Genomic DNA, 57671 nt, shown 5'->3' with positions numbered 1-57671 from the left:
TTAAGAAACCTTAAAATCCAAATAAAAGGAACACTTTCTAAGTGTTTCCTGCATAGATTTAGAGAAGACTGAAGTACTTTAAATTTATATTTTTCTTATGATTATTTCTGCTTAAGAAAAAATACTGAATACCAAAAGATTTAGCTTTACCTCCTCCAAAGGAACGAGAATAAAAAATAGAAATAATCATTTAAGTAATATTTAAAGGGAATGTTTCCGAGTATATTAAAGTTTGTTGCCTTTTCAGTTACCGGCATAGCCGGAGCTGGTATTTTGACTCCTTTGTCATATATTGCATCTACCCAAGATAAATTTCAATCTCTATGAAACAAAACACTAAATAATCTTGGTAAGCTGATTAATTGTGATGGTCATGGTGGCGCAGAATACAGTGTTGAAATGATCTCTTCTGAACACAAAAATCAAGATTTAGGTTTGGGAGTTACTTTCAATCTTGTTAAGAAAGAAACAAGTCATTACGGAAGAAGTACAAACGTAAAAACAGAAACTTGAAACAGCAAAGTCGGTGGGGGCAGCAGCAAGTGAGGTTTTAAAAGAAATACAAGTAACTTAAGAGGATCCAATGAAGGAGAAGTTGGAATTTGATACCAAGGAAAATGAACATCAAGGGGCAGGCATCAAGAAAGAATCTCAAGCTGTTCTAAAGGGGAACAAAGAATTGTAAAAATTGGGGATGATAGAAGAAGAGAAGAAGAAGTCGATGTTTCATCTATAAGTCTTGAAGCGGTCAATTGCAAAGGCTGATTTACCAAGACTTGTGACATCCAATTGAGTTCAAATAGCGGTCTAAAGTGAAGTGAAACTTTTAAACCAACAGTTTTTTACTCTCCCTTTTAAAAGTCTTAGAGAAAGGATTTATTTAAGCAAAAAAGTATTTTTGTGTCAAAAAACTAAATAACAACTATTCTCACTCTATAGTTCCACCAGGCTTAGTAGATAAGTCATAAAGAACTCTACTCACTTTCGAGAAAGAAGAGATAATTCTATTCCCAATACTTATTAATTCTTCAATTGCGATGGGGCTAACATCTGCACTCATGAAGTCAAGAGATTTAACTGCCCTAAGAACCACTGAATAACCCAGTGATCTTTGATCACCTTTAACTCCAACAGCTTTATCAGATAACAATATTGGGAAATATTGATCACACAGAGTATCTATTTTTCTTTCTGAAAATTCCTCTTCCATAAATCTTTGAATTTCAGATAATAACTCAATTTTTTCCTTGGTCACTTCCCCTATAACTCTTATTGCTAGTCCGGGACCTGGAAAGGGTTGTTTGTGTAGAAGGAATGAAGGAAGATTTAATTTTGCCCCCAACTCTCTCACTTGATCTTTGAATAGATTAGAGAAAGGTTCTACTAACTCAAACTCTTTAAGTTGTTCGGAGTGTAAGACATTATGGTGAGACTTGATTACATCACTTTCTTTCGTTTCCCTCCCACTTTCTGCCTTGTCTGAGCAAAGAGTTCCTTGAGCAAAAACACTTATACCTCTTTCTTTTTGTTTTTTTGCAAAGGAACCAATACTATCTCAATATCTCCTTGAGATAATCTTTCTCTTTGCTTCTGCATCTTTTATTCCAAGTAATTCATCGAATATGCTCTCTCCTCAGATAATTACCTCAAAGTTTGTAAATTTCTTTTCAAAGTAATTAATTACCTCAATCTCATAATGTGGAGGGTATAGTCCAGTAGAGATATACACAGGATATATATTCTCTGACGGAACCATTCTACTTAGAAGAAGAGCTAGTACGCTAGAGTCCAATCCCCCAGAAACTGCAACCATAATCTTCTTATCTTTGAGTTGTTCAGAATATTGAGAGATTAAGTTTTGAAGCTGTCTTGCTATATCTAAATCTCTTTGAACTTTTGAGTCAGTATCAAATCCAGCAATAGTTAAGAAATTTTTAATTAATTGCTTACCAAACTCTGATTCTTTGAGTTCTGGGTGATACTGAATGGTGTAAATAGGTTTGTTTATGTGAGAGGCAATTAAGTTTTTACCTTCTCCAGTAGCCAAGACTTTGTATCCTTCACCCAACTTAATCACACTATCTGTAAAGGAAGCTCAAGCTCTGAAATTAAGGGGAACTCCCTGAAACAGAGGATCATCTACTTCTCTAGTAACTTTTATTGGTCCATAACAAGGTCCCAAAGAAGGAGAAACTTCTCCTTCAAATATGTAATGAATTAACTGCATTCCGAAACAAATTCCTAGAGTAGGAATATCTTGTGAACTACTAATTTGTTCTTTTATTCAACCAAAGAAAGGAGTTGTAGAGAATTCAGTTACCGAAAAAGGACTTCCGGAAATAACCACAGCTTGATAGTTAGAGAAACTATAAGAAGAATCAGGAATTACTCCACTATTTACTAAAAGTCTTTTTGTTTTTAGCTTGAAATTGTGTAACTTTCTCTCAAGTACAGAACTATACTGAGAGCCTAAATCAATTAAGAGTACTTCTGTAGAGTTATTTGTTGACAAGAAAAATTATTTTAATTTATGCAATTCTTAGTTTTTCTTCTGGATAAGAGAACTTTTGCTTAGATACTCTTGGTTTGTTGTAGTAGATCAGTGAGTTAGGAATTCCTAGTTGACCAACAAACATTAAAAACATAAGTAACAACTTTCCATATCAAGGAGTTTTATTTGAAACGCCTAGGGATAATCCTGCTGTACCAAAGGCTGAAGCGGCCTCGAATAGCGAAGCATGTCTTAGTCCTTTTTTTTCTTGTTGCTCTCCCGGATTAGGTATTCCCAGAGAACAAAGGGTTATTAATGCAGAAGAAACAAAGAATACTATATAGGCACTTTCTATAGTTTGATCTGAGATAGATCTAGAGAATATAGAAAGAGTTCTTCTACCCCTCATAGTTACTCAGATCTTTCCGAGCATCAGGAATAAGGTAATGCTTCTAATACCTCCCGCTGTGGAAGCTGGAGAGGCACCAATAAACATTAATATCAACAAAATTCATTGAGATTTTTCATGTAGACAAATAGGATCTATTCCATAAAATCCTGCAGATCTACTAGAAATTACTAAGTAAACTAGTTGTCAGATTTTTTCAATTGTCTGTAATTTCCCGCAACCTTTATCGCAATCACTTTGTGTTCAATTATTGTCTGTATATTCAGCCAATATAATTCCACCGCTAGCCAATAAGGTAATAGATAAGTACATTAATATAGAGATCTTTGTAAACAAAGAAAAGATATTCTTTGTTTTTTCTTTATTTCTCTTCTTTTGAAGTCATTCTTTGAACTCATATAGAGCTGGGTAACCAATCCCACCTACCATAGAGCAAACAGCGAAGACTATAGAGAGAATAGTTCCTCATCCTCTAGAAAAGGAACTAATAGAGCTCTTGTCTAGAATGTCTAACCCTGCATTATTGACTGCAGAGATAGAGTGAAAAATTCCAGCCCAGAGAGAAGCAAGAAATTGATTTTTAGTTCCTGCTTGTGCCTGAGGAATCGAACCAATGAAATAAAAAAAGAAAGTTAATAATGCTGCAACGAATAGTTCAAAACCCAGAAGACTAATTAATGCAGACTTAATAACTACATAAGAACTTCCTTCACTCATTCCCCCTCCACCTCTTTCTGAGTAGATATTCAGTCTGTCTTCTATAGAATATTTCTTATTCTTTAGAAAGGTTTGTTTCAAAATCATTCAGATGGTTACTATTCCCAGACCACCAATTTGAATCAAAATAAGTACTATTAATTGACCAGCAAAGTTGAATGAACACTTTAAAGAGGAACCGGAGAGTAATCCTGTGGTAGTAAAGGCACTGACTGAGGTGAAGAGTTTAGAGAATCAAGTGTCGTCTTTCGTGTTTTCTCCCTTATGTGTCTGTACCCAAGGAAGATTTAAGGCCCCAAAACCAGCCAATATAATCAGTACATAAATTCTGGCAATTCTCTGAGCAACTGAAGCTCCAAAAAATCACTTGCTAACTAATTCTTTTGCCGAGGCTTTAGTTACTCGCCTACGCAATATACCAGCTGTTTTTGTCTAGAGTAAACTCTATTAAATTATTAAATATATTGTTTTCTGGGGAGTATTCTCCCTGTAGTACTAATTAACTGTGGCGATAGTTGGGAAGAAAAAAGGTCAAAGGAAGGACTATTGCTTAATTGGGTTAAGTAAGTTCAATTTAGAGATAGGAAAGATCTTAATTCAAGAAGATCAAAGTGTTACTGTAATAGACAGCGATCCGGATGCAATAGATAGTTGAGGTCCAGAATTTACTAACTCAATTAATTGCGATGCGAGAGATATTAGAAATCTTCAGGATGTAGGTATTGCAGACTTTGACTATGTCATTGTAGGAATAAAAGATATAGAGAAATCTATTACTATCTGCTCTAACCTAAAAGAATTAGAAGTAGGAAGAATACTTGCAAGAGCAAAAGATGAAGTGCATAAGAGAATACTAAAACTCTTAGGTATCTCCTATAGTATTATTCCTGAGCTATATGTAGTTGAGAATCTAGCATATCACACTATTTTTGACTTAGAAGTGGAAAGATTACCTTGTAATAAAGAAGAATTCCAAGAAAGTGATCTCTTTTGTGCTAGATTACCTGTCTATAACCAAAACCTTTGAGGTAAGCCAATAAGTTCAATGATTTTCTTGAAAGAAAACAACTCACTTATCTTAAGCATCAAAAGACAAAAGGGAGGAGAAACAATTATTCCTGTTTCTGAATCAGACAAACTAGAGAGATCAGACACTATCTTTTTAATTGCCCAAAAAAACTCTATAAGCGACTTAAAGAATTACTTTATGAAGAATGTACCTGTTAACTTACTAATTGAAGAAAGTAATACTACTAACTCTTCTGAACCTACTAATTAAGCCTTATCTACTGAACCAAATAACTTAAATTTTTCTTCAATAACTTCTAAAATACCAGCATAACCATAACTAAGTAGTTTTCTAGGATCAAATCCTTTAGCTTTCATATCTAAGTCTTTTCTCTCTTCAATATACCTTCTGGTTTCAGCTGCAAATTTCATTTGTAACTCAGTATTTATATTGATTTTTGTAACCCCAAGAGAGATAGCTTTTTGAATAACATCATCTTTTATTCCAGTTCCACCATGTAACACTAAAGGCTTATTAATAGCTTTAGAGATATTTTCAAGCAACTCTAGATTCAATCCCTTTCAATTTGGGGGATAGGGACCATGCATATTTCCAATTCCTGCGGCCAAAAGAGTAGGATTTAGTTTACTAATTTCAATGCATTCATTTACATCTGCTTGGTTTCCTAGTCCAATAACTCCATCCTCCTCTCCCGCAAGAGTTCCTACCTCTAACTCAACAGAAACTCCTTTTTCAGTTGCAGCTTTAATAACTTCTGAGGATTTTTGGTAGTTTTCCTCAAAAGGTAAGTGAGAGCCATCAAACATAACTGAAGAGAATCCGGCCTCCAAAGCCTTAAAACAACCTTCATAAGTTCCATGGTCAAGGTGCAATATTATTGGCACAGTAATCTTTAAATCTTCAGTCATTCCCCTAACCATGGAGGCAACAGTTTTGTATCCTCCCATATACTTTGCAGCTCCTTCAGAAACCCCAACAATAACAGGAGAGTTACACTTTTGTGCAGTTAACAAAATAGCCTTTGTTCACTCTAGATTATTGGTATTTATTTGTGCAATAGCGTACTTTCCCGCTAGTGCCTTATTTGAAGCTTCTATTGCGTTAACTACTGGCATATTCCTACCTTTACTTGTGCTAATTTAATAACTCTTTGATTTAGTTTATAACCCTTACTAAAGACCTTTAATATTTTATTTCTTTGTTCCTCTGAAACTTTTTCAGTTTCTAAACTTTCCATCACCTCAGAGTCAAATTCTTGGCCTATTTCAGGTGAAATCTGAACTATATTTAAGGAGTCAAATAAAGCTTCAAATTGAGTCAAAAACATTTTGAAACCAAATAAATAGTTCTTTACTTCCTCACTCTTAGGCTCAGCACTAACAACTCCTTCTAATCTGGAAACAATATTTACTAATTCAGTTAATTGCGCTTCATAGAGATATTTCTTTTGTTCTTCTAATTTAGAGCTGTACTTTTGTTCTATCTCTTGTTCTTTAGTCTTAATAATGACTGAAGCCTCTTCACTCTTTTTCTGTATAGCCTCTAAAAACTTCTTATTTAATTCCTCTTTAAGTTGTTTTTCTTTTTCTTCGTAGTCTTTTAATTTTTGTTCTAACTCTGCAATTCTATCTTCTCTAGATAGAAGCTCCGCTTCTTCTTCAGAGTGTGTTTCTTGGATTGGTTCTTGTTCTATATTTTTTTTCTTAGAACTCATCTAACTTAAATGGTTTCATATTCTTTTTTAAAGAGTCTCATTCAATCCTTACCCTCTTTAGGCTCAGTTAACTGTATTGATTTTATTTTCTCTAACTCACTCGGAGTAAGCTTTAGAGAGGCTATTTCTAGTTTTATAAAGAGATTACCTATTCCCTTCTTAAAAGAGATTCCCATACCCTTTAGTTTCAAAAGATCTCTACTATTAGAACCTGCAGGTAACTTAATAGTTTTGATTCCATAAGGTGTTGGAACCTCTATACTACCACCTAGTATAGCCACCAAGGGATTAACTATTACCTTGGTATATAAGTTATCTCCTTCTCTTGTAAAGACTTCTGAGTCTAGTACTCTAATGCTTAGATAGATTTTTTTACCGTTATAAGATTGATTGTCTTTAAAAACTAGAGAGTCACCAGTCTTAACTCCCCCAGGAATCTTAATAGTTATCTTTTTATTTTCTGTGTTATACCCTTCACCTCTACAAGTTGTACAGATTCTTGTTATTTTTTCTCCAGCCCCCTCACAATATCTACAAGTCTGTCTCCCTTCTATAACCCCAAATAAGCTCTTAGTTCTAATTACTTCATATCCATAACCTCTACAAGCTGAACAGTTGTGAATATAGCTCCTATCTCCTTGATAAGTTCTCATTCCATTACATTCACTACAGGCTTTCTTTGCTCTATAACTTAACTCATAATCACAACCTTTAACTGCTTGTAAAAAGGTAATACTTACATCTTTCTTAGTGACTTCCTCTCTTCCCCCACCTCTCATATCACCAGATTGATAAGAAGAGAAGAAACCATCTTCACCATCTTGTCTAAAGAAATTACTAAAGATATCAAAAGGATTTGCTCCTCCAGCAAAACCATGAGCTCCTCCTGCATTCTCAAATCCACCTCCATATCTGTCATAATTAGCTCTTTTCTCCGGATCACTTAAAACCTCATAGGCTTCATTTATCTTCTTAAATTTCTCTTCTGCCCCCTCTGATTTGTTTATGTCTGGGTGATACTCCTTAGCTAACTTTCTATATGCTTTCTTTATCTCTTCAGGAGTTGCACTCTTACTTAAACCCAAAACATCATAGAAATCTTTACTCATAGTTAGTAATTAAAGAATAGTTAAAGTAATTTTTTAATTACTATATTTACTTCCCTTCTGAGATAAATCCTGGAATTTCTTTTAATAAGTGTTTTGGTAATGGTTGGTAGTGAGAGAAAGACATAGAGTAAACCCCTCTACCTTGAGTAAGTGATCTTAAGGTTGTTGCATATCCAAACATCTCTTTTAGGGGGATCTTACAGTTAATAGTGCTTACAGAAGGAGATAGTTCTGTGGCAGTTATTAACCCTCTTTTAGCTGTAACATCTCCCATTACTGAACCAAAGTATTGCGGCGGAGAGTTAATTTCAATAGACATAATTGGCTCAAGTAGGATTGAACCACATCTCTTACTCGCTTCCTTAAGAGATAAAGAAGCAGCTATCTTAAAGGCCATTTCATTTGAGTCAACTTCGTGGTAAGAACCATCATACAATGTTGCTTTTATGTCTATAACTGGATAACCAGCTAATTGTCCAGCTTTCATAGCATCCACTAGTCCCTCTCTAATAGATTTGATATATTCCTTTGGAATTTTCCCTCCAACTATCTTGTCCACAAACTCAAATCCCTTCTCTGGATTTGGCTCATACTTAATTCAGACATGTCCATAGTTACCTCTACCACCTGTTTGTTTAATATATTGACCTTCAATCTCTTTAGTTTGAGTAAAGGTTTCTCTGTAGGCAACCTGTGGAGCCCCAACATTTACTTGAAGTCCAAACTCTCTTCTCATTCTGTCAATCAGTATTTCTAGGTGTAACTCTCCCATACCAGAAATAAGAGTTTGACCAGTTTCATAGTCAGAAGAGATCTTGAAAGTCGGATCTTCATCTGCTAACTTCTTAAGCACTATAGAAAGTTTTTCTTGGTCGGACTTAGTCTTAGGCTCAATGGCTAAAGAGATAACTGGTTCAGTAAAGGCCATAGCTTCTAGTAGGTAATCTGAGTCAGGAGAGCCAGTTATGGTATCTCCAGTTTTCAAGCTCTTTGGGCCCACTAAAGCACAAATCTCTCCAGTACCTGCTTCTTCAATCTCAGTTTTGTGATTTGAGTGCATCTTTACTAACTTACCAACTCTCTCTTTTATATCTCTAGTTGAGTTGTAGATAGTATCTCCTTTCTTCAACTTACCTGCATAAACCCTTATGAAAGTAAGTCTTCCTACAAAGGGGTCTGTGGCAATCTTGAATGCAACAGCAACTAAATCTGATTCATCTTTGTTTTCAATAGTTAATTCATCTCCACTTCTAGTAAAGGCTTTAGTGGTTGGAATGTCTAGGGGAGAAGGGAGATAGTCTACTATTGCATCCAACAAGAACTTAACTCCCTTGTGCTTAAAGGAAGAACCGCAAAGTACTGGGAAGAAAGTACCAGTAAGAGTGGCTTTTCTGATACACATCTTGATTTCTTCTTCCTTCACCTCTTCACCAGAAAGGAATCTATTAAGAATCTCATCATCATAGACTAGTACTTCATTTAAGAGAGTCTCTCTTAAGCTCTTAACTTCTTCTAGTTGATCTTCTGGAATTGGAATCTCTTCAAATTCCTCATCAACCCCAGCCTTAAAGTTGTAGGCCTTAAAGCCTACTAAATCAATAATTCCCCTAAAACTAGATTCATTCCCAATATTTAGTTGAATTGGAGAGAACTTAATATTCAACCTATCTTTAAGAGATTTCATAGAGGATTGAAAGCTTGCTCCAACCTTATCCATCTTGTTACAGAAGATGATTCTTGGAACAGCATATTTGTTTGCTTGTCTTCAAACAGTTTCTGTTTGCGGTTCAACTCCCATCGCTCCATCTAGTACAACTACAGCTCCATCTAGTACTCTTAAAGATCTTTCTACCTCAACAGTGAAGTCTACGTGACCTGGTGTGTCAATTAGATTCAGTACTACTCCCTTTCACTCTGTAGTAGTAGCTGCAGAGGTAATAGTAATTCCTTTTTCTCTTTCTTGTTCCATTCAGTCCATAGTTGCACTACCTTCGTGTACCTCTCCCATTTTGTGAATCTTTCCAGTGTAATAAAGTATTCTTTCGCTAGTAGTAGTCTTACCGGCATCAATATGGGCCATGATCCCAAAGTTTCTTAGATTAAGTAGTTTGTTAGACATAACTAGAAACGATAGTAAGCGAAGGCTTTATTGCTTTCTGCTGTCTTAATTACTTCTATCTTTCTTTTTATTGATAATCCAGTATTATTGGAGGCATCAATAATCTCAGAAGCAAATGCCTCTACAATAGTTAGTTCACTTCTCTTTCTACTGTATTTAACTAGTCATCTGAGAGCAAGAGCTTCTCTTCTCTCTCTACTAGACTCTACAGGTACTTGGTAGTTAGCTCCTCTAACCTTTCTAGTTTTTAGCTCAATACTAGGAGCTACATTTCTAATAGCTTGTTCAAAAACTTCCACTGGATCTCTTTCTGTTCTTTCTCTTACTTTCTCTAAAGCGTTGTAAACAATTCTTCTAGCTAGTTGCTTCTTGCCCTCTCACATTATTAAGTTAATTGCCTTGGTGACAGTAACGGAGTTGTAAGTAATATCTGGAAGAAGTTCTCTTCTCTTTAGCTTTCTCTTTTTTCTGATGGTGGACTAGCTTTTCTTTTCTTTTTTAACCCCATACTTAGATCTTTCTTTCTTTCTCTTTTCCACAGGAGCTGCATCTAACTTACCTCTAATAATGTGATATTTAACTCCTGGAAGATCTTTTACTCTACCGCCTCTAATCATTACTACGTGGTGTTCTTGTAGATTATGTCCCTCTCCGGGAATATAAGCTAACACTTCATGATTATTTGAAACTCTCACCTTAGCAAATTTTCTAAGAGCTGAGTTTGGCTTCTTAGGAGTCATGGTAGAAACCTTAAGACAAACCCCTCTCTTCAGGGGATTAGGTCTCTTTATTGGTTTGTTTTTTAAAGAGTTTCAACTTTCTTGCAAAGCTTGTGATTTAGACTTCTTCTTCTTTCTCTGTCTTCCGTGTTTGGCTATTTGAGCTAGTGTAGGAATGGCTAAAGAAATAATAAATTAATGTACAAGACTTTCTAGAAGAATTTTAAATTTCATATATATTAATAACTGTTATGTGTGTTTTTTGTGAGATTTCCTCTAACTTAGATAAGCAATCTAATTTAATCAAGGAGGGCCAACACGTATTTTTAATTCCAGATAAACATCCAGTTACTGAAGGTCATGCTCTGGTAATAACTAAAGAACACTACCAAGACTTTAGCTCTTGTTCAGGAGAGGCCCTTCAAGAAGCTGTTGTGCTGGCAAAAGAACATTCGCTTAAGTTACAACAGGAGAATCCTAGTATTCAAGGATTTAACTTTGTGTCTAACCAAGGTGCCAAAGCCAAACAAGTTATATTTCACTTTCACCTACATATAATCCCTAGATACTAGAAATTCAATTAAACTTAAAAAGTTGGAAATGGAAACCATAAATATTAATCTAAAGCTCCCTAAGGAGCTTCACGACAAGCTAAAGGAACAATTAAAGCTTTTGAAAGCTAACAGAATTGAAGGATTAGAAGAAGCTGAAACAGTTGAGGAATTAATTCTTTTCTATCTAGAACACTTCTCTGCAGGTGAAGAGAAGATGAAGAAGATTGAAGACAAAATGCAAAGTGTTTTGGATACCTTAAGAGAAAGGGGAGTTGACTTTATGGATCTATTTAATTCTTTCAACCAAAAGATTCAAGATGAAGAAGTAGAAAGAGAAGAAACTCTAAAGAGTACTAGATACACACACACAGAAAAGAAAAAGAGCTAGAGAAAGTAAATAGAGTTTTTAGTTTAGATCGGAAACAGATTCCGAATCTACTAACTCTCTCTAGATTCTTTTTAAGTGCTCTTTCAATCTTTCTTTATTTCTTATTTGTTGTATTAGGAGAGAAATCTAAGAGCTTATTTACCTGTAGTTACTCTAGTAACGGTAAAGCAGGAGCTTGTTTAGTACTAAGCTTTATCTTTCTACTGTGTTCAGTAGTAACTGATTATTTTGATGGTCACTTAGCTAGAAAGTGGAGATGTGAGTCTAACTTTGGAGCTGTCTTTGACCCTTTAGCAGATAAGATCTTAGTTTCCTCTTTTTTAGTATTATTTAGTTTTTCTTCTTTAGTTCACTGAATAATCCCTTTTCTTTCTATTGCTAGAGAGATAACAGTAGAACTAGTTAGATATAAATTAAAGAGCAAAGGAGTCTATTTAGGAGCTAATAAGACTGCTAAGTGAAAGACTGCTATTCAATTTGTAGGAGTAGTACTTGGATTTCTACTATCTGATACTTGAGGAAAAGAGATATTAAATGTATTCTTTATTATTTCTCTATTATTTAGCTTTAACTCTCTAGCTAAATATCTAAAAATTTATTGAGATCATTTTGAGAGATATAGATAGGAGAATATGTCAGGAGGGTGGAACATTGCCTCTTGTTTAATCTCTCTATCTAGCTTTCTCTTATTCTTCGGTTATGTCTCTTTTAAGAAGTTTTGGTTCAAGAAATATATCTGAAAGTTTTTTAGGAGAAAAGAGATTACTGCCTCTGAATTCAAAGCCTTTGTATTCGCTTTAAGTTCAGCTTTATTTAAGTTCTCGAAGAAACATGTAGGGGCCTTAATAGTCATAGAGAAATTTCAAAACTTACAGAAATATATAAATACTGGATATGTTATAGAGACTAAGTTTTTTGCAGAGTTTCTCTACAACATCTTCCAGAATAAGGAATCTTCTATGCATGACGGAGGAGTCATTATTAGAGGACTGGAAATTAAATCTGTTTCTTCTTACTTTCCTATTTTTTCTCACAAAAATATTCCCAATGAGTATGGCTCTAGACACAGAGCTGCACTGGGGATAACCTCTCAAACAGATGCAGTAGCCTTACTAGTTTCTGAGTCTAGTGGGAAGATCTTATGTTCTGAGGGAGGTAAATTTCAAGAACTAAATAAACATGAGTTGGAATCAATAATTCAGACACTGACTAAGGTTCTTAATTACTATATAGAATAAGTTAAATCTCAATTTGGGGATAAAGGGGTCTATAGTACTTTCTTCACTACCTTGGACAGGTGTTATTCAGAAACAAAAACAACCTAGAGTACGATAGATACTCTGATCGTCTTTCAACAAGATTATCTAAAGCTTTTGAACTAAAAAACTATGCCTCAATTAAAGAGCATGCAAGAGCTCATTCTATTCCTACCTTAGTTAAAGCTTTAGAGAAACTTTCTAACTACGAACTAGTAAACATAATCTTTCTAACCCTTAATGAAGAAAGACTGGAAGACTTTTTCTTTTCTTTCTCTGAATCTAATAGACTAAGTATTCTCAACTCTATTAGACCAGCTTTACTCTCTAAGTTATTAGCTCAACTTCAACCAGACAAAGTGGCAGAGATTCTCTCAATAGTAGACAGTAATTTATCTAAGAAGATTATTTATCTTTCTTCTCCGCAACAGAGAAAAGAGCTAAATATCATAAGTAGCTTCTCCCACTCCCAAGTAGGTAGTATTATGAACACTTCTATACTGACCTTGCCAGAAAACTTTAAGATATCTCAGGCTCTTAGTTACATAAAGAAAAAAAGAAATAAGGTAGAGATTGGAGAAGAGCTCTTTGTAGTCAATCTGAAACAAGAAGTTGTTGGTTTAGTAAATGTTCAAAATCTCTTTTTCTCCACTCAAAACTCTTTATCAGTAGGAGAGATAGTAGATAAAGACTACCTTTCTATCTCTGCTAATGAGCAAATAGGGGAAGCGATTGACTTATTTCAAAAATATCCCTTTACTTCTTTGGCTGTTCTGAATGAGAGGAGTCAAATATTAGGAGTAGTTACTAGTAAAGATATTCTTCCAGAGATAGTAGATGAGAGTGTAGAAGATGTTTATAGATTCTATGGGATTGTGAATCTACAACACTCATATATCAAATCTACTGCTTGAGAAGTGGTTAGATCTAGATTGTTTTGATTAATCGTTTTGTTGTTTGCAACAACCTTAACTACACTCATAATAGATAAGTTTGAGGCTCTCGGGAAAGATCTCACTACCGGCCTCTCTTCTGCTATGTTAGTCCCTTTAATCCCATTAATAACAGATATGTGTGGGAATTCAGGGAGTCAGACTGCAACCTCTATTATTCAATCCTTTGCAAGCAATGAAATAAGTGCAAAAGACTTATGGTCTGTAACAAAAAAGGAGTTAAAGGTTTCAGTAATGGTTGGAGGAATAGTTTCAGTAATTAACTTTTTAAGATTATTGGCTTATTTTGCTATTTTTCCGATCTCTACGAAAAACATTAATAGTGCCACTCAAGCTAATTCCTTAACTTCAGTTGTGCCTCTCTCGGGACAATTGAGAAGTTTGCCTTTGTTTTTCAATGGACAACAAAAAACTTACAACGCCAAAGAAATGGGTTATGTAGGTGCAGGAGTCTCTTCTTTGGCCTTATTTATAGTTATTATTCTTTCTAAATTAATGGGAGTTTTTATTCCCTTTATTGCTCATAAATTCTTTAAAGATCCTGCTTCTATGACTACTCCGGCATTAACTACTATATTAGATGCAGTAGGGACTTTAATCTTTTTTGCTCTTGGAGTAGGAATAATATATGGAAGTTTGAATTTTTTACAGAGTAATGGTCACTAGATAATGTACCTTTCTCTCTGAGAACTTTTGGGATTTAAGACAAAGACTTTTGATCAAAGAAAAAAAGAAGTAATCAAACAACTAGATGAAAGAGAGTGAGAGCTTAGGGCTGATTGACTAAGTAATTCCGCAAACTTTCTCTCTTTCTCAAATGACAAAAAAGATATAAATTGTTCTTTCTTCTGAACTAAACAACTGAAAAATATAGCTCTATTTGTTGGTACTCTTGGATTTTCAAAACTCTTTTCACTAGTAAGAAAAAGAGATACTCTTTCTTCTATTAAGGAATTAAGCTCTCTGAATTCTAGGAAAAAAGAGGTTGCAGAGGCTAAGAGATATTTCCAAAAGATTAAGGATGATGAAAAGAATTACGAAGAAAGCAAAGCTAAAGAATTAGAGCCTTGAGCAGAAAAGATAATCTCTTATTCTCTTTCTTCTATGCCTTTCAGCAAACACCAAGAGATAGTTGAGAAGAAAAATAGAGATCCCTATCTAAGATTTCTTCATCTTTACTCTATTGCTATCTCTTGTTTCTTTACTGGAGGGTTAATACTCTTTTACTTCATATATAAAAAAAGTAGAAATCCTAGATATAGATTCTTAGATAGTGCTTTATCTAAGCATGTAATAGAAGGTGCTAGATTTGAACAATATCTAACTGAGTTAGTTAGAGAGAAGTATGAATTTGACAGTATTACTAACTTAAATCACTGTTTAGGAAATACCTTTAAGGATGTAGCACTCTCTTCAGAGTTACAAACTAACTTCCTAAGAAAGACTTGACTAAGAAATATTTTCCTTTTAGTTAGCTCGATACTAACAGGAGGGCTATTTACTTTGTATCTCTATTGACTCTCTATGAGAAATAACAATGAGAAATTTAATGAGATTTGAGCTTCTAAGAGAGTGAAGGAGTGAAACCAAATAGAGACTATAGGGAATATAAATACCAGAACTGGTAGAGCAGTTAAAGCAATTAGAAGATTCTGAACTGATATTCATATTCTTAACCATATCTCTTATGTCACTCAATTGGCTATTGCAACAGTTATTCTGAAACCCCTAAAAGGTATTGGAAGAGGAGTTTATGCGGTCTTGAGTAAGAGAAAAAGTGCAGTTAGCTTTGCATTGATGTTGATTACTAACACCTTTCTAGTTGCTTGGTCTTATTTCAACTCCTTTGACGGTTTGATTTATAAGCAAGCTTTGTCTAACTTCAAAGGATTTAGTTGGACTTTCTTTGTAACTGTTGCTTGTGCGGGAGTTACAACTCTTTGATTTAGCTATCACAGATTCTTAAAGAAATGGTGAGATAAGTTACTTCTGAAGTCTACAAAAGCTTGAGCAGACTTATTACTTTCCAAATCAAAGGTTTCTAAGCTAACTATTAACACTCAATACTACAGGCCATCTAGAGGTTTGAATTGAGGACTGTTTTGAATGTTTACCTCTCCTTTGGCAAAATGAGTAATTAATTTATTCCTGTTACTAGTAAGCTATGCTTTCTTATTGGTTTGAGGAATTAATCATTCTTTTGCTGTTGGAGAGTGATCTTTCTATCCTATGGTGGTTTGCTCTGCTTTATTCATTTTGCTACTGGGTTATCACATATTCTTAGTTATCTAACAACTAAGTGTTCTAATTAGGCAGGTTAGACTGGCCTTCTCCTCTGAGAGGGGGAGAAATGTAATGCTCAAATCTTTTAGTGTCATTTCCTTCACTTTTTTATTTGGCTCTCTTTCTTTATTTCTTGGATTTATTTTCTATAAAGCTATTTGTTCAATAATTGAACATGGTCCTAAAAAGTTCTTTTGGAGTTGAGCAACTACTAAAGGAGCTCCAGAAGTCTCTATTTATGCCCCTCTCATCTACACCCTAATACTAGTAGTAGGTTCAGTTTGAGGAACTAACAAAATAGCTCTAAAGATTGCAAAGAGTCTCTTAAAGCTCAAAGTAAGAATTCAAAAACTATTTAGTGGCTTACTAAGAGTGATCTCTATACTTCCTTCTTTTGTAATCTCTTTTGTTCTCTTTGAGGCGATTATGCCTCAAATAATTAAGGCATTTGGTTATTACTCTAGTTATTCCCTTATCTGAATAGCTATTTGTTTTTTCTCTTTACTCTTTCCTATCACCTGCTTAAGCTATTTAGATTGGTTTAACTCAAGAGAGATAAAGGGAATGAACTCGGCACTGCTGAGTTTAGCACTAGACGATAAACACAGGGAAAAGATCTATCTTAAGTGTTCTAAGAGAGTGATCTATTTAACTTGAGCAACTTCCCTAGTTAAGGCTCTTGGAGAAAGTGTAGCTCTTAGTTGGTTCTTATCTAGTGATAGATATGACAAGCCTTTTAGCTCTTGAAGTAATTTCTTTAATACTAGAAGTCATACTATCTCTAGTCTTATTTCTTCCTTTTATTTCTCTGAGGGGGGAGGGAAAAAAAGTAGAGAAAGTATGTATGTATTTGGCTCTGCTTTATTACTTCTTTCAATACTTCTTAATTGATTTCTAAAAAAGAAAGCTACAGAGATTAATTACAAAAGAAGTAAGTTGAGTCAAGAGTTAGAGAGATCAGTGTGGAAATTGAAAAGCTCTTTTGAGAGATTCAGATACTCTAACTCTTTTGTTTATCTCTCTAGATACTCTGGAAGTGAGATTTATAGTAAGAAATTGTTGAGATGGAGAGAGAGGGCGAGAGTGCTGAGGAGTTACAGAGAAAAACTAGGAGTTTTTTTAGTACTCTCTTTTTTTATAGCTATTTTGGGGGTGGTCTTACTAAGAGGTATGTACTTTACCTTCTACAACCTAATAAAAGGCTCTAGAGAGACTTATAGCCTAGGGGGTCTAGTAGTGCCTACTTGAAATACTGCACTCTTACTATTCTTTTCAGTAGTTTGAGCTCTGCCAATTAGTTTTCTATCTGCTTTCTTCGTGAATATTTACTTAAAGAAGAAAAGAAGACTAAAGAGCTTCTTTCTTTCTGTTATCTCTGGAATAGGAACAGCTCCTCCTATGCTTTGAGCTATCTTTAGCTCTTTATTCTTTATTCACTACCTTAAGTTAGGGGTTGGAAAGGTTTCTGTATTTGCTGGATTACTTTCTTTTACTCTCTTGAGCTTTCCTTTTCTCTTTAATAGATTCTCTAATTTATTTGAGACTTACTCTAAGCAATACAGTAAAACCTTGTCTTATCTGGGACTACAAAGCTTTAATCTCATTTACTTAGTACTAAGAGATGGAGGGGCAAAAATTAAATCCTTTCTATCTAACTTAACTACTAAGTTAAATGGGGAGAGTGGACTACTCTTTATTACTATGGGAGCCTCCCCTAACCCTAGATTTACTCTTTGAGGTCCGGGACAAACTCTTACAACTAAGTTCTTTGCTTCTCTTTATAAATACAAAGTGACAGAGATAAAGGCGATAGTTTATGAAACTATCTTCTTTATATTTGTGTTTTCAATCTTTGTTTACTCTTTACTAACTACCTTTTGAACAAAGAGAATCAAGAAAGTTATTAAGTCTATTAGAAAAGTTTCTAGAAAAAGTAGATTTAACTACTATTGGAATGTCAACTCTAAGAATAGAGCTTCTTTTCTGATCCGATTAAATACTTTGTAGTTTTGTGAGATTTAGTTGAAAGAGAACTCATATTCCCTCTTACAAACTATTTAGCTCTGAAGAAGAATCAGAGTTTTTATATATAAAGGATTTTTCACTTTTCTTAAATAGGGATGGGGAGAAAAAGAAAGCACTTCATAATATCAACCTAACCTTTTCTAGGAATAAGGTATGGGGAATAGTTGGGCCTTCCGGGGCTGGAAAATCTCTTTTACTTAACTCAATCTCTAAGGGAATATTAGAGAAAGAGAATAGCTCTCAGTATAGTTGAGAGGGTCAGATAGTTTACAGGGGAACAGAAATATTCTCTAACTCTTTTCCTATAGAGCTATTGAAAAAGAAAATAGGTTTAATTAGTCAATTACCTGTTTTATTCCCTCTAACTATTAGAGAGAATATCTTATTTGCTCTTAAGGCTAGAGGGCTCTATGACTCTAAATTGCTAGAGCTTAAGTTGAAGAAGATATTGATTGAATGTGATCTCTGAGAAGAGCTTAAAGATAGATTAGATAGTTGTCCCATTGGGACTTTATCTGTGGGGCAAGCGCAAAAGCTCTGTTTCGCGAGAGCTCTAATCTTAGATCCTGAACTTTTATTAATGGATGAACCAACTAGTGCCTTAGATCCTTCTTCCGCTTCTAAAATTGAGAAATTAATTTTGAAAATTGCACACAAGATCACAGTCATAATAGTCTCTCACTCTCTATCGCAAGTAAAACACATAGCCGATTACACAATCTTTTTAAAAGGGGGGAGAATAATTGAGTATGGTCCTACTCCAAAGATGTTTACCTCTCCACAAACTAAAGAATTCAAGAACTTTATATTAGGTCAATACTAGTGATTAAGTCTTTTTCTTTTAACTCCTCTGCTCCTAAAGAGTTGAATAGCAGAAAGCTATTCATTATCTCTATTTGTTCCATGTTGGGAGTGGGAATTTTCTTGAAGTCAAAGACTTTAATAGAGCTTTCTAATCAAAACTTTTGACCTATCTTAGTTCTCTTTTGTATCTCTGCAGGCTTAATTATCTCTATGTGTTGAGCCTTTACAAGACTAGTAGATAAGAAAACTAGCAGCAGTAGAGGATTTATAGAGTGAGTTGAGGAATATTGTGGTTCTAACTTTAAGAGTTGAGCATTAGAGTTTACTACTAAGTTATTACACCCACTAGGAATACTCACTACTTCTATCTATCTAATTAAGTGAATTAATGGTCAACACTTTCTTTGAGTTTGAGAGGCCTCAATTTGTGCAATAGTAATTAGTTTTTTAGTTATTAGCTTGAATGTCTTTTCTTTTAAGGGGGCTGTGTTGTTACAGAAATGTCTTTCTTTTTCTATATTTTTGGCAATACTTTACACACTGGGGTTTGGAATTCACTCTTATTTTGTTAATGAAAGTGATGAGAAGACTGAACAATCCACAACTCAACTAACAGGACTTAATAGTTTAGGAGGTTGAACTATTTTGCTTTCAGGACTGCCTTCTATCTTCTTTATGTATGATGGGTTTTACTCTGTGCTAGCTCTTAAGGAAAAAACAGCAAAGAAGACTTCTTTTAGAAAGATAGTTTCACTCTCTTTTATAGCAATTACTTTGATTTATTTCTTAGTCATAAGTATTACCTTGTTGGGCGAGGGAAATACAGGTGATTTTTTGAAATTTAAGAAGTTAGTGGAAGATAAGAATTTCAAAGATGTATTGATAATTCTTATATTCTTAACTTTCTTATCTAGCTTAAATGTGGCTTGTATGTGTGGTCTAAATCAAGTAATTCAATTGCACTATAAGTACAACTTCAGAGATTTAGGTGGGATAAGAGATAGATTTTTTAAGGTAGGTAATAGGAAATACAGCTTAGAGACTAAGCTATCAGTTTGGTTTTATTTTTTAAGACAAATAGCAGGAGTGGCCTTAATAATGGCTACCATCTCTCAACTAATATATTGGGCAAAAGGAGGGAATGAATTACTCTGAGAGATTAATGATATATTGGCAGAGTTGAACTCTCTAATTATCTTTGGTATTTTGGGAATGGTTCTTTGAAACTCTAGAAGAGAGCTTAAAGCAAACTATCTAACTTCTATTAGTATCCTTATAGCCATTATTTACTTCTTACTAAATAATGTAGTTGGATTGTTTTATGGAAATGGAAAATTGATTATCTCAATATTTAAGTTATTGATATTTGGAGCTATGTTGTTATATCCAGCTATCCCTCTTCTTAAAGCCAAGATATCAAAATCCTTTAGTATGAGAGATTTGGAACCTAAGAGATTTAATAAACTTAACCAAGAGTACTCATTAATTAAGTTAGCTGTTAGATAATGTCTTACATACACAAAAAAGGATTTGACTCAGCTAGAAGAAAGATGATCACTAGACAACAATGTTCTGACTTAATTTCTTATGGTCAGATTACTACTAAATTAAGTTGTGCTAGATCAACTCAAAGATATTTTGAAAAACTAATAACTCTTGCAAAAGAAGATAACTTAATTACTAAGAGAAAAGCTTACTCTATAGTACTGAGAACTTCTAAGTTCACTAGAGAAGAGCTAGTAAAGAAACTATTTGAAGAGTTAGCTAAGAAATATAAGAGTAGAAAAGGGGGATATACTAGGCTACTAAAGACTTCTGAAGGTTCCTACTTGTTACAGTTAGTTTAGATTCCGTGTTCAGATAGTATTCCAACTAAAGAGTTAGATAGTTCTTCTTCGTCAGCTCCTTCTATATGAAATAGAACCTTAGACTTTCCAGTAACTCCTAAAGACATAAGGTTAATAATAGATTTAGCATTGGCTTTCTTCCCTTCAAATTCAATAAATATAGAAGATTGAAATTTAGAAAGAGATTGAACTAGTTTAGAAGCAGGTCTTGCGTGCAATCCAACTTCATCTTGAATAACATATTCAACTACTTTCATTGTTTAACTACTAATAAATATTAGTAGAACTTTCTTCTCATATCAGCTCTTTTCTTCTTTTCTTTCTTTTGAAGAGCAGGTCTTAAGTGAAAAAGATATCTCATAGCTGTTCTCTTAACTTCAACTGAAAGCTTTTTGAACTCTATTAGAGCTTGTTCAATTTCACTATCTTTTACCTTTATAATTGGCATTATTTCTTAGCTTGATTAGTTGACTTAGCCTTTAATCTTTTTAGTTTAATTGGAAGAGATTCAGGATTTCTTAGATAAGAAAGATAAGCTCTTCTAGATCTTCCTTCTCTTACTCTTTCTATCTTATGAATTAATGGAGAATGAATAAAGAAAGCTTTTTCAACTCAATGATTCTTTAGTTTTTCTCTTAGTAGAATATTTTCTCCTAATAAAGAACCTCTTTTTCTTATTAGTATTCCTTCAAACTTTTGAATTCTCTCTTTCTTCTTGTCATCTATGATCTTTTCTTGAACCAAGATGACATCTCCAGATTTAAGTGTTTTAAAAAGTTGACTTTTAGCTTCATCCCCTTGTAGGCTATAAAAATGTTTTTTGGTTTCTAGAAGTAGATCCACTGCAAAAAATCTAATGGATTTTAATTTATAAATCTAAATTTTAGAAAATTAGCTTGAAATATATAGCGGGAGATACATTACTCTTCCTCTTTGTGAATGTGTAGAGAAAGTGAGAACTAAAAATAAAGAATCAATTGTTACAACCATTATTGGAGTTGATATCAAAAAACAAATAAAACAGGTTTCATTAACTGGAAAAACTCCAAATTATGAACTAATGCAGTGAGTGGAAAGTGGAAATTTTATTATGAATGGAATTCACGTAGATAGAGATAGAAAAGTCCCAATAGCACTTTATGAAGGGAGTAAAAAGGTTTTAACTAGCGGAACATATTTTGTCTTTAGAGTAAAAAATATTTCTCTAAATAAGAATTACTTGAATTTACTTTTCCAACAAGAGTTTCTAGATAAATATTCTCTTTGACTTGCCGGTAAAGGGATTCGAGGTGAGTTGGCATGGAAAGACTTTTTAAAAATTTCCATCTCCATCCCGCCTCTGGAAGTTCAAGAGGAGATTGTCAATAAATATCAAACAGTAACTAAATATATAGAAATTAAGAAAAGAATTAATGAATTACTTGAAAGAAAGATGAAAGCTTACTTCCATATATTGTTTGATGATTTAAAGGATTATGAAACTAAGAATTTCGGTGAGTTATTCACAATCATTCGAGGGGGTCAGCCGCCGAAATTCAATAAATATTTAAAAGAACTTTATTTTTGTAAAGAGGGAGGGATTCCTTGGCTAAAAGTAGAAGACATATCAGAATACAAATTTGTTAATCATACTTCTGAGCAATTAACGCAAGAAGGATTTAAAAAAGAGGGTTGTAAATTGATTACTCCAAAAGATTTAATTTTCATTCGTAGTGCTGGTAGAGAAAGGGCAGGAAATGTCTACATTATTTCGCATAACTTAACAATTAATGAAAGCTTTTGAACTTTATCAAATAATCTACTTGTTGGGGGGGGCATCAATATAGACTGCCTATAACTTTTGCTTATTTTTTGGTTCAGGAAAATATTGTCACATTAAAAAAGAAGACTGCAAGCTCAACTTCTTCAATCTCTTTTAGTATGGAAAGATTTAAAGCTTTCAAAGTCAAAATACCAAAAAATAAAGAATTAATAGATAAATTCAATAACTTCTGTGAACCTATCTTCGAGTTACAAAAAAGTAACGAACAAATTATTCAGAAGCTTATGAAGTTACAAAAGTGTTGAGTTGAAAGTTTAGATTAACTGTTTTTTAGCTGTTACAGAGGGCTTTTATCGCGGTTTCTGAGTAATAAAAAAAATTAAAAATTCATCCTTTTTGTCATTTGTAGCTAATAAATGTATAACAAATTGTTGGCTGTGGAGGACAATACTTTTCTAGTTACTTATATTGACAGTGAGTTTGCGGAAGAAGGAGAAAGGGTGATTGATGAATGTTTTTGAGAAGAAATGGAAAAAGCGGATAGAGTTGAGATATTTGTAGCATATTGTGGTTGCAACTCTCTGGAAGAGATAGACCAATTTGTGAAAAAGGGAAGTATTAAGAATATTTGTTTAATTCTTGGAATGTACTTCTTTATTGGATTGCAGGAATCGATGTACAAATTGGTTATAAAAATTCACACAAAATGACAGAGGATGGGCGTGGGGGAAATAAGACTGCTAGATTATTGTCTTAATCACGGGAAACTTTACTGTTTTTATAAAAATGACCATCTTTTTTCAGCAATAATAGGCTCTCCTAACTTAAGTTTTTTGATTCCGGCAGACAAAAAAATAAAACCAAGACAATGTGAAATGGCAGAGCTAATTCACAAACCCTCTTCTCTAAAGCTTTATCGGAAACGTATGAAGAAGTTGAGATCAGATAGATTCTCGAGAAATATGACTTTTCTAGAAAGATATAAAAATGTTGTTACTACAGAAAAAACCAACAAAAAAGGGGAAATAATTGAACAAACTAAAATTACTTACACCAAAAATTACTAACGAATGGTCAGTCTTGAGGAATTAGAACAATTAGAACAATCTGAAGCTTTAAGAATTATTGCTATTCCTTTAATTGTTCCAGCGGCACAAGAAATTATTGACAATGCTGATTTAGATTTATCTTTCTCACAATTAAATGCTTGTTACAGTAAGCCAGCAATTAACGAAAAGACTGGAAAAAGGCAAAGTTGACATGAAGTGAAGTTAATCATAGAAGGAGAAGATAACTTACCTTCCAAGAAAGATTGGTTTTATTTAGTGACTGATAGTGGATGATTAGAGAAAGCTTGTTTTTCGGGTAGAGGTAAACGAATTAAGTGACTAAATACTTTTAAACGTGAAACCATAATTGGTAATTGAATCAAGAATAAATTAGTAGAGTGGGAGGTGATTGAAGAATTTTGATATCCTGATGAGGATAAAAAGAAGTCTGGAGTAGTTACTAAAGAAGCTTTAGAGCTTTACGGTGGTAGTAGAGTGTACCTAAGAAAACCCCTAAGACTTATAAGGACGAAGAAGGAATTGATAGAGATGTTTGATTTATCTCTTTTCCTTTCTTCCTTTTTGATGAAGTTGACGAATGAGCTGATAAATAAAAATATTCTTCTGCTAAATTACTTTGTCCGAAAGCCGATTATCCTCCAGCTCCAAATCCACTAAAGAAACTTGATAGTGTTGTAAAAAGCATTACTTGCTGAGGTATAAATTAATCCTGAAAAAGTAGATAATCCCAATAAACCTATGTTGTCAAGTTCAATTTAAGGCTCTCAAATATTCTCATTTCTAGCTAATCCAAATAAAACCTGAAACTTTTTTGTTTTATGACAATTGAAGGAATGGATTGGCTAAAAGTTAATTCCTGAAGCTACCCCCCCGCGGCGAACTAGTTAAAAAATTAGTAAAGTAAGAAAATAATGAATTGGTAGACTTTCCTGTTTCTATTTTTGACTTAACTGTTAAATACATGAGGAATAATCATAATTTTTCTTGCGCTTCCCCTTCTTTTTCTAGATATTCCTTGACAGTTTCAGTAGTTAATTTATAGGCTCGATCTCCTGAGCTAGATGAACTTGCAGAACCTCCCCCTCCCCCTCCATTACCCAAGCTTGTTCAACTTTTTCCGCTAATTCTATTAACATAGTCAGATAATCTTGAAAACTTACCTGTAACTTTTTTTGGATCTTCTAGCCAGTTAAAGAGAAGAAAATTAAATACATTTTTTTCTACTTCAAGTCCCATGATTGTTTCGGTACCCAACAGAAACTTTCCCGCTTTTAGAGTATTTGATAGTTTTTCTGTTTTAAACAAATCTATAAATTTTTGTCTTTCGCTCCCGCCTGCCAAGAAAAAAGAAAGTGTCTGTTTAATCTTTGTATGAAAGCTTCGAAACAACATCGTATACATGGTCTTTTCTACCAAAGAACCAAAGAAAGTTTTTAGGCCACTTCATCACTTGGAATAAGTTGTAGGGATTTCTGTAAAGGCTACTGCAGTTGGTTTAATAGTTCATTCAAAAACACTTTTGCCCGTATCGCTAACCCATTGCCAAGCAACTTGTAAACCATTTTGTTGCCCCACAGCAGAACCTGCGGAACCACTGCCCCCCCCGGCGCCTGCAAAAGCATCTGAAATTTTCCCCCCTAATGAACTAAATCAACTTCCTTCGCTATCTCCTACTGCTACTCCAGCAACTGAAGCAGAACCTAACAACAATACACAACCATAAGCTGTTTTGGTTTTGTGTATTGAACCCCCTACTAGAGAAAACAATGTTTGTTGTTTATTTAGATTATTTAAATTCTTCTGTAATAACTAATGCAATCTGAATTAATTATCTAAATAAGATACGTAGAATATTCTTTCATGGCAAATAATTTATTGAAGCTTATTGAATAATAGATCAAAAATAAAATTAACGGGTTTTGTCCATTAACCTTTTAAATCTATTAGAAATTACTGAAACAAAGAATTCAAATAAATAATTAGATTTAATTAATGAGTTTGAAAGATCTTCTTAATAGGTTACTGATTGGGGGGGGCTCTAATTTACTGTTATTTGAGGATACGAATAAATATATTGGAAAAGGAATTGGTGCGGGAGTTGCAATACTAGCTGGTTTAGGTGCTGCTTTAGCTCAAGGATATATCGGGGGAAAGGCTGTAGAATCACTGGCTAGAAATCCAGAAGTTGAAGCTTTGATCTTTAAGCAATTTATAGTAGGAGCTGCAGTTTGCGAATCTGTAGCTATTTATGGATTAATCGTTGCTTTCTTAATAATGTTTGCTATCGACAAAACATAATAAAGATTTAATTCATCCTATTTACCGAAGAAAACAATACTAATTAATTTCTAATCATTAGTTTTCTCGCAAACCTACACCAAAAACAATAAAGAAATTAAAGTCAATGTTCTGGTTGTTAAATGTAGATGAATAATTTATTTATATGATCTGAAAGAAACTTCTACTAGAAGTTGGGGCAATTAGTGGTCTTAGTGGGGGAATAGGTGGATACTTTAACTCCAGCTCGGGGGGGGCATTCAATTAGAGTCAGAAAAAGAATCTATCTTATTTGGAGCTAATTCAAAGCTAAAGAAAGAGCCGAAAAACAAGAATGCAAAGATAGATCAAAAAGTTAAACACTTAAACAATAAATCTACACTGGCATCTTGACATTGAAAGAGTGAAGGAGTAGGTCAAGAATTCCTATTTGTTGAAGGGTGAGATGGTGCTGGTCCTCACAAAATCATTGATAGCTCTGAACATTCTCAAGGTACCAGAGAGTTATATGGTGGTGTCAAAATTAGTGACACTATGGGTTGATTTGGTCCAAGAGAAGTCACTAAAGCATTGGAGGAAATAGAAGAAGTAAAGGAGCGTAACAAGAAAATAAATGTCAGTTATTGACCAGCAATACAAGAATCTGGTAAATACTTAGATCAGCAAGATTTAGATGGTCTTCAAGAGTTTTGGGCTAGCAGAACCAAGGAATTTGAGGAAGAAATTTTTGGTCTTTACCGCGGTCGAGCTTGATGAATAAAGCAATTTGGACAAAAAAGAAATAAAGATCTTGTTGACCTTGAATTTGACTTATCTAAAGTCAGAACAATGTTAAACAAAACGGAAGACCAACTTAGAGATGATCCTTGGACTTATGGAGAGATATTTCAAAATCCTAAGTTAGCAATAGTAAGACTGGTCGGTAATGTAGAAGAAACTGGCTTTAACTATTTAAAACATCTTGCTTGACCGGAGAAAGGAAAGGTTACAAGCCTAAAAGAAAAGAAAATAGCTTTTGTGATTTTGGGATTAATACTAGGTGAAGAGTATGGTTTTGACTGTCAATCCGGACAAGAAGATCACAAAACGAAATTCTTTAAAGAGTGTGGAAGAGATCACATTGGAAAGATACGTAACGATGGGAAGGTAAAGCGGGTAATTAAAACTACTTACAAACATAGCGGTCAATTTAGTGTTCCGGAAGCTCATAAAGGAGGTTCTTGGCGACTACAGCCAAAACTTGATACATCAAGCCAATCTACTTTATTAAAAATGGACGATGTCCAAACAACAGCTCTATTGAATGAAAAATGTGAAGAAGAAGGTGGTTGGTTTACTTGGAATTCCTGGAGAGATACAACAATAAAAATCAGAAGAGAAGTTTGTGACCAAATAATTAGACCTTGATTTGGTAATAATGTCTCAGATAAAAGACTTTGTCTAATAGAAATCCCAGAACATAAGTACTATTTAAGACTAAATACTTATCTAGAAGTATTTCAAATTCCTACCTGAATAAACAAAAACACCTTCTGAACTAAATGTTCCAACTACAGTATCTAAAGTATTTTCTTAACTAATTCCTTTAATTAGCTGTTTGTTCTGAAAGTACAAGGTAAAGAGAATTACTTGCGTCATCATATTCCTCAGATCCCTCTTTAACTTTATAAACTTTTGATCCTTTTTTGATTACACTCTTCTCCTCTTGCGCCCCTCATTCTCTTTCTACAGTCAATTGTGACAACTCTTTACTAGAAAAAGTTGTTCTGTATCTTTTTCGTGAAACATCAGGAACGGATTGTGTATTTGTTTTCATATCAAACTTTTTACCTACTTGGAGCTCTTTGTTCTCAAGAATAACATTAGGCAAAATACCTGTTCACTCCTTAAGAACAGGGCCTGTATTTTCACAAGAGATTACAGTGTAATTACTGTCAGTTGTTATTGATAATCCTTCAAAGAACATCTCTTCATTCTTCTTTTCCTTTCACTTCGCAAGTGCCAAGTGTTGCTTGAGGGGCAAAAGAATGACTAGAAGAAGTTGTTGCAGTCGAACCACTTCCACCTATATAACCTGTTTGTCACAGAGTTAAAGGGGCAATCACGCCACCCCCTCCAACAACACCTAAAGTAGTGGCAAGAAGTTTAACACCTAGAGTCAAGAGTTAAAAAATATTTTTAGCCATTATAAGCTATTTCTTCTTTTTAGATCTCTCTGAAAACTCTAATATTTTTGAAGTATTCTTAACTTCAAATACTTGACCTTTGCCCCCAGATAGCAAAGTACTTAATTGGAATTTCTCCATTCCAGCTAAGTCAAACTCTATATTCTGTAATAATCTTTGCAGAGCCTTACTAACCTTACAACCAGATAATAGATAGTGACAAAATTGTGATCTATCTAGAGTTAAAGATTGATCTTCTGGATAGTAATAACCTATTTCTTTAATAGGACTAAGTAATTTCTCAACATATTCAGAATGTTGAGTAACTATATCTTTAGAGCTTGTTAAGTCTCTATTTTCTTGGAAAGGAAAAACAGAAGGAGATCAGTTAGAGGCTAAAGAGTTACTCTCTTCATCACTCTCCATATAAAGAACTATTGGTAAACATATTTGTGTTCCTCCGTAAGATAACTTAGGAATAGCTGAAATCGATAATTTCAAACTATAGCCTTGAGAGTCTTGATTGAGCTTTTATTAGATCTAATAGATTCTTAGTTGGTTGAGCACCTTTACTAAGAAATTCTTGATACAAATTCATATCTAGTTGAAAGTTTCCTTTTTTAGGTTCATAAAAACCTAGTGTTTTAAGTTCTGCGGAGTCTCTAGCTCTTCTAGAGTCAATAGCAATAATTCTGAAGAAAGGATTGTGTTTCTTTCCTTTCCTCTTCAGTCTTAATCTCACCATAACTTAAAAAATTTTATTTTCTATTAGCTGGTAGTTTAGGTTCCTTGAATTCTCTGAATTTAAAAAGTTCTGGGACACCCTTTTCTAGTTCAGATATTCACTCAGAAGAGAATTTATGTCTTCTTTGGTGATCTAATTGTTCCAGAGGTCATCCTTGAAATAGTTCCAAACCTTCTGGCTCTCTTTTGCCATAGAACAAAGGCAAGATCTCTAGCTTTCTATTTAAGTATGAATAAATATTTCTAGCTCCCGAAAGAGTTGGATACAGTTTGTGTTTATTCTTTATCTCTTCTGGGTGAATGATCTTGTAGTTAAGTTTTGAGTATTGATCATTAAAGACTTGTTCAATGTATTTATCTAATAGTGCCTGATAATCAATCTCTAGTAGTTCCATAAGAGATTCTTTTAACTTAGTTTTTCAGGCTTGAAAATAACCTGATTCAAGAGATAAAGGATTCTTTTCAGGCACTTCTTCTATCTTCCCTTGATATTTGTATTCTCCTAATAAGTCTTGAATTAACTCTCAGTTAGTAGGAAGAAGGAACTTTCGTTCTTCTGTATCACAAGCCAGTTTCTCCCAGTTTTCGTAGTAATCACTTAAAGATGGATAAGTACACAGCATAGGATTTGTGTCCTTTGGAACATTTGTAAAGTAAAAGCTTCTATTTTTGTGAAAGAAAGCATATAGTTTTGGCTCTATTAAAACCCCATCTGACAGTATTTCCTTAACCGCTCCTATAACTAAGAGTTCGAAATTAATAACTCTCTTGAAACTTATAACCGATGGTAAATCTAGGAAATTAAAAATTAGAAAATCTCAAGTATTTTAACATAGCAACTTTTTCTCATTCCTTCTACTGTGTGAGTTCCTCCGACAGGTTTTCCTAGTATAGCTTTTGCTATAGGAGACTCATTAGAGATCTTGAATTGAGCAGGGTCTGCATCTAGACTACCTAAGATCTCATAAGTATATTCTTTATTGGAAAGTGAGTGAAAGACTCTCACTTTAGAGCCAATCTTTACTACTTTTTGATCTTCACCTCCCTTTTTGCCTTCCTTTCCAATAATTTCATAGTTTTTAAGAATAGCTTCTAATTCAGAGATCTTTTTCTCTAGTTGTTCTTGTCTCATCTTTGCACTATCATAGTCTGCATTTTCAGATAAGTCACCAAGACTTCTTGCGTACTTAAGCTCTTCTAGTACTTGAGGTCTTTCTACATCTATTAACTTATTCAGTTGAGATTTGATCTCTGCTAGCTTTTCTTCAGTTAAGTAGTTTGTAGACATTGATTAATTATTTTATATGTTATTTGTGACTAACCTTTTCTTGCTTTCTTCTTGGGAGCTTGTCCTAAGTTTTCAGGTATTTTGTAACCTAAGAAATTTTTTGGAGGGGCATAGCAAGGGAAGTCAAAGTCACTTGAATCTTCTATATTATTAAAGCTTTCTGAGACTAAGCTCTCTTCAGAAATCACACCAGGAATTAATCTAACTATTCCTTCTAGTATTACTGATGCCGCTAGAGTTCCAGATGAAATTATGTAATCTCCTATAGAAAGTCTCTCGGAGATGAAGTGAGAAATTCTTTCATCTATCCCTTCATAATGACCACAAAGAAAAACTATAGAGGTAGTACTAGATAGTTGTTCTAGCTCTCTAGATCTAGTTTGTGTTAATTTTTGTCCTCTAGGGCACAACAAAATAATGTGAGCATTATTGAGTAATTTGTATTTCTCTAAAAGTCTATAAATAGGTTCTATAGAAATAACCATTCCTCCTTGTCCGCCACAAGCGGGAAAATCCACTTGTTGATTCCAGTCTTGCCTAATATTTATTACTTTGTAAGTTACTGGAGCTCTATATATAGCCTTTAAGGTAATTGAGTGAATTAATCAATTTGTAATTTCAATGGGAAAGAGAGTTAAGAAATAAAAAGTTCTTTTTTTATTAATAAATTAAGAGACTAAGGTCTTTTATTTATTGTCGTATTTCTCTCAGAGCTCTCAGGGTAAAGGCATGCCTTCAAAATCATACGGAAAAGAAAGTACTCATACATCTCTTTCCTTTCCACTTTTATCCTTTCTAGTTTTGTTGGTTTTTTTAAGAATTAATTTATCTCCACCATAATGGTACAGTGTTTCTTTGGTGACCACTCCCCATCTTCTTTTGTCATCAGAGGCACACAAAAACTTATCAATTAAATCTTCCTCAGTTAGTCTGTATTTTATTCACCATCCGAGAGCTTCTCTATCTACAAAAGAACATAGTTTCTTAACCTTTCTGCCCTCAAACCTTGCTTTAAAGAAAAATCAATCTTCGTCTGTAACAACATAAAATCAATCTTTTCTTCGGGGTAAATCATGTTTTTCGTGAACTGTTATTTCTACTTCATACCAACTGTTTTTTTCTCCTTTTTCGTTTTCACGAGGCTTACTGTAACAAGCATTTAGGTCAGAAGTTGATAGAAAACTCAAATCTTTTGAGTTTTGTACTTCCTCTCAGGTAGGAACAATCAAGGGGAGAACGATGGTCTGTAATACCTCAAATTCTCCTAAATCATCGATAGTAAATCTTTCCATTAGATCCGTTTTGTAAGTCTGATTTTACAAATTTCCTTTGTTTCGCAGATAGAGTTTTCGGTGTACACTATTTTCTCTCATTCAAAGGAAGAAATATTATCTGAAAAATCTTCTAATTGCATTTCTTCTGCATGCATTAAAAAATCTTGAAGGAGCTCTGGATCTCTAATAAGAGCTGCTGTTTCAACTTGCTCTTCCCGATATTGTGATGGTTGGTGTAAAAAACTTAAATTTGGGGAACCAAAAATAGCTGAAAATATTTGATTATTCTTAATGAAATAATAAATTTTTCCGTGATATTTGGAAGAATGTATTACCCTTATTTCTCCTATACCGGCTCTTTGTCACTTGTCATTAATTTTTACAGCCGCTCTATATATTTTTTCTCAAGGCTCTACAAAGTAATACATTCCCAAGATTACACATACATTCTTGATCTTGCATTGTTCTACTAACTTATCTAGTGCATACAAAGAATAACCAGAAGAGAAGGCTGCTGTAATTATTAATCTGTCTGCCTTCTTCATTTCTTCTATAAAACAATCTCTTAGTTGTTTTCGATCTTTGTCTTTGAAAAAAGGTTGTTTTCGGGAATAAGACATTGCTGTCATTGGAGAGTAGGAATTGCTTTTTTAAGGAAAGTGAAAGTTTATTTTTTATTAACCATTTATTAGGAGAAAAAGCTAAAAAGGATGAATTTTGTTCTCTAAAAACTTATTTGTTGGCCATTTAGTGCTGGTTTAAAGGGGGGGATTAGTTATTTGAAATCTCTTTTACCTTCTGATTACTAAACGAAACTGCTGATTCTAAAATCTCCTCTTAGTAAGTCCTTAGCACTTTTCTTGACTAATTAATGAGTTTTTGAGTTGAGCCTGCACAAAAAATAGTCAAGTGATGAATTCTACAAATTCTTTTCTGAATAATATGGATTCCTGTGATGACTACTGTTGGGGTAGCTAAGACAGAGAGTTTGATGGCTTTATTGCCAATATCTTTTATTCTCTGAATAGCTTCCGTAGTTTTTTATGCCTTCAAGATTGCTAATTTCTTTAGAGGGGCAGATCGTACTTGCGGGGGGGGGCACACTCCCAATTTTCTTCGGAATATGAAAGTTTCCCTTATACCAGATGTTCTCTTTTCACTCATCTTTCCCATACTAATAATCTTTACTAGAATCTTCTTTTGAGTTATTTATAGATCAAACAAGCAATTTAAAGTAACGGGAGAGACTAAATAAATTTCTAAACGTTAAAAGCTATCTATTAACTTAAAAGGCTGTATAGGTAACTTTTGGTTGAAATCCTTTGATTCATTGAATTTTGTTGTTTGGTTGTTTGATACTAATTTCACAATCTGCACTGCTGAAGCTTTCTTTGCATTTTCCTTCAAGAGTTAAATGAATATCTTTCAAGAAAACATATTCTGAATCTCTAAAACTTGATGAAGTTGAAATAAATTCAATTTTCTCTGCATCGCACTTTGCCATTCCCCAACGATCATCTGAACCGCTTTTATAGGGATACATAAGTTGCACTTTTTTATTTCCTTCCCCTGAATATCGAAGTTTTAGTTTCTCTCAGATATCTTTTCTTAAGGCTTCCTCTTTACCCTTTTTCTCTAGAGCCTTTAAAGAAACTTTCTTACTATCTTGAGAAACAGTTGCCCCCCCCTCAATAACCAAGTAAATATTTAAAGGATTTTTACTTTCATATATACAGTTCTTAAAAATTGGTTGTGAGAAGTCTGCTCTTTCATATCATTTGGTTTTGTAATTTGATCTAGTAGCTCCAATATGCATTAAAGGAGATGTTGAGCCTAATACACCCACAATCCCAGTTAAGGGAATAGAAATTAACTTAACTGCTACCACTCTAAATCTCTAATTTTTTTTGAGTATAGGGGAAGTGTGATTCTTAAAAACTATTCCTCAAATAATTTACTTTCTTGTGTATTTTGTAGTTTTCAGGTCAATTCATGTCCTGTATTCTTCAAACAAACAAATTTTTTATTTTCTCTATTATTTCCCTTAGTTTCTATAGATGATCCAAAATTGCATATCATTCCCCGTTTATCATGTTCTGTCAATTTATTTGGTTGAACATCACCGACATTATTAATCTTTCTTCTTCCGTAACCTCATCAAGTTTCTGTTTTTACTAAAAAGAAACCAACTGATCGATTATTAGGATCTTTTTCTAGGCTTAAAGCTTTTTCTCAAGAACCTCCGTTATAGAAGTAATAGTGAATTTTATTGTTAGTTTGTTGTTCCCCTTCTTTCTTTAAGCAAAGAAATAACAAATGCTTTTTGTCATCGTTAGAGAGGAAAGTTTGACAAGAATCAAATCCATAAGACTTTTTAAATTCTTCAAATTTTTCTTTAGTTAGTTCAATGGATCAGGGGGGGGCAATATAAAAGACAGCTGGAGTGATAGCAGTTGCTCCCGCAACACCGCCAATAGCTATTTTGGCTATTAATGTTGCAGTCATTTCTGGAAAAAACTAATAATTAGGAATTATATACAGTTTATTTTTTTAACTCTATCTAAAGGCAGTATAGGTAATTTTCGGCTCCTTTCCGTCAATTCACTTTAATTTATTTTCCGAGTCGATATTAATTCCACATACTATACTGCTGAAATTTTTTTGACATTTCTCTTTGGAAAGAGAAAATGTAACTTGACTTGCGAGAAGAGGCACTCCCGAACCAAAACCTGTTCTTTGTGATTCTGGAAGAGGTTGAATCTTGTTGTGAACGGCAGAACAATTTGCTTTTCTATTTTGTTCTCAACTTCCGCTCATAAATGGATACATGAAATCAACTTCTCGATCACTTTTGTATCCAATGTGTCATTTATCTAATCCTTGTGTCCCGACTTTTTTGCCATCCTTTCACACCACTTCCCCCGAACCTTTCTTTCAAGATCCATTTGTTTTTTCTACTCTAAAAGATATTTTTGGTCCGGAATTGCCTCCCCCTTCATTAGAAGTTTCCAAGAAAACTGTGTAATGTGTATTTTCATCACTCACCTTGCAATCTTTTAATATTGGTTCTTGCAACTCTTCTGTTTGTGGATATCACTTATTTATTCAGTTGTTTTTTGTTGCTCCAATATGCATTAAAGGGGAAGTAGAACCTAATACTGTTGCTGTACCAGCCACTGATAAAGCAATGGTTTTTGCAATAATCATTACTTCTGGCTCTTAGTTATTCTGAAATTTTAGAAAGCGGTATAGATAACTTTCGGTTCAGTTCCTTCTTTTCACTTTAACTTGTCAGATGGAGTGATATTAACAGAACATTCAACATATCCAAAAGAACTTTGACATGATTGTTCGTCAGTCATAGTTAACTTGAGTGAACTTAATTCAATAGTGTTATTAAATCCTTGAGTAGATTCAATAACTCCTCCGTTTTCGCAAGTAGCTTGAAATTTACGTACTTGATCTCCATACTTGTAACCACTCGGATCTGGATACATAAAAAGAATTTGTGTTTTAGTTCTTGGTTGAAGACCTCAGTCTTTTAAGCTATTTTCGGCTTCTCTTCCCCTCCATACAACTTTTCCTTTATTTTTCTCTCATTTTCCAGAAGTCTCTTCTACTCTAAAAGAGATTTCAGAGCTATCAGCATTTGTTTCACCTTTCTTAGGATTCAATTCCAAAAGCACAGTGTAGTATTTTCCATCACTAGATTTGCAATCTTGCAAAACAGGAGATGAAGAGCTTAAATAACTTTTTCAACTAGTTTTGAAAGTAGAGGAAGTACTTCCAATATATATCAAAGGTGACATTACACCTACTGACCCAAGACCAACTACAGGAATAGCAAATACCTTAAGAAGAACCATTAACTTAGATTTTGTTTCACTTATTTATCTGACTTTTGAGCCATTAAGAAGAAAACTCTTCTTTAACTTCCTTTTAATCAAACTTGCTTTACTGTGTGCTTGTTGTCGTTAGTGATGTGTTCTCAATGTCTTGCATTTAGTCAAGTGTTTCTATTTTTATTTAATACATAAGTTTCTACTTGAGACTTGTAAGAGCTAATTTGACCATCAACACCTTTGATTAAGTCATAAGCGGGAGAGAGAAGAGTACCTTTTTCTCCTTTGTTAATTCGATCACTTCTTAAAGGAGTAATGAAGGAGTGTTTTCCTCCTGACTCAGAAGCTTCTCTTACGCTCTTAACTCCCAACATATTTCCATCCTTGTCAGTGTACATACTTCCAGAAGAACCTGGAGAAAGGTTTTGTCATTTGTGTTCTCTAACCATATAGAAATGACCTACTCTTGTCTTAGTCTTTCCAGCTCACTTCTTTTCTCCTCTACTGATTCTCTTGGCATCTAGGAAACCAAAGGTTCTTTGTTCTCCCGCGTCATAATACCAGTTGTATCTATCTCCAGCTAGCTTCGCAGCTTCCAGAGCTTCTTCGTTGAAGTTATCGTGATGTGCAAACTTTTCTTTTTTACCCATATAACTACCTGGATATCCAAGGTTATATAGGTTTTCATCGTAATTCTTTAAGTCTTCTAGAGAATATCTGCTTTCTAGAGGCTTAGCAAATACATTAATAGCATCTGTGCTGTCTACTTTGTATTTATCTGCAAAGCCATCAGTAACTTGTCTTGCGTAATCTTCATCTTTAAATTCAATTTCTAGTATTGCAAAGTCTCTATAGTTTTCTTTCTTTACTCCTACACTTTCATCTTCTTTTAGGAAGTTAGTTGCAACATAGAACAATCTAGGTTCTAATATCTTTTCGTTAAAGTACATACCCTTATCAAGACCCATTTTTGGTCCAAGATTAGATTTTGAAAGACTTAAGTCAAAGTAGCCATATCGGTTAGCTGGTTCACAAGTTGCATCATCTCAAAGTGAAAGATGTTCATATCTGTTTCTTCAATATGCATATCTAAGTCTTCTATTTCTTGCTACAGAAGTATTCATTTCTTGGTGATATGGATTATCAGAGAACTTCAAGTTTTTAATAACGTGTGCGTTTGTAGCTATATATCAAACAGTTGGATATTTCTTATTTCCCTCAGGTAGTTGATAATCTAGTATTCATCCAGTACCAGCGCCACAAGGAGAGAAGATTCTAAAGGTATATTCATGAATCTTGTCTAGAGCTTGCTTTGCCTCTGCCTTAATTCTTTCTCTATTAGTTTCTTTTTCTCTTAATTGCTCTTGAACTGGATGATGACTTTGTTGTAATGCTCAAACTGTTTCTTGCAGTTGAGGAACTTCTTCTGTATAAGAAACATTATCCACATCTAAAGCAGAGTTGTATTGTGCTTCACTATTTGCTACTCCAGATCCTTTTATGTGATGTGAATTGTTGATACTATATCCAACAACACCACCAATCCCTACAACAACAGGTAACCCTCACTTTACAAAAACGTTTAATGCCATAGGTCCCTAACTAAAAACCTGTTTTTAACCAAGTTTATTGTTTTTCCAAATTATGAAATCTAATATTGAAACACAATTCTTTCCTAGAGTGGTTATAGAAAACAAAAATTAAAAGTTATCTATCTATTTAATTGAGAAATGAACTTTGGTCTATTATCTCCACTTCACTTAATTTGAATATCCTTTCCATCCCCTATTCCCTCATCACTTATAACAACTTCTTCGAACTTAATTGATATCGCCTCTGTTACCTTTTCTTTTAGCTTTGATTGAAAGAAGTCTCACTTCTTGTGCGTTGTTCCACTTGAAGATGCATGTTTAGCCACTTCTTCAACATTCTTATAATCTTCAAATTTAGTTCCTAAGCCAAATCAATCTAAAACAACTCACTTATTTCCTCCCAACTCAATAAGTGCTCAATGTTCTCATACTATCTTTCCTCAATTTTTGGTTTTTTCGCAAGTCTTTTTTCCATTCACTTCTTCCAATAAAACCTTCTTTTTCTTTTTCTCCAAACTAACCTCTGCATCATTTCCCTTCTTTAATAATTGACTGTTTTCTGCATCTTTCCACTGAGCGTTATTGCTGCGTTCACCAGCCTCAACATTATTAATTCCTTTGAAGTTTCCGAAATCATCGTCTGTTTTTCTCAAGGCAGAAACAAAATTGATTGAATTTTCTGTTTTTAGAACTAATAAATGTAATTTGTCTTTAAGTGGTGTTTTTCAAGATTCTCGTTTTTCAAGTTGTAACATTTTCTTGCCATTTCCGCCCCCTACACTTTCATCGCCTTTTTTAGTTACTCCGAAACCAACCTTGATTAATTCAAATGGGTTACGGAATGAAAGACCTTTTGGTAATCCTTTATGTTTCTTGGTAAGCTCTTTTTTTAATTGAAGTTTGTATATGTCATTACTTTCATCATCTCCAAAATTGTCTGGTCAACACCACTTTTTTATTTCAGCATCTTGGTATTTTCATTTACGACCAGATAACTCTTTTGATCCTTCTGAATTAGTTAATTCAATTGTTCAATTTACTTCCCTTTCTTCTTCTGAAATAAAAGATTTACTTCCGTAATAAAGAATTGGACAAGAACTAGCTCCAACAATTGCAAGTAATTGACTTAAAAACTTTATGCCCCCCCCGAGCAATTAGTTACTTATAAGAGTTTTGAAATGATTAGGAGAATTTTATTTGGGTAAAGTGCTCTTGTTAATGTAACTATCTAACTATTTCTGAGTTTCAGGGGATATCAAATCTAATACTGAATGGTAATTTAATACCTTCTTCAGTAATAAACTTTCCATTCTTAATTACAGTCTTAGATGGATCTCAAATTCAATAATTTCTATTGGAAGAAAGAGGGATATCTACAACTTTGAGACAATCTGTTCTTTTCTGACACATAACACCTTTCTTTTGCCCTTCAAGAATATTTCCATAAGTTTCATGCTTCTTTCTTCATTCATAATTTAGAGATTTTTCATTAAAGAATAGGTCGTGAACCACAAAGAAACCTTTTGCTGTGCCCTCTAATGAAGTTCAAACTTTCTTTTTGTTTCCCGTTTGGCTTTGATATAAATATCCTGTTCTAGATCACCTCGCTGCTCCTTTCGTGTTACTCTTTTTCTCATTTCGTGAGCCCCATATAATTCCTAAACTCCCTTTTGCTTGTGAAAGTCCAATAATAGATACATCTCTTTTTCCATCTTTGCTCTTTAATCTTGTTTTGATAAATCCTGGTGCTTTATTGCTTTCAGCATCTCCTTCATAGCTCTTAAATATTACTTTGTCGCAGTAACCATTTTGGATTGCTCCAGCTTTTTCTTCAAGTCCACATCTTTTCTTAATCCCGTTGTGTCCATATTGAATTAAGCTAACTAATCCAGTAACTTCTACCTCTCCAGTTTTTCTATTACTACCTATAAGAAGAAATTTCTTTGGCGTTAATCCTTTTCTTTCCTTATTGGTAGTATCTTCAATAACTGATTTGTTCCCTATCCTTTCTACTAAAGTTAATGTTCCTTCGTTTTTTCCCCTTACTCTCTTGGTGGTATTGTCTCCCTTATAGAAATTGTTATCTGCTACTCTAGCTATATAACCATAAGAGTATTTGGTGTTATAGTCTTGAAAGCCCCCCCCAGTCAAGTGGAGTTAAAGGTTGGGGTCACTAATCCTTTTTCTCTATCCATACCATTAACTGTTGAAGTTAATTCTTTTTCCCAAACTCTTCCATTAATGCTTTCTCCTGTTCCGAAAAAGGATAAAAGACCCCCTAAGCCCCCAGTAAAAACTAATTTCTTTCCAATCTGACTTGAACCCTTAAGTAAAGCTAATGCAGTCAACTTATACCAATATTTCCAAGAATTTTAGAACCCTTTAACCTCTTAGTTCAAAAATAAAATCAACTTAATTTTTGAACATACAGTCATTAGTTAATGCCCTGAAAACTTGCACATGCAATTAAGTTAATTCCTATATTAATTACTGGTACCTTTACTGTTTCTCCTTCTTTTCTTCCACCCCCCCCCGCTCAAGATATAGGTTGATTACTTTCTGAGAGAAAATGTTTTATTGCAGCTCGAGACGATGGTAAGACAAAACAACTATTAGCTTGTCGTACCTATCCAACAGGTAAATCTCTTTATTTCTATTTCTACGATTCAGGAGATGAAGGAAGAAGAAAAGGACAAGCAATACCTGTTAAACATTTGAAGTTAACTGCTGAAGAGTCATCTGGAGATGACAAAAATATTCATTTGGACTTTCTTTGAGGGGAACAAACTACATTCAAAGCTAAATTTATTTTTCACGAAAATTGAGAAGAGGATGAAGGAATAAAAGGCAGGGGATTAGATCTAACTTCTTTATGTGAAAAGGCAGGGGTCTTGAGTTATAGAAAAAGGGGTGAGGAGAAAAAATCATGATTACGTTGTGTTTATGGGGGAGGTGAAAAAGAATTTTGAATATATGAGGAATATAAGTTGTCTTCTTCTGGATCTGAAGTAGCTAAATAGTATATAGAAATCAAGTAAGTATTAGTAGCCAAAAATAAAATCAACTTAATTTTTTAGCTTTTAATAATCATGCCCTCTAAGGCAGGACACTTGGTTAAGTTAATTCCTGTTGCTATTGGAGGAACATATGCTTCATCTCCTGGTCTTTTACCTACTCCCCCTAAGGATATGGAAATGCTATTAGAAGAAAGGGAATGTTACATAGTAACTACTGTAAGAAATGAAACAACTAAAAGTCTTGACTATTTACTAGCTTGTCGGATTAAAGAATTTGATCAATCTCTTGATTTCTTCTTTTACTCTCCCCCCTCTACTGTTAAAAAAAGCACATCTAAAGGTACAGCGATACCTGTTAGATATCTCAATGACCTGGGGGGGGCGAAAGAAGCTCGGAAAAAAGCTTTAACTTAAGTTTCAACTATTTCGGGAATTCTGAGATAAAAACAAACTCTTTTAATACCGTTTGAATGGATGGTACTCAAAAAGAGTGATACTTAGTTAATTTCTGTGAAAAAGTTGAAATTGTAGAGTTACAGGCTTACGGCAGTGGTAAAAAACCTAAATTATTAAAGTGCGAATGAAGAAGTAATGGCAAAAGCGGGAAAGATTATTGAAAAGAATTTGATTCGAAAACAACACTTTATGAAGCCCCCCCCAAGCCAAGTAACTAATTAAGAAAGAAAGAAAGAAATATCAGATAGTTTTAGAAATTATTGATACTCACGAACTATCAAAAATAAAATCTTTTTAACTTTTAAGACAAATGCCTTCTAAGGTAGGTCATGTGGTTAGATTAGTTCCTGTATTGATTGGTGGAACATATGCCTCATCTAATGCTTTGTTGCCAGCTCAACCAAAAAATATAAAAGCATTACTAGCAGAGAGAAAGTGCTATGTTGCTGCAAAAGATACAAATGATAAAAAATATCTGCTTGCTTGTCGCACTCACCCAGTAGGTAAAACCCTTGATTTCTTTTACTTTGATTCCTCTAGAAGAGTGGCTGTTCCCGTGAAACACTTGAAAATTGCTTCCGGGGGGGGGCGAAGACAAGGGTAAAAAACTTAACCTAGACTTTACCTGAGGTAATAGTTCTTCATTTGAAACGAAACCATTTGTTTTCAATACTCCCATTTTTGACTTTGAGTTAGGGGAAAGTCAAGCGAAAAACTTATATCTGATGAATTTATGTAAAGAAGTTGAGGATGGAGTATTTTCAGATATCCCGGGCTCCAAGAAGATTTTGAAATGTGTGTGAGAGGGAAAAGGAGAGGAGTTATGGGAAGATTATTGAGTAGAGGCGGAAGAAAGTAAAATTTCTCCACCCCCCTCCGCCGGCTAAGCCAAGTAGCTAAACAGAAAAAATAAAATCTTCTTAATTTTTCTTACTGGCAATAATTAAGTAATTAATGCCTTCTAAACTAGGGCACTTAGTTAAATTGGTTCCTGTTGCTATTGGAGGGACTTATTCTGCTTACCCTTCTTTTTTACCAACTGAACCTAAAGATATAAAAAGTCTGTTTGAAGAAAGAAAGTGCTATGTTGTTGCTCACTCTGAGAAAAGCAGTGGAAGTGGCAGTACAGAAGGAGAAAAATATTTATTAGCTTGTCGTACTTATCCGGTTGGCAAAACACTGGATTTCTTTTACTTTGATACATCGAGCAAAAGCAAAATAGCTATCCCTGTGAAATACTTAAAGCTTGGTAATAATGATGACTCTGGGGGGGGGCAAGAAAAGGGCAAAAAACTTGACCTAGACTTTATCTGAGGCAATAGTACTTCATTTGAAGCGAAACCATTTGTTTTCAATACTCCCGTTTTTGACTTTGAATTGAGGGGGAATCAAGAAACAGGCTTATATCTAATAAATTTGTGTAAAGAAACTGAGATTGGAACATTTTTGAATGTCACCAACTCTAAGCAAATTTTGAAGTGTATGTGAAATGGAAATGATGGTAAGGAATGAGGTGATTTTTGAAAGGAAGCTGAAAAAAAAAATTATTACTTCTGCCTCTTCCAAGTCCAAATAATTAAAGTAACAAGGAGAAAATAAAATCTTTTTAGCTTTCTTGCCGATACTAATTAAGTAATTAATGCCTTCTAAGCTAGGGCACTTAGTTAAATTGGTTCCTGTTGCTATTGGTGGGACTTATTCAGCATATCCTTCTTTTTTACCGACACAACCTAAAGATATAAAGGGATTACTTAACGAGAGAAAGTGTTACATTGTGACTCAATCTAAAAAAGAAACTGGAGGTAGTTCTTCAAATAAAGCCAAATATCTTTTCGCTTGTACAACTGATCCGGTTGGTAAAACATTGGATTTCTTTTATTTCGATTCTTCTAGAAGAGTAGCTGTTCCTGTGAAACACCTGAAAGAGTCTCGTTCGGGGGGGGGCAATGAAGAAAAACAAATTAACTTAGGTTTTACTTGAGGTGGAAGTACCTCTTTACAAATTCTTAATATTCCATTATTTGAGATAAATGGTGTATCGACGAAAGACTTATATCTAACAGATTTGTGTAAGGGAACTGAAATTCAAGTTCTTGCTGAAAGAGCAGAAATCTTAAAGTGTACAGGGGTCGGGGAGGATGGGCAAAGTAAAGAATATTATTGAAAAAGGGGGATTGGCAAGAAACAGAAACAAAATAAAAAACTGTTTAAGGGGGAGTAGGGAGATTTAAAAGAAGGATTAAAAAGAGAGAATCACAAATAAAATTCTCTTAATTTTTTTTGTTAGCTAATTAAATGCCCTTTAAGGCGGGACATTTATTTAAATTGGTTCCTGTTACTATTGGTGGCACATACGTAACTTATCCATCTTTTCTTCCAACTATGCCAAAGCATATAGAAGGATTGTTATCTGAAAGAAATTGTTTTATTGTTCAAAAAGGCTCTGATAACAATTATTTATTAGCTTGTGTTACAAAAATTGGAAAAACCTTTGACTTCTTTTTTCATAATCCCTCCTCCTCACATTCAATTCCTGTGAAATACTTAAAACTTGGTAGTAGTAGTGATTCGGGGGGGGCACAAACCAAGACAAAAAACTTAACCTAGATTTTGTTTGAGGTAACAATTCTTCTTTAAGTTTTCCTTCTTATCTTTTTGAAAACCACTCTTGACTTAAAGATAGAGTTGGTGTGTCATCTTATAGTCCGAAAGACTGAAATGTGTCGACTTTTTGTGACAAATATGAAATAACAAAATTCAAATTAGGAGGTCTTACGCCGTCTTCGGGACCTGAAGTCTCTGAAGATTCTGAAAACCCTAAGAACTTTAAATATTTATTGCATTGCACTTGGAAAAAAGAAAATAATAGTGAAGAAGTCAGTGAATATTGACAACAATTGGCAAGTCCGCCTCTTGCCTCCCCCCCCGCAACAAGTAATAAAAAATAATCCCTCAAACAGAGTCTAGAAAAATAAGGAATGTTACATAAATTGATGATGATTGGGAGTGTGGCTTCTCTTGGACCTTGAGGTGGAAGCATCGCTTACTTTATTGGCCCCCCCCTCTGGATTAGGAATATTGCTCAATTAAAAGCAACAAGGGATTGCTATGTTGCTCTTGATGCCAGAGTTACTAACAATAAGTTACTTGCTTGTGGGTGAAAATCGGATAATTCAACACTTCATTTTTATTTGTATTCCACTAAACCTAATTCATCAATTTCTCTAGTTAAGACATTAGAAATTAAGCCAACACAAACAAGTTCTGGCGCTGAAGAAAGGGCTTTTTCTGTCAAATTCTTATTTGGTAGTCATGCTGATTTAAAGGTCAATAGATGAACTTTAGTGAGTAATAAATGAGTTGAACAGGAGGGAAAGATTTTTGATCTAACTGGTTTTTGTAAATCTACAAGCCTTTCCTCCTTTTCTGGTAGCGGGACAAAAGCTCTAACTTGTAAATGAGGAGAGTTAGAGGGACAACAAGAAACTTGACAAGCATTTACTCAATAATTTCGTTTTAGGCGCAACAAAACAATTAATCTTTAAATAATCTATGGCAACCATAGCTTATATGCTTTTTGGTAGCACAGCAGCTATGGTACCTACTGTGAGTAGTATGTCCTATTTTGTTGCCCCCCCCTTGGTGCAAAATCTTCACAGAACTCTTTCTAAGGCAACTGCAAATCTAATAAAAGAAGGTCTTCAGTGTTTCAAGGTAATTTCTGGACATAAAGTTGACAAAGAGGCAGAAGTTGAACCTAAAAGGCGTCCTAGCGGAGACACAGCTTTTGTTCTAACTTGTTCTAAAGAAAAGGGGACACAAATCTCAGTAGATGGTTTTGACTTTTACTACTACAACACCAAAGAATTTAGTGATCATATCTTCCCTATTAGTACTGTCAAGATGAGTGTTTATGGAGATGGAGAAATAACTATTAAGTTATTTTGAAAAAACTTTGGTTTTTTCGAAAATAGAGTAACTATAAGGGGAAATAGAGATATAGAAACTCTCCCATGAATTAACAAAGAAGGAGAAGAGGTTCCTTTCGCATCTTTCTTACTAAAAGATAGAAGTGATTCTTTCTGTCAAAGTGTTAAAGTAGAAATCCTGAATTTTAGTGGTCTTGGTGCAAATTATGGTAAAAGAGGAACAATGACTTGCCAATTAAAAGATGATCAGAAAAGTCTTACTTGAGCGTCATTTGACTTTGTAACTGGAAAATAGCGACTTTGCTAGAAAGAATTATCTTTGGTCGGAAGGAATAATTACTATAGGTTTTTCAAAACTATCTGCTCACTTTAATTGTGTTGAAGTGTCTCCTTGAACTTCTATTTTTATTGAATAAACTTCATGGTCCTTGTATTTGTCTTTTAATTGATTATTTACCTCGCCTACATCGTTTGTTAATTTAAAAGTAACTTTGTTTAAATCGAGTTGTCTATATCCATTACCCATCACTCCCGTTTTAGTCAAATCAAAAACTTTATCGTTACACTTAATTGTCATCCCAAAAATTTCAGCATCCTCTCCTACAACATTTTCACCAATCGAAAGATATGATTCTTGTTTTAATGAAAATTCGGATGATTGGTGATGATGATTGTCATCGCTAATTAATGTGTTTTGTAAATCCTTGTCGTGATAGCTTGCGGGAGAAAGAACTTGGTTATCTTTCATTTTTGTAGAATCTCCTTTACCCCATAATTGAAGTTCGATATCTTCCCCTGTAACACTTACTGATTTCTTAGGAGTCAAATAAATTAATAAATCTGATTTAGTTCATTTTTCCTTTTTGTCTGTTGGATCGTTAAAGCAAGAAGATAAATAAAACTTGTTATTAACTGTTATTCTTCATAAATTTTTAGGGTCTCAATTTGGGGCAGAAAAAGAAGCTCAACCTACTATACCGCTAAGACCACCGGTGGCAATGAAAAGAAGTTTTAACATCTAAAAACTCTTAGATTTTAAATTCATCTCCTAGAAATACAAATAAGTAAATAACCAAGTAAAGCTTATTATTTCTCAGGGGACATTTAATGACAAATAAAGGAATAATAACTATAGGTAGTTCTATAGCTTTAGTTCCTTCTATTGGTAGTATAGGTTATTTTGTTATTTCTCCTTTACAACGTACTTTCTCAAAAGATATAGATCAATTAATAAAAGAAAGACGTTGTTTTGAAGTTATCTCAGGAACTATTAAAGATAAACAAGTTAATCACTTCTTACTATCTTGTTTATCTAGAACAAATAACAAAGATCTAGCTTTCTATTACTACCAGAAATCTAGTAAGGTAGCTATACCTATTAGGTCTTTAAGTGTCTCTCGAGAAAAAGAAATTAAAGGTAGAGGTATTACTCTTAATTTCTATTGAAATAATCCTTCTACCATAAGTGTTACTAGACACACAGATGGAATCTCTTGACTTAATAGAGATGGTAGTAACTCATATCTAAAAGATTTCTGTAAGAATACAAATCTAGCATTCTATAGATTTGGATATGGTGATAGTACTACCTTAATTTGTCAATGAGGTGCAGATAAAAATAATCAAAGAGAGTTATGAAGAGAATTTAAGAATTTCTAAATGATTCATAAAGGTCTTGCAGTATTTGGTAGTGCAATAGCTATTGCTCCTTTTCTAGGTAGTGCCGGATACTTCATTATCCCTCCTTTTATGAAAACATTACCAAGACATATATCTCAAGTAAAGAGTGGAAGTGAATGCTTTACTGCACTAACTGGAAAGGATAAAGTTGGCGGGACACCTGAAAAGGATTGAAAAAATAGTTACTTATTAGTTTGTAGAACAAGTAATAGTGATGATCTAAATTTCTATTACTATGTCGTTGATGGCGGTAAAATTGCTACACCTGTGAAGTTAATAAATGTTGAAGGAGGGAGAAATGACAGAGATGTAACTATCAAATTCTTTTGGAAATCTAATTCAACCTTGCAATATTCAACATATTTAGATAGTGTTCAATGAATTAGTAAGGATGGAAAGGATTATGAATTAAAGGATTTTTGTGAAAGGACAGAATTGAAGTCATTAACTTCTTCCACTTATAACACCAGCACACTAGTGTGTCACAGAAAAGCAGAAGGCAGAGAGAAACAAGAAATGTGAGGGCAGTTTACTAACTGAGGAAACTAAAAACTATTTTTTAAGTTTCGGAGTCTGTTAATTCTTCATCAGTTGTAGTTTCTTCTTCGTCTGCATCCTCATCTGAAGATAAACCTATGTTCACTACTTCATAGTTTGCATAACTCTTCTTTCACTCTAGCCAAATTCCAAGAGTAGTTAAGAAAGGAACTAAAGGAGTAGAAGAGAAAGCTAAGTTAGCTAAGAAAAATCTTTCTAATCTCTTATTGATGTGAGTGTTTTTTTGATTTCCTCCTGTTATCACATAATCTGTCTTAAAGAATTTGTAAGCCAACAGATAGTTGACATACACGTAAAACAAAAGTATTATTGTGTAACCGGCAAAAGAAGCTCTTTGTCAACTTTGTTGACTTCTACCCGCTTCAGGTCCAATAAATCCAAAAAATTTTTTCACTCCAGTTTCATCCGGAAATACATGACACATGTATAAAGTGACAGTGATTGTATTTAAGACACACATGAGCGGACTAGCTCATAGAAATCTCTGGTAACCAATAAGTAGGTTTTTGTCCGGTCTATAAAGTCATGTATTTAGAATCTTTCCAACTATTTCTTTGAAAGTGAGCATACTACTTAAATCTCTCTATAGAGGTAATTAAGTTTTTAATTTAGGAAAGATAAAGAGCGAAGGAGAATACTTAACTAAATATATGGTATAGAAACGGGAGGGGGGGTGACAATCCTTTCGAGTTAATTCCTTTTTGTTTCAATAAAAAACTAAGTTACTAATCATTTCTTTATTGTTTTTCTAATTAGTACTTTTTTTATATATAGAACAAGTGATCCGTGTACATCGATATTCCATTAACTAAATACACAGTTTTTTGTAATTCTGAAATTCCAAAAAAACTTAATTTTTTAACTTTTTTTAGAAAGCGTAGTAAGTAACGGTAGGTACAATGACGGTTCCCCAGCTTAAGTCACCTCCAGAACTAAGTTTAATAGAACATTTTTTAGAAAAGATTCAACCTTTACAGTCATCGATTCTTAATTTCATCTCTTCAGCTTTAATATCCTTATTTCCATCTTTCACACCCGAAACAACGAGTCTTCCATTTTTAAACTCACACTTCTGAACCATCAGATCACCTCTCCTACTCACTTCCTTATACTGAATTCTTTCAATTTTTCCCCCTTCCAATTTCAAAGTTCATTCGGATCAAACATCTGTTCCACTTGCATCACCCCCTTTTTTCCAAACTTCCTGTCAACTATTTCCTCTAGTTTTCATCATGGAAACCTTTAAGGTAAGATTGGATCCCATATCTTCTGCATTATTTTTCGCCATCGTAACTGTAACTTGATACTTACCACCACTGTCATCACAAGAAATTATCGGCCCACTATCATCTACTACTTGTCTCCACAGAGTCTCAAAAGAGGATTGGGAGGCTGTCGCATAGACGATGGGCGATATTCCACCGGCCCCACCAACTCCACACAATATACCACTTATTACTCTCATAAAACTATCCATATTAGTTTTTTATTACCCAGATTTAATTTATTTTTTAAAATTTATAACTTTTCCATTTATTAATGACAAACTAAAGCCTTGCAACAAATTTCTCCTTCTTCCTCTCGAGGGCTCTTTTTATATTCACGAAACGGCACGTTTTACGCAAATCTTTATTTCAAAAAACTCCGGGCCGATAATTTCTTGCGTGAAGGGATCTAAGAACGAATACAGAGTTGAAGTCATTAGAACAGCGAGAGAAGAGTAGAACATGGGATCCTATCTTACCTTAAAGTGTCTAAGAGAGAAGAGCCTTTATGGGTGAAGGAGAATGAAAAAAACAAATGAAAAGATGTGAAATTTGATATTGAGGAACAAAATATAAATCGGGTTAAGTATGTGGAAGTGAGCGGAGGTGGGACTTATGTGGTGAATAACTGTAAATTTGATGAAATCAATATAAGAGACAGAGGGCTAAGTGATAAAAATGGAGAGCATAAAGCAGAAGAAATAAAACTCGAAACTATAGTTTGTAAAGGTTGAATCTTTTCTAAAAAATTACTTAAAGCTCTTAACTAATTCCTACTTCTAACTCTTTACTTATCTTCTTTGAACTTAAATCCAGCTTCTTTCACCTTTGTTTGAACTTCTATTAAAGCTTTCTTACCTATATTTCTTAGTTCTGATAGTTGATCAACACTAAGAGAGATTAACTCAGAAATAGTATTAATTCCTCCATTCTTCAAGATGTTGTAGGTTCTTTGAGAGAACTCTAGACTTTCAATTGGCGAAGAAGAAATTGAAACTGATTTACCTTGAGCTGAAGAGCTTGCAACTTGTTGTACAGGCTTTCCATCAAGTTCATCTATCTTAAATAGCTTCACAGGTTCTTGAGCTATCTTCTCAAACATACTTACTAGTATCTTTGAAGAGTACCAAATTGCATCAAGAGCCTTAATAGAACCATTAGTTGAAACACTTAACTTCAACTTGTCACTTAAACCATATTTGGTATTCTTTTCTTCCATTACCTTTCAATCTACTAGTAATACTGGAGAGAACAGAGTATCAATAGGAATTAAGGAAAGAGTATTCAATAACTCTCTATTTTCACTAGCACTTCTATATCCTCTGTCTACAGTACAGAAGAGATCCAACTCAAAGTTAGTTCCTTCTTCTGTAATTTCACAAAGCTTTAACTCTGGGTTTACTACCTCAATCCCAGCAAAGCATTCAATATCTCTTGCATAAACTGGTCCTACCTTACTCTTTCTAACTTTCAAGTAAGGTCACTTTTCAATTGGAGAGCTCTTTAGTTCTTCAAAGTCTATGATGTTTTCATCTACTCTTAATACCAACTTCTTTACAGCAATGATTAGTTGAGTAGCATCTTCTGCTACTCCAGTAATAGCTGAGAACTCATGAGGTAAAGAGGCTATCTTAATTGCAAATACTGCAGGAGAAGGAATAGAGCTTAATAGAACTCTTCTTAAGGTATTTCCAATAGTATGTCCTAATCCTCTCTCTAGTGGATAAAAAGTAACAGTTGCTGAACACTCACTTGAATTAACTACTTCTGACTCTATTTGAAAAGAAGTAAATCTACTAAGACTCATCTAACTAACTATCTTGGTTTCTTACTAGGAGTGCAACCTCCATGTGGTAAAGGAGTCTTATCAGCTAATTCAGTAATCTCAAATCCTAATCCAATAATAGATCTTAAAGCTATTTCCTTTCCTCTCCCAATTCCCTTTAAGTGTATTGCCAAAGTATTTACTCCCAGTTCTTTTGCCTCCTTTCCTATTTTAGTAGCCACTAAGTTTGCTACATAAGGTGTTGCTTTCTTAGTGCCTTTATATCCTATAGTTCCTGCACTTTCTTGCAGTAATACATTCCCATCTAAATCTGAAAAAGAGATAATGGTGTTATTAATAGAGGTATGTATGTGCATAATACCACTAGAAATATTTAGCTTCTTTTTCTTAGATTTAGTCTTTGACTTATCTTTAACAGCCATTCCTATTTCTTACCTTCTATCTTCTTATTAGCCACAGTCTTTCTTGGTCCCTTTCTAGTTCTACTATTAGTTTTTGTTCTTTGACCATGAACAGGTAAATTTCTTCTATGTCTTAGCCCAACATAAGAAGCTATCTCTTTTAAGTTAGTGATATCATCTCCCACTTTCTTTCTTAAATCCCCTTCTAGTAAGAGTCTCTCTCTTAGCAATAGTTCACTAGAGTTTTCATCTCTAGTAGACTGTAACTTTAGTATTGCCTGAGAAAGAGAAGCTATTTCCTCTGCAGATAGCTTATATACTCTTTTTCTCTTAGTTTCTTCAAATAAATTTCTCTCAGAGTCAGTCAACTTAGATAGTGGAACTATCTTATTCAGACTTCAGAACTGAATAATCTTCTCAGAGGTAGTAATACCTATTCCATAGATTCTTGTAAGAGCAATAAATAACTCTTTCTTATCTGGCAGTACTACCCCTAGTATTCTAGCCACAACTAACCTTGTCTCTGCTTGTGCTTAGCTATCTTACAAATAACTCTTATTCTGTTTTTTCTCCTAATCACCTTACAGTGTTCACAAATCTTCTTAACAGATGCTCTTACCTTCAATCTCTTATCCCGTTACTGGCTGTGTCTTCTTAATTCTCTCTATTATCTTACCTTTGTTTAAGTCATATAGATTCATCTCTACTATCACTCTATCTCCCTCCAAGAAGTAAGAGCTATATCTCTTTAGTCTCTTAGCTAAGTGACACTCAACTATCTTCTTATTCACTAACTCTACCTTTACATGTTCTGCAGTAACCATCTTAACTATCTTTCCCTCTAAAGAGAACTTCTCTTCCTCTTGAGTCATTAAGTTTTCTTAACTAATTCTCAAGCCTCTTTCATCTCTTGTAGCTCTCAAATACTAGCAGTTAATACCTCTACATCTTTCTCTCTAATCAATATGGTGTGTTCATAGTGTATAGTTAATCCTCCTTTGTTCTTTATATACACTCCAAACTCATCATCTCCTAATACTCAAGAGCCATTCTCTTGTTCTATGATCATAGGCTCTATACAAATAGTTGAGTGAAGGGGTAATACCTCCCCTTCATCTTTAGTTAGTCCAAAGTTATGTATGCGTGGATGTTCATGTAACTCATATCCAATACCATGTCCAGTGAACTTATCTAAGAATTTGTATTTCTTAGGAAAGTACTTATTAAAGAAAGTTTCCATTCTCTCTGTAATACTTCCAGAGAGTTCATCTTCCTTTAACTCTCTTATTGACTCGTAAAACAAAGCCATAGTTAGTTGATGAAGATATCTATATTCAGCTATCTTTCTCTCTTTTTTTTCAAACTCTTCTGGATCTCCCCCTTCTTCTTGGATTGGATCAAAGTACAAATTAAAAGCTCCATCTATATTTAGTCCTTGGAAGGTAAATCCTAAGTCAATAGTTAACTTATCTCCCCCAGAGATAAATACTCCTTTATTGGCGGGACCGTGAACCACACACTCATTAAGAGATAAACAAACTACTGAAGGGAATTCGTGGTATTGATTAAAAGACTCTTTCACTCCATATCTCTTTAATTGCTCTTTAGCAATTTCTTCTACTCTAGTTAACTCCATCCCTATCTTTACTTGATCTCTTAAGTGGTCTCTAATAGCTTGTCAAATTAATCCTCCAAGTCTCATATTCTTAATCTCTTCAGCTGTCTTAGTATTGACCTTCTTACCGCTTAAATTGAGCTTCATTAAAGTGAGAGTTTTTCTTTAAAGGAGTTATATAGCTCTTCTATTTTTAAGCTGCTATCTATCACAAAGGTCTTATTTCCCCTAGAGCAAAAATACTCTCAAACTGGATTAGTTAAAGATTCATGTTGTAATAATCTCTTCTTAACTAACTCAATAGAAGCATCATCCTCTCTTCTTATTAGCCTAGAACCATCTTTGGGGCATATCATATTCTCTGGTAATCCCATTGAAGTATTAAAGATATGTTCTTCTGCTTCACAGAGATATCTCTTACTCAATCTAGCTCAAATATCATCTGCAGTTAATCCCTCCATCTTAACTACTAATAGTTCTTGTTCTTTAGCTCACTCTATTAATCTCTCTGCTTGTCCTATAGTTCTTGGATAACCATCTAAGGAGATAAATAGTTTCTCTTCTTTAGAGCTTTCACGGATCCTATTTAACTCTTCTATTACATATTTATTAACTAACTCATCTCCTAGATATTTACCTTGATGAACTCCTTGTAGCGCTTCTGTCTCTTTACCTTCTTCTGCTTTCTTCGCAAATAAAGCTCTTAGTATCTTTCCTGCACACAGTATATGGAAGTTATTTCTTTCAGCTAGCAGTGCAGAAAGAGTTCCCTTACCAGAGCCCGGTGGAGCAAGAAAAACAACTAAACAAACTTCTCTTCTCACCTTATTGAATTTATCAAAGTAAGTAAGGAGAATGTTCTCTCTCTGGATTGTGTAGTCTTGCTTCCAAAGAGCTTAGCTCATGTTCTTGTTCTGCTTTGTACTTTGAGATAATTCTTGAAGAAGTTAGCTCTTCATAGAGATTTAAGGCTGTAGAGACTAGTAAGAGAATACCTGTTCCTCCGAATGCAACCTGAGAGGGCATTCCAGTTCAGATATTTAGTAAGTTAGGCATAATAGTTACTAGTCCTAGGAAGGGAGCTCCAAGTCAGTTGATCTTATTCAAAACCATTCTTAGATAGTTGTGAGTTTCTTGACCTATCATCACTCCAGGTATAAACTGTGAAGACTTCTGAAAGGATCTACACATCTCATCTGTATTGAATTGAACTTGACAATACAAGAAAGAGAACAAAACAATTAACCCAAAGTAAATCATTAATCCTGTAGGGCTACTAAAGGAGATATAGTCCTGAATAAAAGCATTAAAGCTGGGTGAAGCAGACTTAGTTAGTTCTGCAATACCTACAGGAAAGATCATCATAGAACCTGCAAACACAACAGGCATAATACCTACAGGCATAATCTTGATAGGAAGATAGCCTAACTTTCTCTTATCAAGAATTAATCCAGCTCCTGTTTGTTGTATAGGTAGTTTTCTAGTAGAGCCATTAATGAAAACCATTAATGCAATGACCATTACATAAAAGAAGAGATAGATTATGAACTTAAAGACATTAACTAGTGACTTAACACTTCCAGCCCCTCCCTCCAAAGTAGCTAGATAGTTATAGGAAGCATAGAAGTTTTCAGGAATAGAGGAGATAATCCCTGAAACAATAAGTAAGGAAATTCCATTTCCTAATCCCTTCTTAGAGATGAGATCTGAAAGGAATAGAGCTATATAAGTTCCTGAAACAAAGAACAAAACCATCAAAGCTCTTTGAAAGGTATGTAATTGACTAAAAGGTACAAATGGTGAATTTCCCATATTCCCCATTGGGTTATCAACCTTTTGTAGAGTGGGATCTTTAGCTTCAGGAGTTCATAAGTGAATAAAGCTAACTCCTTCATTATTCAGTAGATAGAGAGTTCCAATAGAGGTAATAACAGCAAAGGGTAAAGTTAAAAGTCTGGTATAGAGCTCTATCTTTGCTCTTCCTAACTCACCTGCTTTTCTTAACTCTGTTAATTTCTTAACTAAGTCATTGGACATTATCTGAATAATGATCTGAGCAGTAATGTAGGGTGAGATCCCTACAGAGAAGATACTTGCTCTCTTAAATCCCCCTCCCCCAAATAAGTTAAGTAATTGGGCTAATCCAGAAAAAGAAGTAGATCTATTGGGATTAATAAGTGGTGCTGTTATGTGAGAACCTACTTGGAATAGAAATAGAATTGCACAAGTAGCCAAAAGAGAGATAATAGTCCCTCTGTTTTTGGTAAAAAAGGAATGGGCCGGGAAAAGCCCCATTCCTAAAGAGTGTTTTAAATTAGCACTCTACTAATTGACCTTTCTCTAAGGTAATTAAGGTACTTCCACTTTGATTAGCTCACTCTATAACTCCCTTAGAAAAAGAGTGTGCAGAGATCTTTATACCTGTAAGAGAGCAACTATTTCCAATTATCTTTACATTTGTGTCTCTAGCCTTAAGCAGTCTTAACTTTCTCATCTGCACAAAGTCAAACTCTTTTGTCTCAGGGAAAAATTCAAATCTCTTAAGAGAGATAGTCTTTACCTCTTCTCTAAAAGCTCTGTGATTGAAACCATATTTACCTATCTTTCTGAAGAGAGGCATTTGACCTCCTTCAAAACCTAATCTAACAGTACCTGACTTTCTTGCATTTTGACCCTTTGTTCCCCTAGTAGATCTTCCTCCAATCCCGCTTCCAAAACCTCTCCCTACTCTTTTTCTTCTTTGACCTCTAGAGCCTGGAGTGTAGTGAAGATTAGAGAGTTCCATCTTATTGAGCTACTAGTTCTTCTCCTTCTGCAAACTCCTCAAGTACCTTAGGAGGTAGTCTGAATAATTCTTCAAAAGTCTTATCTCTTAACTTAGCTACTAATCTAGGGGATCTTTGAGAGAGTAAAGCATTCATAGTAGCTCTCAACATATTAATTGGATTATTAGCTCCTAGATTCTTAGAGTATAGGTCTTTGTAACCAGCTAACAACAATAGCTTTTTAATAGAACCTCCTGCTATTATTCCAGTACCTTCCTTTGCTGGTTTTAGTAATACCTTAGAGGCATTGTGTTTTCCTAAGAATTCATGGTAGATAGTTCCTCTACTATTCATAGGTACTTGCACAGCAGTCTTAATAGCCTTTCTAGCTGCTTTACTAAAAGCAACTGAATATTCCTTAGACTTTCCTATAGCAAATCCAACCTTGCCTCTTTTATTTCCTGCAGCTACTAGCACTCAAACTCTACTTTGTCTTCCTCCTCTAGTGGTCTTTGAAACTCTTTTTACCTTAATTAATTTCTCTTCGAACTCATTTAAGTAAGAGCTATACTTCTTGTCTTCTTTTTTCTTTGCCTGCTCCTCCGAAGGTTTTGTTTCTGTACTCTTACTGAACTTTCTATATTCGTAATAAAAACCTACTGGTTTTTCATCTGTTGGATAACTCATATTAGATTTGTATTCCTCCTTCTATTAACTTCTCTCTAACTTTAGCTAAAGTTCCAGTGTAAGAGTGATAACCCCTATCTAGACTTAAAGAAGAGATATTCTCTTCTTTCAATCTCTTTAGCAGAGAGTTAGTAATCTTAGTTAGGTTTTCATCTCCTCCTTTCTTTATACCTAGTTGAAGAGAAGAACAAGAGAATAACATCCTACCACTAGCCCAATCTCTAACTAATAGATAGAGATGTAAGTTAGTCTTCTTGACTCTAAGAATGTGTTTTCTCCCATCCTTTGCCCTAGAAGAGACTCGCTTGGCTCTTCGAGCCCTTCTCTTATTTAGTTCTGAAAGACTATCTCTAGAAATGGTGGATTCTATTTCTTAGACTTCTCAGCACTTTTACCTGCCTTTCTCACTACTATATCTCCTTCTATTCTAATTCCCTTTAATTTATAAGGTTCTACTGGTCTTTGTTTTTTTATTAAAGCCGCAAACTCTCCCAATACTTCCTTATTGTGAGACTTAAGAGTTATATCTTTACCACTAGAACTTAATTCCATCTCTATATCTTCAGGTATTCTTAGGTGAATCTCCTTAGAGTAACCTAATGCTAGTGTTAAGGTTTGATCTTTTCTAGTAGCTTTATATCCAGCTCCATCAATAATTAATTTCTTTTGAAAGCCCTTAACTAAACCTATAATTGCTCCTTCTGAAAGAGAATTCAAAGTTCCCTGCATCATATTAGAAAACTTAGAACTATTAGCTCTTTCAAAGGTTAGACAGGAATCTTCTAACTTTACCTTTACAACTAGTGGATCGTAGGGAATAGTTCTTGTTTTATCTCCCTTTGAGAAAACTAAAGCCTCTTCAGTACACTCAAACTTAACCTCAGGGGGGAGATTCAGCTTTCTATTTCCTATTCGAGAAATTGTCCCAGACTATCAAATGTAAGCTAAGATAATTCCTCCTAATCCTTTTTCTCTTGCCTCTTTCTCTCCCATAACCCCTTGAGGAGTAGTAAGAATAACTGTACCTAGTCCAGACATAAGAATAGGTAATTTCTTATGAGAAGAGCTCACTGTTCTACTAGGAACTGTTATCTTCTTAATACCTGCAAAAGCAGACATTCCCTCTTTGTATTTCAGAAAGACAGTACTTCTTCTCTTATTGTTTTCAATACTAGTTACAAAACCTCTTATATAGCCCTCAGCTTCTATAACTCTTAGTATCTCTTCTAGTAACTTAGAGGATCAAAAACTAACTTCTTTTTTCTTAGCTCTCGCTCCTAACTTAAGTTGGTTTAAACCATCAGCTACTAAATCAGTTACCATGAGGCTTTCATAACTCCTGGAATATAACCCCAACTAGCTAGCTCTCTGAAACATAGTCTACAAAGCATATAGTCTCTAAATACAGCTCTAGATCTTCCACATCTACCACATCTAGTGTAGGCTCTAGTACTAAACTTAGGAACCTTTTGTTGTTTAAGTATTAATGCCTTTCTAGCCATTAGTTCTTAGCAAAAGGACAACCTAACTCAGTAAATAAAGCAATAGAAGCTTCTCTATTTCCTGAAGAGCACACTAAGCTAATATTCATCCCTCGTAACTTTTTAACCTTATCATAGTTTAGTTCTGTGAATATTATCTGTTCCTTAATACCTATATTGAGATTTCCCTTGTGATCCACAGACTTTAACTTAATACCCTTAAAGTCTCTTGATCTAGGTAGCGCAACCTTAAATAACTTCTCTACAAAAGATCACATTCTATCATTTCTAAGAGTTAATTTAAGTCCTATTGGTTGTCCCTCTCTTAACTTAAATTCAGCAATAGAGGCTTTTGAAAAGGTAATTAAAGGCTTCTGAGCAGTAATTAACTCTAACTCCTTAGCAGAAGACTCTATAAATTGTTTCTCTTTAGCTCCATCTCCACAACCTACATTAATAACTACCTTTTGTAGTCTGGGTACTTGCATAGGAGAGCTAAACTCAAATTTCTTCATTAAGTTCCCAACTATCTCTTTTTGGTATTTCTCTTTAAGAGGTCAATTTAGATTACCCATCTCTAACTCTTTTCTTCCTTAGTAGATTCTCTAGGCACTCTTTCCTTCTTACCCTCTTTGATAACAAAAGAGACTTTGTATATCTCTTTCTTTTTATCGTTTGTTATTAAAGCAAGATTAGAAAGATGAATCTCTCTTTCTCTTTCGACCATTCCTCTTCCCTTTTGATAACATTGATATTTCCCTACCCCTTCCACTAAAGCTCTCTCTTTACCAAGTAGTATCTCCTTTATCTTTCCCTCTTTACCCTTCAAGGCACCTCTAGTAACTCTTACTTGATCTCCCTTTCTAAGTCTGTTCATACTAGAGTACAAACTCTGCAATAGAAACTAACTTGCTATAACCCTTTTCCTTTAGCTCTCTAGTTAGGGGACCAAATACTCTAGAACCTAGAATAGAACCATCATTCTTTAGTAATACACATGCATTCTCATCAAAGGAGATAGTTGCACCTGACTTTCTTCTAAGCTTTGACTTAGTTCTAACTATTAAAGCCTTAAACATATCTCCCTTCTTTACTCCTGAGAATGTAGATAGTTTCTTAACAGAAACTAATACAACATCTCCTATCTCAGCATATCTTCTTCTACTTCCTCCATATACCTTGATAACACCAACCTCTTTAGCTCCAGTGTTATCAGCTACATTAAGTCTAGATAGAGCTTGAATCATAGTCTTATTTAGCTAGCTTTATCTCTACATCTGAGAGTAAAACTCATCTCTTCAGGGCTGAATAGGCTCTAGAACTAACTATACTCACAGTCTCTCCTAACTTAACAGAGTTGTGTTCATCATGTACATGCATCTTTTTATATCTAATCTTTAGAGTTCCATATTTTGGTACTCTATAGAGTCTTCTTACTCTAACCACTGCTGTTTTTGGTCTAGTGGCCACTACTTGACCAACTAAAACCTTACCTTTAACTATCTTCTTTGTATCCATTATTTATTGGTATTCTTTAGCATCTCCTTCTCCTTAGCTTCCTCTATAGCAATATAGTGAGCTAGGTCTTTGTTGCTGAAT

Annotated in this window: 85 protein-coding genes (1 of these 85 only partly in view); 33 read left to right on the top strand and 52 right to left on the bottom strand. The window is 34.1% G+C overall.

Annotated elements, in window-relative coordinates; all coding sequences use genetic code 4:
* Window positions 1-210: 210 nt before the first annotated feature.
* A complete protein-coding gene (locus WEN_RS02185) occupies window positions 211-858 on the top strand; it encodes a hypothetical protein (RefSeq protein ID WP_014849925.1) in 648 nt (215 codons plus the stop codon).
* Window positions 859-922: 64 nt separating this feature from the next.
* Here WEN_RS02185 and guaA read toward each other — a convergent pair whose 3' ends face one another.
* Both guaA and WEN_RS02175 read right to left on the bottom strand, forming a co-directional pair.
* Complete coding sequence (gene guaA / locus WEN_RS02180) at window positions 923-2512, bottom strand: glutamine-hydrolyzing GMP synthase (protein ID WP_014849924.1); 1590 nt, start codon at window positions 2510-2512, stop codon at window positions 923-925.
* A gap of 16 nt (window positions 2513-2528) precedes the next feature.
* A complete protein-coding gene (locus WEN_RS02175; RefSeq protein WP_014849923.1) occupies window positions 2529-4031 on the bottom strand; it encodes a potassium transporter TrkG in 1503 nt (500 codons plus the stop codon).
* A gap of 91 nt (window positions 4032-4122) precedes the next feature.
* On the opposite strand from WEN_RS02175, the gene WEN_RS02170 reads away from it, so the two are divergent.
* Window positions 4123-4896: a potassium channel family protein gene (locus WEN_RS02170; RefSeq protein ID WP_014849922.1), complete on the top strand. Its 774-nt coding sequence runs from the start codon at window positions 4123-4125 to the stop codon at window positions 4894-4896.
* Here WEN_RS02170 and fba read toward each other — a convergent pair.
* Genes fba through rpsL form a run of 6 tightly spaced genes read right to left on the bottom strand, consistent with a single transcriptional unit; the run spans window position 4893 to window position 10485 of the window.
* Window positions 4893-5762, bottom strand: coding sequence for a class II fructose-1,6-bisphosphate aldolase (gene fba / locus WEN_RS02165; RefSeq protein WP_014849921.1), 870 nt, complete (start codon window positions 5760-5762; stop codon window positions 4893-4895). The two genes, WEN_RS02170 and fba, sit on opposite strands and share 4 nt — an antisense overlap.
* Window positions 5753-6361, bottom strand: coding sequence for a nucleotide exchange factor GrpE (gene grpE / locus WEN_RS02160; protein ID WP_014849920.1), 609 nt, complete (start codon window positions 6359-6361; stop codon window positions 5753-5755). Before grpE ends, fba begins: the two co-directional genes overlap by 10 nt.
* 5 nt (window positions 6362-6366) lie before the next feature.
* Window positions 6367-7470, bottom strand: coding sequence for a DnaJ domain-containing protein (locus WEN_RS02155; protein WP_014849919.1), 1104 nt, complete (start codon window positions 7468-7470; stop codon window positions 6367-6369).
* Between the two features lie 46 nt (window positions 7471-7516).
* Entirely contained in the window at window positions 7517-9589 is a 2073-nt protein-coding gene (gene fusA / locus WEN_RS02150; RefSeq protein WP_043911364.1) for an elongation factor G, read from the bottom strand.
* A gap of 2 nt (window positions 9590-9591) precedes the next feature.
* Window positions 9592-10062 (bottom strand): 30S ribosomal protein S7, encoded by a 471-nt coding sequence (gene rpsG, locus WEN_RS02145; RefSeq protein WP_043911362.1) that lies wholly within the window; start codon window positions 10060-10062, stop codon window positions 9592-9594.
* Window positions 10063-10068: 6 nt separating this feature from the next.
* Window positions 10069-10485 (bottom strand): 30S ribosomal protein S12, encoded by a 417-nt coding sequence (gene rpsL, locus WEN_RS02140; protein WP_043911360.1) that lies wholly within the window; start codon window positions 10483-10485, stop codon window positions 10069-10071.
* Between the two features lie 74 nt (window positions 10486-10559).
* Here rpsL and WEN_RS02135 point away from each other — a divergent pair, with 74 nt between their 5' ends.
* The 10 genes from WEN_RS02135 to rplQ all read left to right on the top strand — a co-directional run bounded on the left by WEN_RS02135 (window position 10560) and on the right by rplQ (window position 20418).
* Window positions 10560-10880 (top strand): HIT family protein, encoded by a 321-nt coding sequence (locus WEN_RS02135; protein WP_014849915.1) that lies wholly within the window; start codon window positions 10560-10562, stop codon window positions 10878-10880.
* Window positions 10881-10908: 28 nt separating this feature from the next.
* Window positions 10909-11250, top strand: coding sequence for a hypothetical protein (locus WEN_RS02130; protein WP_014849914.1), 342 nt, complete (start codon window positions 10909-10911; stop codon window positions 11248-11250).
* The gene (pgsA, locus tag WEN_RS03645) at window positions 11220-11876 is read left to right on the top strand and encodes a CDP-diacylglycerol--glycerol-3-phosphate 3-phosphatidyltransferase (RefSeq protein WP_338009580.1); all 657 of its coding nucleotides are present in this window, start codon (window positions 11220-11222) and stop codon (window positions 11874-11876) included. The genes WEN_RS02130 and pgsA overlap by 31 nt, the downstream gene beginning before the upstream one ends.
* Before the next feature lie 6 nt (window positions 11877-11882).
* Window positions 11883-12488, top strand: coding sequence for a diadenylate cyclase CdaM (gene cdaM / locus WEN_RS02120; RefSeq protein WP_014849912.1), 606 nt, complete (start codon window positions 11883-11885; stop codon window positions 12486-12488).
* A gap of 59 nt (window positions 12489-12547) precedes the next feature.
* On the top strand, window positions 12548-14125 hold the full coding sequence (locus WEN_RS02115) for a magnesium transporter (RefSeq protein ID WP_014849911.1): 1578 nt from the start codon (window positions 12548-12550) through the stop codon (window positions 14123-14125).
* Between the two features lie 3 nt (window positions 14126-14128).
* Window positions 14129-15751, top strand: a complete 1623-nt coding sequence (locus WEN_RS02110; protein ID WP_014849910.1) for a hypothetical protein — start codon at window positions 14129-14131, stop codon at window positions 15749-15751.
* 63 nt (window positions 15752-15814) lie between these two features.
* Window positions 15815-17749, top strand: a complete 1935-nt coding sequence (locus WEN_RS02105) for an ABC transporter permease (RefSeq protein WP_014849909.1) — start codon at window positions 15815-15817, stop codon at window positions 17747-17749.
* Window positions 17750-17753: 4 nt separating this feature from the next.
* On the top strand, window positions 17754-18590 hold the full coding sequence (locus WEN_RS02100; protein ID WP_014849908.1) for a phosphate ABC transporter ATP-binding protein: 837 nt from the start codon (window positions 17754-17756) through the stop codon (window positions 18588-18590).
* Window positions 18590-20077, top strand: coding sequence for an amino acid permease (locus WEN_RS02095; RefSeq protein ID WP_014849907.1), 1488 nt, complete (start codon window positions 18590-18592; stop codon window positions 20075-20077). The genes WEN_RS02100 and WEN_RS02095 overlap by 1 nt, the downstream gene beginning before the upstream one ends.
* Window positions 20077-20418, top strand: coding sequence for a 50S ribosomal protein L17 (rplQ, locus tag WEN_RS02090; RefSeq protein ID WP_014849906.1), 342 nt, complete (start codon window positions 20077-20079; stop codon window positions 20416-20418). The genes WEN_RS02095 and rplQ overlap by 1 nt, the downstream gene beginning before the upstream one ends.
* On the opposite strand, the gene WEN_RS02085 is transcribed toward rplQ, so the two are convergent.
* The 3 genes from WEN_RS02085 to WEN_RS02075 are packed head-to-tail and all read right to left on the bottom strand — an operon-like array spanning window position 20415 to window position 21261.
* A complete protein-coding gene (locus WEN_RS02085) occupies window positions 20415-20675 on the bottom strand; it encodes an HPr family phosphocarrier protein (RefSeq protein ID WP_014849905.1) in 261 nt (86 codons plus the stop codon). The genes rplQ and WEN_RS02085 overlap by 4 nt on opposite strands.
* Window positions 20676-20695: 20 nt before the next feature.
* Complete coding sequence (locus WEN_RS02080; RefSeq protein WP_014849904.1) at window positions 20696-20866, bottom strand: hypothetical protein; 171 nt, start codon at window positions 20864-20866, stop codon at window positions 20696-20698.
* Complete coding sequence (locus WEN_RS02075) at window positions 20866-21261, bottom strand: 50S ribosomal protein L19 (protein ID WP_014849903.1); 396 nt, start codon at window positions 21259-21261, stop codon at window positions 20866-20868. Before WEN_RS02075 ends, WEN_RS02080 begins: the two co-directional genes overlap by 1 nt.
* 109 nt (window positions 21262-21370) lie before the next feature.
* On the opposite strand from WEN_RS02075, the gene WEN_RS02070 reads away from it, so the two are divergent.
* The 4 genes from WEN_RS02070 to WEN_RS02055 all read left to right on the top strand — a co-directional run bounded on the left by WEN_RS02070 (window position 21371) and on the right by WEN_RS02055 (window position 23907).
* Window positions 21371-22255 carry a restriction endonuclease subunit S gene (locus tag WEN_RS02070; RefSeq protein WP_014849902.1) on the top strand — a complete coding sequence of 295 codons (885 nt, stop codon included), beginning with the start codon at window positions 21371-21373 and terminating at the stop codon, window positions 22253-22255.
* 83 nt (window positions 22256-22338) lie between these two features.
* Window positions 22339-22503, top strand: coding sequence for a restriction endonuclease subunit S domain-containing protein (locus WEN_RS03795; RefSeq protein WP_238530688.1), 165 nt, complete (start codon window positions 22339-22341; stop codon window positions 22501-22503).
* A 93-nt stretch (window positions 22504-22596) separates the two neighbouring features.
* Window positions 22597-23247 (top strand): restriction endonuclease PLD domain-containing protein, encoded by a 651-nt coding sequence (locus WEN_RS02060; protein ID WP_043911357.1) that lies wholly within the window; start codon window positions 22597-22599, stop codon window positions 23245-23247.
* Between the two features lie 3 nt (window positions 23248-23250).
* Window positions 23251-23907 (top strand): phospholipase D-like domain-containing protein, encoded by a 657-nt coding sequence (locus WEN_RS02055; RefSeq protein WP_043911355.1) that lies wholly within the window; start codon window positions 23251-23253, stop codon window positions 23905-23907.
* Window positions 23908-24099: 192 nt separating this feature from the next.
* Here the strand turns inward: WEN_RS02055 and WEN_RS02050 are convergent, their stop codons facing one another.
* Window positions 24100-25017: a hypothetical protein gene (locus WEN_RS02050; RefSeq protein ID WP_014849900.1), complete on the bottom strand. Its 918-nt coding sequence runs from the start codon at window positions 25015-25017 to the stop codon at window positions 24100-24102.
* 225 nt (window positions 25018-25242) lie between these two features.
* Between WEN_RS02050 and atpE the strand changes: the two genes are divergently transcribed.
* Window positions 25243-25548: an ATP synthase F0 subunit C gene (atpE, locus tag WEN_RS02045; RefSeq protein WP_014849899.1), complete on the top strand. Its 306-nt coding sequence runs from the start codon at window positions 25243-25245 to the stop codon at window positions 25546-25548.
* 215 nt (window positions 25549-25763) lie between these two features.
* On the opposite strand, the gene WEN_RS03865 is transcribed toward atpE, so the two are convergent.
* Window positions 25764-26060 (bottom strand): hypothetical protein, encoded by a 297-nt coding sequence (locus tag WEN_RS03865; protein WP_238530687.1) that lies wholly within the window; start codon window positions 26058-26060, stop codon window positions 25764-25766.
* 1 nt (window position 26061) lies between these two features.
* Here WEN_RS03865 and WEN_RS02040 point away from each other — a divergent pair, with 1 nt between their 5' ends.
* Window positions 26062-27090, top strand: a complete 1029-nt coding sequence (locus WEN_RS02040; RefSeq protein WP_014849898.1) for a hypothetical protein — start codon at window positions 26062-26064, stop codon at window positions 27088-27090.
* A gap of 22 nt (window positions 27091-27112) precedes the next feature.
* On the opposite strand, the gene WEN_RS02035 is transcribed toward WEN_RS02040, so the two are convergent.
* From WEN_RS02035 to WEN_RS01995, 9 genes are all read right to left on the bottom strand, one after another.
* The gene (locus WEN_RS02035; protein WP_148267997.1) at window positions 27113-27532 is read right to left on the bottom strand and encodes a hypothetical protein; all 420 of its coding nucleotides are present in this window, start codon (window positions 27530-27532) and stop codon (window positions 27113-27115) included.
* Entirely contained in the window at window positions 27456-27689 is a 234-nt protein-coding gene (locus WEN_RS02030) for a hypothetical protein (RefSeq protein ID WP_043911351.1), read from the bottom strand. Before WEN_RS02030 ends, WEN_RS02035 begins: the two co-directional genes overlap by 77 nt.
* Window positions 27690-27719: 30 nt before the next feature.
* Entirely contained in the window at window positions 27720-28193 is a 474-nt protein-coding gene (locus WEN_RS02025) for a hypothetical protein (protein WP_043911349.1), read from the bottom strand.
* Window position 28194: 1 nt separating this feature from the next.
* The gene (gene rpsP, locus WEN_RS02020; RefSeq protein ID WP_043911347.1) at window positions 28195-28437 is read right to left on the bottom strand and encodes a 30S ribosomal protein S16; all 243 of its coding nucleotides are present in this window, start codon (window positions 28435-28437) and stop codon (window positions 28195-28197) included.
* 13 nt (window positions 28438-28450) lie between these two features.
* On the bottom strand, window positions 28451-29059 hold the full coding sequence (locus WEN_RS02015) for a hypothetical protein (protein ID WP_014849894.1): 609 nt from the start codon (window positions 29057-29059) through the stop codon (window positions 28451-28453).
* 185 nt (window positions 29060-29244) lie between these two features.
* Window positions 29245-29724, bottom strand: coding sequence for a transcription elongation factor GreA (gene greA, locus WEN_RS02010; protein ID WP_014849893.1), 480 nt, complete (start codon window positions 29722-29724; stop codon window positions 29245-29247).
* A gap of 29 nt (window positions 29725-29753) precedes the next feature.
* Window positions 29754-30362, bottom strand: a complete 609-nt coding sequence (locus WEN_RS02005; protein WP_476638825.1) for an RNA methyltransferase — start codon at window positions 30360-30362, stop codon at window positions 29754-29756.
* A 48-nt stretch (window positions 30363-30410) separates the two neighbouring features.
* A complete protein-coding gene (locus WEN_RS02000) occupies window positions 30411-31016 on the bottom strand; it encodes a restriction endonuclease PLD domain-containing protein (RefSeq protein WP_043911341.1) in 606 nt (201 codons plus the stop codon).
* Window positions 31016-31627 carry a restriction endonuclease PLD domain-containing protein gene (locus tag WEN_RS01995; protein ID WP_052304250.1) on the bottom strand — a complete coding sequence of 204 codons (612 nt, stop codon included), beginning with the start codon at window positions 31625-31627 and terminating at the stop codon, window positions 31016-31018. Before WEN_RS01995 ends, WEN_RS02000 begins: the two co-directional genes overlap by 1 nt.
* A gap of 242 nt (window positions 31628-31869) precedes the next feature.
* Between WEN_RS01995 and WEN_RS01990 the strand changes: the two genes are divergently transcribed.
* Window positions 31870-32253, top strand: a complete 384-nt coding sequence (locus tag WEN_RS01990; RefSeq protein WP_014849891.1) for a hypothetical protein — start codon at window positions 31870-31872, stop codon at window positions 32251-32253.
* A 30-nt stretch (window positions 32254-32283) separates the two neighbouring features.
* Here the strand turns inward: WEN_RS01990 and WEN_RS01985 are convergent, their stop codons facing one another.
* The 8 genes from WEN_RS01985 to WEN_RS01950 form a co-directional block, all read right to left on the bottom strand.
* A complete protein-coding gene (locus WEN_RS01985) occupies window positions 32284-32886 on the bottom strand; it encodes a hypothetical protein (RefSeq protein WP_014849890.1) in 603 nt (200 codons plus the stop codon).
* A 50-nt stretch (window positions 32887-32936) separates the two neighbouring features.
* On the bottom strand, window positions 32937-33503 hold the full coding sequence (locus tag WEN_RS01980) for a hypothetical protein (protein ID WP_014849889.1): 567 nt from the start codon (window positions 33501-33503) through the stop codon (window positions 32937-32939).
* Window positions 33504-33554: 51 nt separating this feature from the next.
* The gene (locus WEN_RS01975; protein WP_014849888.1) at window positions 33555-34205 is read right to left on the bottom strand and encodes a hypothetical protein; all 651 of its coding nucleotides are present in this window, start codon (window positions 34203-34205) and stop codon (window positions 33555-33557) included.
* Window positions 34206-34234: 29 nt separating this feature from the next.
* Window positions 34235-34864 carry a hypothetical protein gene (locus WEN_RS01970; protein WP_014849887.1) on the bottom strand — a complete coding sequence of 210 codons (630 nt, stop codon included), beginning with the start codon at window positions 34862-34864 and terminating at the stop codon, window positions 34235-34237.
* 62 nt (window positions 34865-34926) lie between these two features.
* Window positions 34927-36432 (bottom strand): MIP family Ig-specific serine endopeptidase, encoded by a 1506-nt coding sequence (locus WEN_RS01965; RefSeq protein WP_014849886.1) that lies wholly within the window; start codon window positions 36430-36432, stop codon window positions 34927-34929.
* Between the two features lie 119 nt (window positions 36433-36551).
* Complete coding sequence (locus WEN_RS01960; protein WP_014849885.1) at window positions 36552-37586, bottom strand: hypothetical protein; 1035 nt, start codon at window positions 37584-37586, stop codon at window positions 36552-36554.
* 70 nt (window positions 37587-37656) lie between these two features.
* Window positions 37657-38583, bottom strand: coding sequence for a hypothetical protein (locus WEN_RS01955; protein WP_014849884.1), 927 nt, complete (start codon window positions 38581-38583; stop codon window positions 37657-37659).
* Entirely contained in the window at window positions 38529-38780 is a 252-nt protein-coding gene (locus WEN_RS01950; RefSeq protein ID WP_014849883.1) for a hypothetical protein, read from the bottom strand. Before WEN_RS01950 ends, WEN_RS01955 begins: the two co-directional genes overlap by 55 nt.
* A gap of 93 nt (window positions 38781-38873) precedes the next feature.
* On the opposite strand from WEN_RS01950, the gene WEN_RS01945 reads away from it, so the two are divergent.
* The 11 genes from WEN_RS01945 (at window position 38874) to WEN_RS01895 (ending at window position 44129) form a co-directional block, all read left to right on the top strand.
* Window positions 38874-39452 (top strand): hypothetical protein, encoded by a 579-nt coding sequence (locus WEN_RS01945; protein WP_014849882.1) that lies wholly within the window; start codon window positions 38874-38876, stop codon window positions 39450-39452.
* 69 nt (window positions 39453-39521) lie between these two features.
* Entirely contained in the window at window positions 39522-39863 is a 342-nt protein-coding gene (locus WEN_RS01940) for a hypothetical protein (protein WP_014849881.1), read from the top strand.
* Between the two features lie 56 nt (window positions 39864-39919).
* Window positions 39920-40123 carry a hypothetical protein gene (locus WEN_RS01935; protein ID WP_014849880.1) on the top strand — a complete coding sequence of 68 codons (204 nt, stop codon included), beginning with the start codon at window positions 39920-39922 and terminating at the stop codon, window positions 40121-40123.
* A gap of 92 nt (window positions 40124-40215) precedes the next feature.
* A complete protein-coding gene (locus tag WEN_RS01930) occupies window positions 40216-40509 on the top strand; it encodes a hypothetical protein (protein ID WP_043911336.1) in 294 nt (97 codons plus the stop codon).
* Window positions 40478-40792, top strand: coding sequence for a hypothetical protein (locus tag WEN_RS01925; protein ID WP_043911334.1), 315 nt, complete (start codon window positions 40478-40480; stop codon window positions 40790-40792). The genes WEN_RS01930 and WEN_RS01925 overlap by 32 nt, the downstream gene beginning before the upstream one ends.
* 67 nt (window positions 40793-40859) lie before the next feature.
* Window positions 40860-41504, top strand: coding sequence for a hypothetical protein (locus WEN_RS01920; protein WP_014849878.1), 645 nt, complete (start codon window positions 40860-40862; stop codon window positions 41502-41504).
* Window positions 41505-41544: 40 nt separating this feature from the next.
* Entirely contained in the window at window positions 41545-42126 is a 582-nt protein-coding gene (locus WEN_RS01915; protein ID WP_014849877.1) for a hypothetical protein, read from the top strand.
* 74 nt (window positions 42127-42200) lie between these two features.
* Complete coding sequence (locus WEN_RS01910) at window positions 42201-42512, top strand: hypothetical protein (RefSeq protein WP_014849876.1); 312 nt, start codon at window positions 42201-42203, stop codon at window positions 42510-42512.
* Between the two features lie 113 nt (window positions 42513-42625).
* On the top strand, window positions 42626-42853 hold the full coding sequence (locus WEN_RS01905) for a hypothetical protein (RefSeq protein ID WP_043911331.1): 228 nt from the start codon (window positions 42626-42628) through the stop codon (window positions 42851-42853).
* A gap of 30 nt (window positions 42854-42883) precedes the next feature.
* Window positions 42884-43414, top strand: coding sequence for a hypothetical protein (locus WEN_RS01900; protein ID WP_238530686.1), 531 nt, complete (start codon window positions 42884-42886; stop codon window positions 43412-43414).
* Window positions 43415-43457: 43 nt separating this feature from the next.
* Window positions 43458-44129 carry a hypothetical protein gene (locus WEN_RS01895; protein WP_148267996.1) on the top strand — a complete coding sequence of 224 codons (672 nt, stop codon included), beginning with the start codon at window positions 43458-43460 and terminating at the stop codon, window positions 44127-44129.
* An 18-nt stretch (window positions 44130-44147) separates the two neighbouring features.
* On the opposite strand, the gene WEN_RS01890 is transcribed toward WEN_RS01895, so the two are convergent.
* Entirely contained in the window at window positions 44148-44852 is a 705-nt protein-coding gene (locus tag WEN_RS01890) for a hypothetical protein (protein ID WP_014849872.1), read from the bottom strand.
* Between the two features lie 89 nt (window positions 44853-44941).
* Here WEN_RS01890 and WEN_RS01885 point away from each other — a divergent pair, with 89 nt between their 5' ends.
* Entirely contained in the window at window positions 44942-45493 is a 552-nt protein-coding gene (locus WEN_RS01885; RefSeq protein ID WP_014849871.1) for a hypothetical protein, read from the top strand.
* The gene (locus WEN_RS01880; RefSeq protein WP_014849870.1) at window positions 45494-46063 is read left to right on the top strand and encodes a hypothetical protein; all 570 of its coding nucleotides are present in this window, start codon (window positions 45494-45496) and stop codon (window positions 46061-46063) included. It abuts the gene before it with no gap.
* Window positions 46064-46073: 10 nt separating this feature from the next.
* Here the strand turns inward: WEN_RS01880 and WEN_RS01875 are convergent, their stop codons facing one another.
* Complete coding sequence (locus WEN_RS01875; RefSeq protein ID WP_158308823.1) at window positions 46074-46466, bottom strand: hypothetical protein; 393 nt, start codon at window positions 46464-46466, stop codon at window positions 46074-46076.
* A 474-nt stretch (window positions 46467-46940) separates the two neighbouring features.
* Window positions 46941-47549 carry a hypothetical protein gene (locus WEN_RS01870; RefSeq protein WP_014849868.1) on the bottom strand — a complete coding sequence of 203 codons (609 nt, stop codon included), beginning with the start codon at window positions 47547-47549 and terminating at the stop codon, window positions 46941-46943.
* A gap of 300 nt (window positions 47550-47849) precedes the next feature.
* Here WEN_RS01870 and WEN_RS01865 point away from each other — a divergent pair, with 300 nt between their 5' ends.
* Window positions 47850-48107, top strand: coding sequence for a hypothetical protein (locus tag WEN_RS01865; RefSeq protein ID WP_158308822.1), 258 nt, complete (start codon window positions 47850-47852; stop codon window positions 48105-48107).
* A 17-nt stretch (window positions 48108-48124) separates the two neighbouring features.
* On the opposite strand, the gene WEN_RS01860 is transcribed toward WEN_RS01865, so the two are convergent.
* The 19 genes from WEN_RS01860 to rpmC form a co-directional block, all read right to left on the bottom strand.
* Window positions 48125-49144: a DNA-directed RNA polymerase subunit alpha gene (locus WEN_RS01860; RefSeq protein WP_014849866.1), complete on the bottom strand. Its 1020-nt coding sequence runs from the start codon at window positions 49142-49144 to the stop codon at window positions 48125-48127.
* 8 nt (window positions 49145-49152) lie between these two features.
* On the bottom strand, window positions 49153-49545 hold the full coding sequence (rpsK, locus tag WEN_RS01855; protein ID WP_014849865.1) for a 30S ribosomal protein S11: 393 nt from the start codon (window positions 49543-49545) through the stop codon (window positions 49153-49155).
* 2 nt (window positions 49546-49547) lie between these two features.
* Entirely contained in the window at window positions 49548-50033 is a 486-nt protein-coding gene (rpsM, locus tag WEN_RS01850; RefSeq protein ID WP_014849864.1) for a 30S ribosomal protein S13, read from the bottom strand.
* 2 nt (window positions 50034-50035) lie between these two features.
* On the bottom strand, window positions 50036-50149 hold the full coding sequence (gene rpmJ, locus WEN_RS01845) for a 50S ribosomal protein L36 (RefSeq protein WP_014849863.1): 114 nt from the start codon (window positions 50147-50149) through the stop codon (window positions 50036-50038).
* Between the two features lie 4 nt (window positions 50150-50153).
* Window positions 50154-50396 carry a translation initiation factor IF-1 gene (locus WEN_RS01840; protein WP_014849862.1) on the bottom strand — a complete coding sequence of 81 codons (243 nt, stop codon included), beginning with the start codon at window positions 50394-50396 and terminating at the stop codon, window positions 50154-50156.
* Window positions 50396-51286 (bottom strand): M24 family metallopeptidase, encoded by an 891-nt coding sequence (locus tag WEN_RS01835; RefSeq protein WP_014849861.1) that lies wholly within the window; start codon window positions 51284-51286, stop codon window positions 50396-50398. The genes WEN_RS01840 and WEN_RS01835 overlap by 1 nt, the downstream gene beginning before the upstream one ends.
* The gene (locus tag WEN_RS01830) at window positions 51286-51963 is read right to left on the bottom strand and encodes a nucleoside monophosphate kinase (RefSeq protein WP_014849860.1); all 678 of its coding nucleotides are present in this window, start codon (window positions 51961-51963) and stop codon (window positions 51286-51288) included. The genes WEN_RS01835 and WEN_RS01830 overlap by 1 nt, the downstream gene beginning before the upstream one ends.
* A 10-nt stretch (window positions 51964-51973) precedes the next feature.
* Window positions 51974-53374 (bottom strand): preprotein translocase subunit SecY, encoded by a 1401-nt coding sequence (gene secY / locus WEN_RS01825; protein WP_014849859.1) that lies wholly within the window; start codon window positions 53372-53374, stop codon window positions 51974-51976.
* 79 nt (window positions 53375-53453) lie between these two features.
* Window positions 53454-53924: a 50S ribosomal protein L15 gene (gene rplO, locus WEN_RS01820; protein ID WP_014849858.1), complete on the bottom strand. Its 471-nt coding sequence runs from the start codon at window positions 53922-53924 to the stop codon at window positions 53454-53456.
* Between the two features lies 1 nt (window position 53925).
* Complete coding sequence (gene rpsE, locus WEN_RS01815; protein WP_014849857.1) at window positions 53926-54591, bottom strand: 30S ribosomal protein S5; 666 nt, start codon at window positions 54589-54591, stop codon at window positions 53926-53928.
* Window position 54592: 1 nt separating this feature from the next.
* On the bottom strand, window positions 54593-54949 hold the full coding sequence (locus WEN_RS01810; protein ID WP_043911326.1) for a 50S ribosomal protein L18: 357 nt from the start codon (window positions 54947-54949) through the stop codon (window positions 54593-54595).
* An 8-nt stretch (window positions 54950-54957) separates the two neighbouring features.
* Window positions 54958-55323, bottom strand: a complete 366-nt coding sequence (locus tag WEN_RS01805; protein WP_014849855.1) for a 50S ribosomal protein L6 — start codon at window positions 55321-55323, stop codon at window positions 54958-54960.
* 198 nt (window positions 55324-55521) lie between these two features.
* A complete protein-coding gene (locus WEN_RS01800; RefSeq protein WP_014849854.1) occupies window positions 55522-55914 on the bottom strand; it encodes an uS8 family ribosomal protein in 393 nt (130 codons plus the stop codon).
* Window positions 55908-56093 (bottom strand): type Z 30S ribosomal protein S14, encoded by a 186-nt coding sequence (locus WEN_RS01795; protein WP_014849853.1) that lies wholly within the window; start codon window positions 56091-56093, stop codon window positions 55908-55910. Before WEN_RS01795 ends, WEN_RS01800 begins: the two co-directional genes overlap by 7 nt.
* Window positions 56093-56647 (bottom strand): 50S ribosomal protein L5, encoded by a 555-nt coding sequence (rplE, locus tag WEN_RS01790; protein WP_014849852.1) that lies wholly within the window; start codon window positions 56645-56647, stop codon window positions 56093-56095. Before rplE ends, WEN_RS01795 begins: the two co-directional genes overlap by 1 nt.
* 2 nt (window positions 56648-56649) lie before the next feature.
* A complete protein-coding gene (locus tag WEN_RS01785) occupies window positions 56650-56949 on the bottom strand; it encodes a KOW motif-containing protein (protein ID WP_043911322.1) in 300 nt (99 codons plus the stop codon).
* 1 nt (window position 56950) lies between these two features.
* Window positions 56951-57319 (bottom strand): 50S ribosomal protein L14, encoded by a 369-nt coding sequence (gene rplN / locus WEN_RS01780; RefSeq protein ID WP_014849850.1) that lies wholly within the window; start codon window positions 57317-57319, stop codon window positions 56951-56953.
* A gap of 4 nt (window positions 57320-57323) precedes the next feature.
* Window positions 57324-57590 carry a 30S ribosomal protein S17 gene (gene rpsQ, locus WEN_RS01775; protein WP_014849849.1) on the bottom strand — a complete coding sequence of 89 codons (267 nt, stop codon included), beginning with the start codon at window positions 57588-57590 and terminating at the stop codon, window positions 57324-57326.
* Window positions 57590-57671: the final stretch of a 50S ribosomal protein L29 gene (gene rpmC / locus WEN_RS01770; RefSeq protein ID WP_014849848.1), read on the bottom strand. The gene runs 185 nt beyond the window's last position; 82 of the gene's 267 nt are visible here — the last part of the coding sequence; its start codon lies off the right edge, out of view — the gene reads right to left on this strand; its stop codon occupies window positions 57590-57592. Before rpmC ends, rpsQ begins: the two co-directional genes overlap by 1 nt.

The sequence above is a fragment of the Mycoplasma wenyonii str. Massachusetts genome (genome assembly GCF_000277795.1).
GTDB classification, from domain to species: domain Bacteria; phylum Bacillota_I; class Bacilli_A; order Mycoplasmatales; family Mycoplasmoidaceae; genus Eperythrozoon_A; species Eperythrozoon_A wenyonii.
Note: the sequence above shows the minus strand (reverse complement) of the source record. Positions and strands in the feature narration are given on the sequence as shown.